The sequence below is a fragment of the Moraxella sp. ZY200743 genome, assembly GCF_050885545.1.
GTDB lineage: Bacteria > Pseudomonadota > Gammaproteobacteria > Pseudomonadales > Moraxellaceae > Moraxella > Moraxella haemolytica.
On the sequence record NZ_CP091313.1, the window covers coordinates 1268775 to 1326445 of the forward strand.

Below are 57671 nucleotides of genomic sequence, written 5' to 3' on the forward strand. Positions count from 1 at the left end.
CAGTAATCCAATGATTAGGCGAGCAAGCAGTTACACGGTCAATTAGCATGAACGGATAACGATGTGGCAGATAGTGCTTGATTTGGTCGTATTTTAAAGGCAAGATAACCCCTCGCTCATTTAGTGCGTCCAAATCCTCTTGGGTGAGTAGATCAATATCGATGGTGGTATTTGACATGGTGTATCCTTAGTATAAGAACAGTAAATAGTACTTTATTTATATTTTATAAAATAAATCCAAACAGGCTTTTGATTATTTTTCACCAGACTGACGAAACTTGATGGTGGCACGACGCCATTTGGCTGTCGGCATGGCGATTGTACCTGATGAGTAGCTACCTGCTTCTTTGATATGGTTGGTTACCATTGTCATGGCGGTAATGGTAACTCCATCAGCAATCGTGATATGCCCTGTGATGCCAGCTGCCCCGCCAATGATGCAATGACGACCAATATGCGTACTGCCTGCAATGCCAACTTTTGCAGCAATCGCTGTGCCATCGCCAATATGCACATTATGGGCAATCTGCACCAGATTATCAATAATGACATCATTACCAATGACCGTATCACCAACCGCCCCACGGTCAATACAGGTATTGCTACCAATACGCACTCGGCTACCAATGACCACTCGCCCCAACTGTGCGATACGCTGCCAACGAAGCCCCTCTTTGGTCGGATTTGGGGCAAAACCAAAGCCTTCTGCCCCAATACTAGCATGGGCATGAATGCTTACTTCATCACCAAGCTGACTGTGATGAGCGATGCTGACATGAAAAGAAATCTGACAACGCTCCCCAAGCACCGCAAAATCATCAATCGTTACATTTGACCCAATGACAGAGTTCGCCCCAATCTGTGCATTTTCACCAATCACGCTATAAGCACCGATACTCACACCCTCTGCCAGCACGGCTGTTGGTGAGATAATGGCGGTTGGGTGTATGTTTGATGCCTGTTTGGGTTCATAAGCAAATAGTGGACTAACACAAGCATATGCCAAGTACGCATCTTTGACGATGATGGCGACCGCTGTATTAGGAATGGATTGCGTGAACGACTCGCTTGCAATGATGACACCTGCTTGGCTACTCATCAAGTCATCGCCATACTTGGTGTGAGCGATGAATGCCACAGCATCAGCATCGGCATCTGATAAATTCGCCACACGCAGTACAGTTTTTTGGGTGTCAGATATGCCAAGTACAGCCTTGTTGAAAACAGGCTGTACTTTTTCAATCACTTCAATCAGCTGTAGGAGCGTTGCCATCAGAACACGCTACCGATTTGGAATTGGACTTTTTCAGTCTCATCATTAGCTTTGCTGTTAATCGGCTTTGAATAGCTGATAGATAATGGTCCAATTGGCGTGTACCATGTTGCACCAATACCTGCACTATAGCGAAGCTCTTTATCCTGCTCTAGCACAGTGTAGCTTGTTGATTGGGCATTACCATTGGTGATTTGCTTTAGATTCACTTTTTGCTTATCCATACCTGTGGTATCAAACACTTGACCACCTTCAAAGAATAGTACAGGACGGACTTGGTCAACCCAATCACCTTTAAATGGTAATGGTAAAATCAGTTCTGCACCAAAGGTAGCCAAGGCATTACCACCGACATTTTCCCCCAATCGATGTCGCTCCTGCTGACTGGCAACATCATATCTTTGTGAACGAGGACCTAAACTTGAAGCATTATAGCCACGCACCGAGCCATAACCACCTGCATAGAAGTTTTCATAAAATGGCAAGTCATTGCCATAGCCCAGTCTGGTGTAGCCACGCAGGATACTACCCTTCCATAAAGGATGATAAATATTACCAGTGTACACGGCTTTTTGATATGTCTTATCGCCAAAGCCTAAGGTAAGATCAACATTGTGGCTCATACCCTTAGTTGGGAACACTGGTTTATCCAAACTTGAATAGCTCCAGCCCAATGTGGCATTATACGAGGTGTAATTATGGCTAAAGCCTGCTTTATTCCCATCAAATATCGTAATTTTACCGCCATCTTCAAGTAATCGCTTGACATTGCTAACCGCCATGCCACGACCACCTTGAATCTTGGTATTATCAATATTAAAACCTGCACTAATACGCTGATTTTCATTGATAGGATAACCATAACTTAGCGTACCGCCATAGGAATCTAGCACATAATTACTGATACTCCTATTGTCATACTTGGTTTTACGATAGTAAGCATTCACACTTTGTGAAACACCATTTTCAGTAAAGAATGGATTGGTCATACCAAAGTTATACACATCACGAGTCTCTGAACGAGAAAATGATGTATTAACACGATTACCAGTACCCATAAAGTTTGACTGCGATAATTCCAACTGGAAAGTCAAACCACCAGACTGACTATAACCTGCAGCGATGGTTGATGAACCCGATGGCTGTTCTTGTACAGTAAATCTGATGTCCACTTGGTCAGGAGTGTTTGGGACAGGGATAACTTCAGCCTGCACATCTTTAAAGAAACCTGTACGCATTAGGCGTATACGAGACAGCTGAATTTGAGAGTTTGATGCCAATGCCCCTTCTAGCTGACGCATTTCACGGCGTAGCACTTCATCTTTGGTCTTTGAGTTACCTGCAAAGTTAATACGGCGTACATACACAGGGCGTACAGGATCAATATAATAATCAATATCTACCGTGCGAGTCTCATCATTGATTCGTGTAATTGGGCGAATTTGGGCATAATAATAGCCATCATCACCGAATTTACCAGCAAGCTTGGTGGTAACCTCGTCAAGTTTGGCTTGTGAATAATTGTCGCCCTCTTGAAAGTTTACGAACTTTTGTAGTTCATCAATCTCATAGGTAACATCACCCAAAAATTGCGTCTTACCAAAATTATATCTCTCGCCCTCACTAACGGCAATCTCAACAAATACCTTATCCTTTTCCTCATCAATGGATAGGCTAGAATTTTCTACCTTAAAACGCACAAAGCCTTCATTTAGGTATTTTACCTGCAAAGCTTCAAGGCTGGCATTTAATCGCTCCTGACTATAACGGTTGGCTTTTGAAAGCGGGTTTATCACTCTATCTTTTAAAGTCAGCTCATCTTTGATGTCTTCATCGCTAAAATATTTATTGCCAATAATATTGACATCAACAACTTTTGCCGCCTTACCTTCAATGAACTCAACATCTAGCTTAACTCGGTTGCCATCTAGTTCGGTTTGATTAACCTTAATGTCGCTGTTGTAGTAGCCTTGCGAGATATACTGGTTTTTTAGCTCATTTTCAATGGCATTTACAGTGGATTGCTTTAGCACACCCCCAACGGTCAGACCTGCCATTTTTAAGCCTTCTTCAAGACCTTGCTTTGGAATGAGTTTATTATCCTTAAAGTTAATTTCTGCAATCACAGGTCGTTCTGTTACATGAAACAACACCCCACCGTCTTTAACTTCAGCTTGCACATTTGAAAAGTGCCCTGTTGCATACAATGCACGGATACTCTGAGCAAGCTGTTCCTCGCTCACGCTTTGACCCAAGCGAATGGGCAAGGTTGTTTGTAAACTTTCAATGGTAACACGCTGTAAACCATTGATCGCAATATCATTAGCAATAAAGGCCTGTGCGTGGGCAGATGTTGTCATCGCCATGATGATGGCGGTAGAAATTGAAGTAGTTACAAAACCTGAAAACTTAGGCATACACATAAAATCATATCCACAATTATTATCAATTTTAAAGATGTGTGCCATATCCATATCATCGCCCAAATTGAAAAATAATCCAAAAGAAGCAATGAGCAGAAAGACACAACATTAACCGTGCTAAATTAAGCCAAAAAAGCGATTTTGGCAAGCCCCAAAAGAGATTTATTCGCAATTTTTGGCAATTTTTTTAAAATAAATGGTTAAATTGTTAAATTTTGAGCCATTAGCCAAACAATCGCATGATATCGTTACTGATTGCAAGCAACATGAAACACAGCAGTAAGGACATACCCAAACGCAATCCAATCACTTGAACCGACTCACTCATTGGCTTGCCACGAATCAATTCATAGGTATAAAATACCAAATGACCGCCATCAAGCACAGGGATGGGTAGCAGGTTCATCACAGCAAGAGATAAACTAATGATGGCGGCGGTCGATAATACTTGCTCCCAACCAATCTCAAAACTCGTCTTTGATACTTCAGCGATAGTAATAGGACCTGAGATATTCTCAATGCCTATCAGCCCTGTAATCATCTTGCCAATGGCGTCAATGGTCATTGTGGATAAATCATAAGTCTTGGTGAATGCTTTAGCGATTGCCTGTGCTGGGCTATACCCCACCATCATGCGATACTCTGCAGGAATGGACATTATTCCTTGATGACTCACTCTAATGCCAATTTGACCAACCACCTGATTGCGCTGTTTAATGCCTTTTGGCATGACCTTAACCACCATCAGCTGACCGTCTCTTATGATATGAAAATCCAGCATTTTTTCAGGATTTTGGCGGATGATGGGCGTGGCGTCTATCCAATTTTTGATGGGCGTGTCATTAATGGCAGTAACTCTATCACCCACCTTTAGTCCCATCAAGGCTGCTGCACCATCAGGCACAACCTCCGACAACACAGGCTCTATCACAGGCTGATAAGGCAATACCCCAAGGCTTAAAATGGCATCTTGACCTTGTTGCTCACCTTGCATGAATGTCGTGATTGGCACCATCTTTTGTGAAAATTTACCGCCCTGTTCAACCACAACCTCAAGACTGCCCGTCTCGCCCATGCGATGTGCTAAGGCATAATTTAGCTCTTCCCAAGTATTGATGGACCTACCATCGATGCCTGTGATTTTTTCTCCAACCGACAATACACCTGCAGCTGGCGTTCCATCTAGCACCTTGCCAATGCGAGTGTTTAGCTGTTCGGACGGCTGCATGAACAGCACAAAAAACAATCCGATGGCAATGATAAAATTCATCAAAGGACCTGCTGCTACGATGGCAATTTTCTTTAATGGATGTTGATTATTAAAGGCTAAATGTCGCTCGTGTTGCACCACCTCAACCTCTCGCTCATCAAGCATTTTGACATACCCACCCAAAGGAATGGCAGAAATACGATAATCAATGCCAGATTTTTTACTCGTCCAGCCAAACAGTTTGGGTCCAAAGCCAATAGAGTAGGTCAAAACCTTCACCCCGCACAATCGTGCAACGATATAATGACCCCATTCATGCAATGCCACAAGCGGTCCAAGCACACAGACCGCCGCCAAAAACATCAATAATCCATTCATAGCCATCATCAATCTTTAGCTCTTTAATCTCTTAAAATTCTTGTAGTAATGCCCAAGCGGTCGCTCTCACCTGCTCATCAAGTGCTAAAATATCCGCCAAATCATCATAAGATTTACTTAAAATGTTATGAAATAGCGGATTGTCCAGACATTTTTCAACCAATACAGCAATATCGGTCAGGCGTATTTTACCATGCAAAAACGCATTCACCGCCACTTCATTACTGGCATTTAGTACAATACACGCCCCATTTCCTAGCTTCATCGCTTTTTTGGCAAGTGCCAGACAGGCAAATTTTTTCTCATCAGGAGCAATAAATTCTAGTTTTGCCATATCAAAAAGATTAAGTGGCTTAGTACCTGTTGTAAGGCGGTTAGGATACGCCAAAGCATAACCAATAGGCACTCTCATGTCTGGATTGCCCATTTGTGCTAGCCACGAACCGTCTACATACTCCACCATAGAATGGACGATGCTCTGTGGATGAATGGCGACCTCTACATCATCTACACCCACACCAAATAGATGGCAGGCTTCAATGAATTCAAGCCCTTTATTCATCATCGTATTAGAATCTACCGTGATTTTTGAACCCATAGACCAGTTAGGATGATTGACCGCATCTGTTATGCTTGCCGATTGCATCTCTTCATAAGATTTATGCAAAAATGCCCCACCGCTTGCCGTCAACCATAGTTTTTTTATACCAAAATTATCATGATTGAGCAATGACTTATCAGTTTGCACCGCCTGTGGTAAGCACTGAAAAATTGCATTATGCTCACTATCAATAGGCAGGATGACAGCCCCAGTCTGCTTGGCGGTATTCATGACCAAATCACCTGCCATCACCAGACTTTCTTTATTGGCGAGCAAGACTTTTTTACCCGCTTGCACAGCAGATAAGGTCGATGAAAGCCCTGCCCCACCAACGATGGCACACACAACCACATCTACATCATCATGACTGGCAACCCAATCTAATCTCAGACTTTGTGGTAAGGCAGTGGTTCTTAATGACAGCTTATCAAGCTCGTCTTGAAATTGCACAAAAAATTCATCGCCAACCACTGCAAATTTGGGGTTAAATCTCACACAAATCTCAAGCAACTTTTGCCAATTAGCAAATCCAGAGACGGCAAATAAATGATAATCCCCTTGATGCTGTTCGATGACATCAAGGGTGCTATCACCAATAGAACCTGTCGCTCCGAGCAGGCTAATGTTTAAAACAGAATGCTTCATTGTCATTAAAAAGAGTTCATTGTTTGGCAAAGACTGGTATTGGTGTGATACTCACTGATTTTTTGTTGGTAGTCAGCGTCATCAAGACTGGGTGTGGCAAATTGTCTTTGACAATGTTTATCAAAAGACTGTTGGGTAGGTTCTTCTACCGCCAAATGACTGGCACAAGCACTCAAAAACAAGCCACCAACAAAAATAACTAAAAATTTCATCACATACCAACCCTAAAATCCATTCGGCACAAAAGTCGCTCAATATTCAGATGATTTAACCCAATCATCATGAAATCTACAGCAGATTTGCCAAATTCATTTTTATCCATACTTTTGTAAAAATACCCATTTCAAGTAACAGCCAAAACCCCAACGCAAAGATAGGTGTGGCAGATAATAACGAATCAATGCGGTCAAGCACACCGCCATGACCAGGTAAAATACTGCCCGAATCCTTAATACCTGCACGGCGTTTAAGCATGGACTCAAACAAATCACCCAATACGCTCGCTCCCACCGTCAATGCCGATAGTGCCAAAAACCAAAACAACGCCACCCCAGACAACTGCAAATAATAACCTACGACCGCAGCCACCACGCCTGCAGTCAATAGACCACCGACAAGTCCCTCAACCGATTTGTTGGGCGAGACATTAGGAGAAAGTTTGGTCTTACCCAGTTTGCGACCAACAAAATATGCACCGCTATCAGCACACCAAACCAACAAAAAGACATACATCAGCCACCAAGGCGACATCTGCCACAGCCCATACATGGCGGTAATAGCAGCCGTCAAAATCACACCACCCATGTACACCAAACGGTGACCATACCACTTTTCTTTATTGGGATACTGCTTAACCCACAACAATGCCATCGCCCAAATAACAAGTGATGCTGACCACCAAAACACCCATGTTTTTGGAAAAAATATAGAGATGATGGTAATGATGAGCGTAATCAGGACAAACAAGATAGGCTTATTCCACTTAGGCATCAGTTTTGTCCATTCATGCGAAGCGATAACCACCCCCACCGCTAGTAGCGGAAGGACAAAAATAGGCATAGAGCTTGCAAACAGTGCAAAGCCAACAATGATGACCAGTACGATGGCGGTTCTTATGCGTTGCCACATGATGAATACTCCATATTAGTTTGACTCTGGATTTGTTCACTGGTTTTACCAAAACGGCGTTCACGACCTGCAAACATCGCCATCATCTCGTCTAGTTCCTGTGGCTCAAACTCCGGCCATAGCGTTGGTGTAAAAAACAGCTCCGCATAAGCAGCCTGCCACAATAGAAAATTAGAAATGCGATAATCACCGCCTGTGCGAATCAGCATATCTACAGGCGGGCAATCCGACAACTGAATATGGCGTGCCAAACTCACCTCATCAATATCATCAGCACTTATCTCTCCCATCATCGCTTCTTTAACGAGTTCTTTGGTGGCATGGGTAATATCCCAACGACCACCATAGCTAATGGCAATCACCAATGTCATCGCTTCAAAATGAGCCGTTTGACGCTCCGCATCTGCCATAAGTCTCTGTAGGTCATCTCTAAGTTGTGTGCGGTCGCCAATAAATCTTAAACGAATGCGGTATTTGTGCATTCTAGGCATCTGCTCATGAATGGTTGTTGTCAATAGATTCATCAGCAAATCCACTTCGTCTTTAGGTCTTGCCCAGTTTTCCGATGAAAAAGCAAACACCGTTAAGACTTGCACACCACGAGCCAAGCAATGCTCAACAATGGGATCAAGTGCATCTTTACCCTTGATATGCCCTTGTCCTGTGGCAAGCTGATGAGATTTGCCATAGCGATTATTACCGTCCATGATGATGGCAATGTGCTTTGGTATGGTGGCAAGTGGTGGCAAAGCGGTGTTTGTCATAATGTCTTAATCTTCGAGAAAAATTATCAAAAAATTAATAATAACAAAGACTTACAACATAATCTCAAAATTACTCAAATTTTGAAACTTGCGTAAGTCTTTTTTTGACCTAAAGTCTATTCATCAGAATAAAGCCAGTCTAGGGCATGACCGAACAATCACACTTCCATCAGTTCGTTTTCTTTTTTTGACAGGCGAGCATCAATGGTTTTAATGAACTCATCGGTAAGTTTTTGAATGTCGTCAGCAGCACGACGCTCATCATCTTCTGAGATTTCTTTATCTTTGACCAAATTTTTTATGTCGCCAAGCATATCACGGCGGATATTACGCACTGACACACGAGCCGACTCAGCATCAGCACGAGCGATTTTTTGCATATCACGGCGAGTTTCTTCAGTTAAAGCAGGCATTGGTACACGAATCACATCAGCAGTCATTGGGTTTAGACCCAAATCCGCCTCACGAATCGCCTTATCCACTGCCTGCACCATAGAGCGATCAAATGGCTGCACCAATAGCGTGCGACTGTCTTCAACATTGATGCTAGCAACTTGGTTTAATGGCATATCAGAGCCATAGTAGCTAACCATCACACCTGATAATACACCAGGATGAGCACGACCTGTACGCAACTTAGCAAAGGCATTCTCTAGTGCTTCTAGTGATTTTTGCATACGGCTTTCGCCGTCTTTTTTAATATCGTTAATCATATATATTCCTTAATTATTACTCAAATAAGTAAAACCTAAAAAGTTATTTATGCAACCAATCAGTGATAGACACGAGTACCTTCTTTTTCGCCCATCACCACATTTAACAGTGCGTTTGATTTATTCATATCAAAGACTTGCAATGGCACATTATGTTCACGACATAAAGCAATAGCAGTCAAATCCATCACACCAAGTTTTCTTTCAAGCACCTCATCAAAAGACAAGCTGTCATATTTTACAGCGTCCTCATGAATGCTTGGATCTTTGTCATATACACCATCAACTTTGGTCGCCTTTAGGATAAGACCTGCTTCAATCTCAATACCACGCAAGCAAGCAGCCGTATCGGTGGTAAAAAATGGATTGCCTGTACCAGCAACGAAGATACACACCTCACCATTATTAAGATGGCGAATCGCCTCACGACTAGAATACGGCTCACCAATCGTTGAGATGGTTAGGGCTGACATCAAGCGTGTCTTGATATTACGACGCACCAAAGCATCACGCATGGCAAGACCATTCATCACGGTAGCCAACATACCCATTTGGTCGCCTGTAACACGACCAACCAAGCCTTGTTTTTGTAGGGTGCTACCACGATACAAGTTACCGCCACCAACAACGATGCCCACTTGCACACCCAAGCCACGCAAATGAGCGATAGAAAGGCTCATCTTATCAAGAATATCAGCATCAATACCCATATCACGACCGCCCGCCAACGCTTCGCCAGAGAGCTTTAATAGAATACGAGAAAACTTTGGATTTTTATCAGACATAACAACCAACCTTGATGAATATTGATTTAGCATGAATAAGACAAGAATGTCTGTCTCTTAAAAGTCATGGATAAATTTTTATAATTTTATCACATTTTTTATTGGATTTGATAATTTTCTTTCACAAGCAATGAACAGACCGTCATTAAACCGACCATCTTAAAAGTCAACCTGACAAATCCATCAATCACTGAACGGCATTTTGCTAGCACACTTGAACACTTTTAAGTGCAAATGAACCCGCTTGACTGTACAAATCATACCATCATCTAAAAACACTACCCAATAATAAAACAAAAAACACTCCTACTGCAGAGTGTTTTTTGTTCAAAACAACCGATAAACAAAAAGTTACATCCAAAGTAGATATGCCATAACGGTAACAATGACGACCGCAACAAGGTTTAATATAAACCCAACCTTCATCATATCGCCCTGCTTAACATGACCTGTACCCATGACAATGGCATTCGGCGGTGTTGCAACAGGCATCATAAAGGCACATGATGCACCAATGCCAATCACCATCACCAACACCTCTTTGGGTAATCCAAGTACTGCACCAATCGGTGCAAATAATGGCACAAGCAGTGCAGCTGATGCAGTATTGCTGGTAAACTCTGTCAAAAAAATGATGAATGTAGCCACCACCAAAATAACCACCAAGGCGGGAGCACCCGCTAACACACCTGAAATCTGCTCCGCCAATGCCGCTGAAGCACCTGTGTTTTTCATAATATTAGACAAAGCAATACCACCACCAAACAGCATGAGTACGCCCCAGTCGGTATTGTCAGATACCTGTTTCCAATTCACCAAACCCAACATCAATACCGCCACAGCTGCAAATAGTGCAATCACAGTATCAGGTGATTTAAAGCCAAAAGCAGTGCCAAGTTGTTTACCAAAAATCCAGCACACTGCGGTAATTAAAAATACAACAATCGTCAAAATCCGAGATGTCGTCCAAGGAATGTCTTCATGTTCCATGCTGACCTTTTGACTTAAATTTGGGCGAAGAACAAAATACATGGCAACAAGTAGCACTGGTAGCATAACCATCATCACAGGCAAGCCAAATTTCATCCAGCCAATAAAATCCAGACCCAATTCTTTGGCAGCGATGCCATTTGGTGGTGAGCCAATAAAAGTACCGATACCGCCGATAGATGCTGAATAAGCAATGCCCAAAAGTACAAAAATAAAGGTATTTCTATCTTTTTTAGCATCAACATGGCTTAATAAACCAATCGCCAAAGGTAGCATCATTGCTGCTGTGGCAGTATTACTAATCCACATAGACAAAAGACCAGTGGCAGCAAAAATCAATGTAATCGCCCAGCCTAGATGACCCTGAGCTAAGTTTACAATACTAAAAGCAATCTTACGGTCTAGCTTCTGCACATGAAGGGCTGCTGCTAAAGCAAAACCACCAAAAAACACAAAAATAATCGGATCGGCAAAACTGACTAAAGCCGCTTTGGTATCAAACTCTGGAATGCCTATAAACAATGCCAAAAGGGGAACCAAAATTGCTGTTGCTGTGATGTGAATGGCTTCAGTCAACCAAAGAATACCAACAAAGATGGCAAGCCCTAAGCCCTTGTTTGTCAAAGGCTCAAAAGGTAGCCAGCTGGTTGCTGAAAAATAAGCGATGATTGCCGCAATCACAGTAATAACAAGCCCTTTGACCACATCAGGACGCACCGCACCTGATGGCGGAGTTTGGTCATCATTGTGCTGATAATCTGTTCTAAGAGAAAAATCGGTCTCTTTTTCTTGGGTTGATTGAACCATAGAATACACCTTTGGAAAATGGCCACAGACACACTATTGCTGGCACATCTATGGCTTTGTTTACCATCTTTGTCATCATGCAATATCGTCATCATGCAATATGACTGTCATGACAAAGACACTTATCAACAACATAATAACACACCGTTTATAATTAGCAAAAGAATTTACCACAACTTGCGTTATTTTCGCAAAACCAACTCTTAACAAATCATACAATATCCTTTACAATAACCATTTAACGAACAGCGAACAGCAGAGCAACCCATGACAAGCCCAACTACTTTTAAAGACGCTTATCAAACCCTAAAGACCAATGCCAAAAACCTTGAGCAGGCAGATGAGCTAGACATCGACAACCTAATAACCACCATAGAAGAATCCATTGTCGCCTATAAAGTCTGTCAAGAGCGAATACAGGCGGTAGAGCAAGCATTAGCACAAGCCTTTGATGATGAGCTAGGTATTGCAGACGAATAGCTCCTTTAACCGCCCAACTCATCAAAAAACCCTAGCAAAGCAGACCACTTGCTAGGGTTTTTAAGATTATAGATTGATGGTTTGGTTTATGACTGCACACCAAAAACTTTCTTTAGATATGCCAAATAAGTATCATCATCAATCATCGTTTTGCCAGGGCTATCAGAGAGCTTGGCGACAGGCTGACCGTTACACTCAACAAGTTTTAACACGATATTAAGCTGGGTTAGACCCATGTCATTGGTCAGATTAGTGCCGATACCAAAACCTGTCTTAATGCGAGTTTTAAAATACTCGTGAAGCTCCCACGCTTTTTGTAGTGTCAGTCCATCACTAAAAGTTAAAGTTTTGGTTTTTGGGTCAATTTTTAGACTTTCGTAATGAGCAATCGCCTTATTACCCCATTCATACGGATCGCCTGAATCATGACGCAGCCCATCAAACAGCTTAGCAAAATACAAATCAAAATCACGCAAGAACGCATCCATGCCCACCACATCAGTTAAAGCAATGCCCAAATCCCCTCGATACTCACGCACCCACGACTCAAGTGCCGCCTTTTGACTGTCTCGCAGGCGAACATCTAAGGCTTGAAATGCCTGCATGAATTCATGAGCCATCGTACCGATTGGGGTTAGGTTCAGCTCTTTGGCAAGGTACACATTGGAAGTGCCTTTAAAAATACTCGGAGAAGCTTTGGCAAGCGTACGAACCACATGGTATTGCCACTCCTTTGAATAACGCCGTCTTGTGCCAAAATCCACCACGGCAAATTCAGGATTGTGTATGTCTGAGCGTTGCAACATTTCATAATGTTTAATCATGCTCACTTTTTCATCAAGGCGTCTTTGTCCTTCGTTTCGAACATGTTCATTATCAAGTCTTTGATAATACAGCTCATTAACAATCGATAGCACAAAAATCTCAAAGAACATCGCTTGAATCATCGCCCCTTCTATCTTAATATGCAGATGATTATCATCATCAGTAGACACTGTGATAAAACGGCGTTTTAATTGAAATAATTCTAGATAATCAACAAAATCAGGCTTGATAAAGCGTAAATCTCTAAGATAATCTAATTCATCTTGCTTGAATTTTAATTCGCATAATGCATCAAGCTGAGCTTCTAGGTCATCTTTAATGTCTGCCACAGGATAGGCTGTATCGTCATTATTACGACAGCGGAACTGATATACACCATGCGTCTGAGGAAACTGATGCAGCATTGCTTGAAGCATGGTGAATTTGTATAAGTCATTATCCAGTAAAGAGGTGATAATTAGCTTCATGAGTGTTATAAAATAATGAAAGAAAATGATTCATCATACCCCATTTTCACCAAAAAGTCGTCTTATTTTTGAGATAGTTGCATAAAATCTTACAGAAATTTACCAAACTTTTCAAGCACTGCATCAATCTTTGTGTATATTGGCACTTTCTTCAGCCCATTTTTTAATCCAAAGTTGGATTTATTAAGTCCCTGCGATGGTTTAAATCATGGTTTTATCCATCATTTTGCTCTTTTGTGCTATAATAATAAAATTGGTAGTGCATCGGAAAAAAATAATGACCAGTCTTAAACTTAACGATTTTTCGCCACCAGAAGTCCCTGAATTTCTAATCAAAACCCTATCCAACGCCGAGTATACCGACACACATACAGCAATGCTTGAGCGAACCCTTGTGAAGATTGATGCCAAAAAACAAAGCACGCCTATCTGTGATGAACTGTGGCTGGTGGAACATGATGATGTCTATACACTTGGGCAGGCAGGCAAAAAAGAACACATTCTTTATGATAACGGCACACCCATCATTCATACCGACCGTGGCGGTCAGGTAACTTGGCATGGAACAGGTCAGCTTACCGTCTATTTCTTGTGGGATTTGCACGCCATTGGCTTTAGCGTGCGAGATTTGGTCAGTCATGCCGAACAAGCCATTGAAGACATCGTCAACGACTATCTGCCCAATGCTCTGGTTGCTCGTGCCAGACGAGATGCTCCTGGAGTATATATTTATAATTCTAATGGCGATATGTTAGGTAAAATCGCAAGTTTGGGCTTTAAAATTAAGCACGGACACAGCTATCATGGCATCGCCATCAACCTAACAAACGATTTATCCGCCTTTAATACCATCAATCCTTGTGGCTATGCTGGCATGACGATGGTTAAACTTGAGCAGTTTGGTCAATTTAACAGTAATCAAACGCACGAACTTATTCTCAAATTCATACACAATCTACAAAAAAGGCATGAAGGCGAGATTGCACTTAGAGCCATTTAATATTACAATGGCTTCGTTTTTTATATTACTTTTCACTTAGTAAACCCAATTGGAGAATATCAATGGTAGATTTTAACAAAATTCTAGACGCAGGCGATGTTGATGGTGGCAAAATCAATGTCGTGGTGGAAATCCCAACAGGCTCTAACCACAAAATCGAGTGGAACCGTGAATTAGCCTGCTTTGAGCTTGACCGTGTTGAGCCCATTTCCTTTGCCAAACCTTGCAATTACGGTTTTATTCCGCAGACCTTAGATGAAGACGGAGATGAGTTAGACGCACTGATTTTAACCGAACAACCATTAACAACTGGTATTTTCTTAAAGGCTAAAATCATTGGTGTGATGAAATTCGTTGATGATGGCGAAGTGGACGACAAAATTATTGTTGTACCAGCAGACGACCGCAACAACGGCAACGCTTATAACAGCCTAGAAGACCTACCAAACCAACTCATCAAACAGCTAGAATTCCATTTTAACCACTACAAGGACCTAAAAAAAGCTGGCACTACTAAAGTGGAAGGTTTCTTTGGTATTGATGAAGCCAAAGCGGTCATTAAAGAAAGTCAAAAACGCTGGATAGACAGTACTCAATAAAAAATAATCATCACTCATTGATGATGCATATAAAAATAGTCCACTTTTGGACTATTTTTATTGGCTGTATTTAGGGGTTGTTTTTTGATTGAAACACTCTTGTTAGATAAACCATCACACAGTCGTACCACTTTTCCATATGCCGATAGCTCACCGCTGCCACAAAGATAATGACCATCGGTAGTAGCATAGAAAAATACCCAACCTTACGATACAGCACCACCGCCATAAAACCACCCACAACAAAACTCCACCACAAGGCACTTAGCACAATCACTCGGCTAAACTTTACCTTGCGATCAGCCAGCCAATGACCGACCATCGCCCCCAAATCTGAAGTCGTACCGGTCAGATGTGTGGTGCGAATTACCGTGCCATGATAGGTTGTTACCATAGAATTTTGTAATCCGCACGCCATTGCAATCATCATCTGTCCAAAATCACTGTCATTCATGTACAATGCCAAACTTAATGCCAACAAAGCAACCTCAAGGTACATTGCCAAACCATAGTTACGATTGATGTGCAATTCACTACCACCAACGATAAAACCGCTTAGTACAGAGCCTGCCCAAAATGACGCAATTGAAATCAAAAACAGCTTCATGTTTGGCCAATCGGCAGACAAAGCTGCCACCGCCAAAGCACTGACATTACCCGTCACATGCGATGCCGAAATGTGCGTAAAGCCCATGAGTGCAGTGGTGTTTAGTACCCCTGCACAAAACGCCAGCACCACCGCACCACAGAGTACCCAACTTGGAATTTTATCCATCATTAAAACAGTAACAACAAAAACAATGTATCATTTTAATCATTTTTTAATAAAAATAAAAGCACAAAACTCATCATTGGTCTTGTGCTTTTATCATTACCAAAAAAATGGTCAATTCAGTGAAATGATTTATTCATCATCGCCTGTCATCGCCATGATTTGCTCGCTAATGGCAACTGTATTAAAACCTGCGTCCACAAATAAGATTTCACCTGTTATGCCACTTGCCCAAGGCGACAATAAAAATAGTGCGGCATTACCCACCTCTTGCTGACTGACATTGCGTTGCAGTGGAGCGATTTTTTCACTGACATCAAGCATACGGCGAAATGATTTAATACCGCTTGCTGCCAATGTGCGAATTGGACCAGCACTGATGGCATTAACACGGATGCCTTGAGCACCTAATGAGCTAGCAAGATAACGCACTGACGCCTCAAGGCTTGCCTTTGCCATACCCATCACATTATAATTTGGTAATACAGAAATACTACCTTCGTAAGTTAGGGTGAGTAGTGAGCCTTTGCGAGCCGTCAATAGCTCACGCCCTGCCTTGGCTAGAGCCACAAAGCTATAACTTGAGATGTCATGAGCGATGCTCGAGCCTTCACGAGTGGTCGCTGTGGTAAAATCACCATCTAGCTGGTCAGCAGGAGCAAAGCCAATGGCGTGTACAATACCATTTACACCCCCATCTTCGCCCTGACCCCAAATTTTGGTAATCTTATCAAAGCAAGCACGGATAGATTCATCAGATGCCACATCACACTCAATGACTGCTGTCGCACCGAATACTTCTGCTGCCATCTCAACACGCTTTTTAATCTTATCATTAGGATAAGTAAAAATTAGATCCGCACCCTCACGGTGCAGACTTTCAGCAATCGCCCAAGCGATAGATAGCTTGCTTGCGATACCTGTTACAACAAAACGCTGACCCTTTAATAGCATAATCACCCCTAACAGTTATGGTAAAAGTTTTGACAATCTTTATAAATTATAGCATGATTTTAAAGAAATGGCTAAAATTTAGTACAAATGTAAACTTTTTTATGGTGTTGGGGTATAAAAGCAAGCTCAATCTTATTAGGGCGGCAGCTTTTTTAATACCAAATCAAAAATAAACATTCCAATAGTTTATAACTACTCAGACATTTACAACATCCAGTCTGCGATAGCAACCGAACCAAGATAAGTACCTGTAAAGGTCAATAAAGCAATAATAGCGATTTTAACACCAGATTTCTTAAACAGGGCTACTTCAGATTGAGAAATAGCAATCCCTGCATAAGCAAGCGTAGGGGTAATGAGTGGCAGTAATCCAAGTTTATCAGTAGCTGCTATGACATAATCTGCCATTGGCATGGCTGGCAAAGCAACAAGAATCGCTACAATAGATACCCATGCAATACTTGGTACGCCCAGCGGAATTACTTTTTTGATAAGTATGCCCACTACACAGCACGCAAACAAAATCATCATGCCAGGCAGGGCAACAAATAGGTCATTGTTCGTACCAACCCAATTTACAACGAGCAATAGCACACAAATAAAAGCAAGTGATTGAATGAGTACAGATGTAGCAACCTTAATCTCCTCACCATCGTCCATACTCACACAATCATTAATATGTTCAGCATTTAGCACATGGGTTTTTCTAAATTTTGCAATCACCTTGTACAGCCATTCAGCAAAAGGTAACGCCACAAACACTAAAACAAACAATCCAGTTGCATAAGTTAGTAGATTACTACTGGCAGCAAAGGCAATGATATCCTCTTTGTGTTCAGGCAGTAATTCAGCCAACGCAGTTGAACAAGCTCCCATCATACTACCAGACCCCACACCACAGGCCATCGCCAATGCTCGCACATCAAATACACCCCATGATGCTATCACACCTGCCATTAACGAAAAATAAATCGCTCCAAACAGCGTACCCATAACATATACGCCCATTACACCAATTCCCTCAGGAGTCTTTAAACCAAATCTGTCCGCTATAAACCCTCTAGAAAAATCGTAGGTTTCTCCATCATGAGTTAAGGTGTATATGGCAATTTTTCTAAAAGAAAATAGTAATATTAAAAATAAAATTGATACCAAATTTATTTTTACATAATAATTCAATATATCTATAGTAATTAAGGAAAATGAGAATACTAAAAGAAAATTAAAGAATATACTTAAATGCTTATAAATAAGAAATACATCAAGTAATACAAAGAACTGGAATAAAAAGCAGAGCCATGCAAATAAAAAAATAATAGTAACATTGGACAAATAAGATCCAATTTCTTTGGCTTTTCTTGATAATGTAGCCACTACTTTGTCTATCTTAGCATCCAGTGCATTACCATCAGATTGATTCATTTGCAAACCCCATTAATATAATTATAACCTAGCATCAAACAGCCATAGCGTATCCTATCTTGAAGATTTGTCATATCAACAGTTCCTGAGCCAGTAAAATATTTAGGAGGCAATGTAAATATTAAAGAGCCACCAATATGTTTTTTATGTATGGGATCTAAGATTGTTTGTTCTTGAACCAAGCGATCAATATCCCATTGCCTATAATCCACCACCTCACCTTGCCATAATCTTTTAAAGTCGTTGTAACCATCAGCCATCAATGCTTGCCCAGCCTCTCTTCGCCAGTCTATTCCACTGGTACGCCAAGAAAAAGAAGAACCTGTTAAAAATGTGACATTTGAATGAAAGGGAATTTTTTCAAAAACATAGCATCCTGAAGCACCTAAACCAGTCCAGCATCGTCTTGAAACATCGCTAGCACCAGCAAACCATTTGGCTTTTGGAAATTCTTTTGACATTGCATCAAAAAAATCAGCCCTACTTTCTATAGTGTTGATACTATTAAATACTTCTTGGTTGTTAAATATCTGCTGTAAGACCAGTTTTCTACTTCTAGCTATGTCCTTACTTAGATGATGAACTATAATCTTATTTTTAGATTTTTCATTTATCAATAATTTTAATGGAAGAGAGTCTCCGCTGTAATTTAGAGATAGTTTAATTAAATTAGCACATGCACTGCCTTTGGCGTTTGATGGACATTCTTGAACCATAAGATTATCATAATGCCGAGACCGCTCTATAAATCGATTAACTATAGATTTCTGGCAATTCAAATCGCCATTTTTGCATTTTTTCAGCTCGCTGATAAAGTCAGATAATAACTTTTCGGATAATGAATTCCACCTCACCGCCTCCTCTGCCATGCTTGCTGCTGTGTTGACATCTTCACCAGCATAAGCGGCGGTGATGGATAAGGGTTTAGATTATGGCTTTTGCTGTAATGCACGAGGGTTTTTACCACCCCACCAGTATTTGCGGCATTCGTTATCAACAGCCCAAGACACCCTAACAAAAAACTTTTCTTTTTGCTGAACATGGTTTTTTCTCATTCCAAATTCAACCCGTATCTCATCTTTGCAATTCTTGGTAGCAGATACAAGAGTGGACTTAGTCCATTTAGACTAACTTTAGCCAAATACAAATATTATCTTTGTGATGCCTAGTATTATTCAGCAATTCAATCTTTGATGAATGATAAATTTCCACTGTTGTCATTTATTAAAGACAGCCCAACTCTCTAGCCGCTTTGTTTGCCTGTTCTATTTTAAACAAATCCTTGATGTTAATATGTAAATTTCCAATCTTTAAATTTTTTAAGGCTATGTAAGAGTGATAGTCCTCTATATTATTAAACGCCAGTAAATTTCCAGTATTATCCAAAACAGCATACATGATATCATTTGGAAAGTACTCAAACATACTCCCCTGTGATTCATCGCATATTTTGCCTTCAGTATAAATTATCAAGTGGATGTTGTTATACTCTGTGCGGTTTATAATTGCTCCAACTACTTTTTCATTCTTCAACGATAGGTACTCAAAAAATGTATTATCCATCTCGATGACATAATAATCGCCATTAAGCTGAATCTCTCTTAAAAAAAAGATTTGCTTATAAGAATAAATAATTATGGCACCAATTAACAGAAAAAATATAAAAAACACTATAATTTTTCTCATTGAAAATCCTTAAGATTTGTTATTTTATTTTTATCAAAATTACCATTGAATTTAATTTGATACGCCGTACATCCACTCGTCGCTGCACAATTTGGGGAACCTACGACCGTTTCAATATTTCTAGGGACTGCCAAAATGCCTGAGTTATGCATTTCAAAATCATAGGTATCATTAAATACACCATAGGTTCCATCAGTCCTTCTTGCCAATGTCAAGCTTCCTGTGACCGCCCATACATTATAAGCAGTTGGCCTGACAACAATTGTCTGTCGGCCATCAGGTCGAGATACCCACGAACTCCCAGTTATTTTTAATTCATCTAAATCATTAACATCAACTTGCACTTCCAAATCTTTATTGGTATTTAGTTGGTATAAGAGATCGGCTTGCCTTTTACTTCTCAAAAACCTCCATCCAACATTTCTATCACTACTAATATCTTTAGCCATCTCATTTGCTTTATTCTGATCTGCTTCAGCCGCCCTACCTTGTTGTACAGAATTAACCCATTCCACCTCACCGCCTCCTCTGCCATGCTTATGGCGGTGATGAGTAGAGGTTTGGGCTTGGCGGGGTGAATTTTAAGTGGACTGACCCCATCTTTCAGGGTATTTCACCGAGCATCTTTGTTTTGGATCATTAAGCCATTCTTCATCTTTTGGATACAGCGTACTTAGTTTTTGGTAAATCTGTGGATATTCTGCAGGGTCTAGAACCTCAACTTGTTCGTTGCTTAGATTGATTCGCTTAAATTGTAGATTGGGGTCGAAGTAGCAGTCATCTTCTGGCCAAACTCCATCAATCACCGTGTAATAAACATAACCACCGATACGCTTAAAATCATTGACATAATATTCAGCGAAACTTCGATCATTTTCTTTGAATAAAAAATAATTCATCGGTATGCCATTGTTCCAATCATCTGACATCTCAAAAAGGTAATTACCAAATCTTGTCTTTGAATCTGTAAAACTCCAAAGAATAATAGCGATGAAGCATAAAGCAATGAAATAAAGTATGGATTTTTTCATTGTACAAATTTAATCCTATTCTGATTTTTAATGACGATCCTATAACCAACCCCTAGTCCTGGGCTTCCAAGGATGGTTTCAAGGTTTCTTGGGATGTTTTTTATTCCAGACTTTATGTCAAAGTCGTATACATCATGAATCAATCTGTACTCTGCAATATTACGATTGTTCTTTTTTCTGCTAACCATAACATTGCCCAACACTGCCCATTCTGCATAGTTAGTAAATGCGATTCGAGCATCATTTACCTCTTCATCAGGTACAGTTCGATTGTCTCTCCAGTCGTCCTCTTTTCCAGTAATGACCACAACGACATCTCTTGGTAAAGTCATATTAATTACAAGCTCTTCATTTGTATTAATTTGGTAAATGTAGTCAGCAAGAGTTTTATCCAATACAAGCTCTCCAGAATCCAGCTTTCGCTGAATATCTCCTATGTCATCTCCGTATATCTTAGCAAGGTTTTTGAGTGGTTTGGAATGCGAAGTAGGTTTATCATAAAGCCCATTCCACCTCACCGCCTCCTCTGCCATGCTTATGGCGGTGTTGACATCTTCCCCAGCATAGGCGGCGGTACATATTAATGCCTATATTTACACTCAGAATGCCTTGATTGCCATGATAATTTCAAATACATATAAGGAATATTTTTTTGGGCGACATCATTGCCCAATATTAAAGCAATATCTTCTTTACAATACAGTGTTTCGGTTGCGTTCTGTTTGGTTAGAACCCATTGGTTGTTTTTTATATTTTGATGAATTATTTGCATGGTGTGTTCAGTGGGGCTATAATAGTAATACATAAGCACCACGGCCCCACCCTGTCGGTCGATCTGCCACTGTCGATCAGGCTGTGGTAGTTCGTGCGTGATTTGATTCATCAATTGTGGAAATTGAATTTCAAGCAAGTGCTGGCGATTGCGATAATGATGAGGTTTTGATTGGTAAAAATGCTTAATTTCGGTTATCGCATAAAACATAAAAGCACCAGCGATGACGATGTGCAGATATCCTTTGATAGTCATCATACACCCCTCTTTAAGATCAATTTTTTAATCTCAGATTGTGAAAGCCTCAAACCAGTGTATTTTAACGACCCACCAGACATGCCAACCTGAGGGGTGCCCATACCATAGGTGATGATAGTATTTTTTCTAGTTTTTGATATACCAGCACAGGCAGCATAACATGCTTGCATATTAAAAGATGATCCCTTAATAATTTCATCCAATTTAGCAGCCGAATAAGTTCCGCCAATTACATTGCCAAAATTAATTGAGGTGGCCACTCCAGTAAGTATAGATGATGACGCTGAAATTTCAAACATATCAGTAGCATACACATTGCCATTTTTAGCGTTAACAACTACAGTGTATCCGTAGATTGATCCAGATACATTTGCGATTATCATATCTCCAAAGGTAGCAATCGCTGAACCTTCGCTAAATATTTCTTTTTTTACACCTCTAAACATCCGTCTTGTTTTCTCGTCAATACTTAAACCAAGAACACCGCCACCCTGAATTAACCCATTCCACCTCACCGCCTCTTCTGCCATGCTTGCTGCTGTGTTGACATCTTCTTCGGCATAGGCGGCGGTGATGGCGGCTAACAGTTTGGCTTGGTGGATGAGGGTGTTTTTTTGGGTTTGGGTTAGGTTGTTTGGGTCATCGACTTGGTAGTCTGCCCATGTTTCTGCTATGGTAGCACCAATCATACCTGCATTGCAATCATTACCAGAGGCTTTAGCGGATAGGCAGCCTGTGAGTCTATGTTCTGAACTACGCTTATAAAACCAAAAAATTCAATGAGTGGCATAGCTGAGTTGTGTTATCGCCAACTCAGTCCGTGAGTTTGAATAATATGAGGATTATTCTAGTGCAACTCGAACATATTTTTGAAATTTAAATATGTTATTTTATCTAGGTTATTTTCTGCCAAATGCCAGTTTTTATCGAAATGTTCAGGGTTGCTTATTAATGTTTTTTTGATCAAAAAAATAGCGTAATACCCATCAAATATCACTGAATAAAAATTTTTACATTTATCCATTAAGGCATAAGATCCATTTTGCATCTGAATAAAAGAGGAAGAAATATGCTTCAAGACACTAATATCAAAATAAGTCTTTATCATCATTGGTGGATCATACTCAAAAATAATTTTTTTTGAATCGTAGTAATCCCAAGGATAGCAAAATAACTCATTTTTATGGTGAATTGAATTGAATAATAAATGCAGCAAATCAAAGTTTGGATACTGATTGTATTGGCAGAAATCTACAAAATAGTAATACCCTGTAAAATCTTTTAATAGTTGCTCTTTCTGATGAAATTTTGGAAATGCATCAACAATGTTATGAATTGTGGCAATATTTATTGTTCCATAACAATCCCTCAATGGGTCATCATGATTAATCCAAGGATGATCAAGGTGTGTCATATCTAATCTCCATAACTTTATCACCATTTGATTTTTGTATCTCTATTGTCATAGGACCTGTACTACTTGGTCTCTTTATTAATTTCGTGCCATCATTTAACCGAACTACTGTCACTCTGTTATTTTGAGTAATGACCGTTCCATTAGTACTAAGCCAGGCAAAGTCTAAATCTCTACTCCGTCCTGATTTCTGGGTATAGTTGGTTACACCGCTACCTTTAGATGTATTTTGTGAAGTTTCCAAGATTTTATCAATTCTGGTTAATGTTGCTTGACTGACACCTTGAAATCTCGGAGATCGATTAATAGAGCTTGTATTGCCAGTTCGATCGATATCATTACTTCCAGCTATTTTTCTACCTTGACCTTGCACCCCAAGTCTCCCCAGATCCGCAACACCTGCCATGCCAGCAACGATATAGGGAATGCCTTTATTCTTGATCGCATCCCAACTGCCATGCAAATAAGTATGCATGATTATTTCCATCTGCTGCAAGAACATCTCATCGCCACCATAAGAGATGGCGTAATAATCTCTGGCAGTTCTTAATACTCTTTGACAATTTGCATCGTCAGTGCCACACTGGGAAGCGTGGTTATTATAAATGCCATCAATCCTGTTTTCCCAATCAATGATTTGTGCATTTGATAAACCAGCATTATTCTTATAACTAATATTTTTCCATTTAGATAAAATGTTTTGACAGCTGGCTTGGTTGTGGTTTTGACCACAATGTATTTTGTACTCTTCCCGAAATTTTAAATCTTCATCTTTACCAAAACCTAAAATTCTTCGAGACAGCCCATTCCACCTCACCGCCTCCTCTGCCATACTTGCTGCTGTGTTGACATCTTCTTCGGCATAGGCGGCGGTGATGGCGGCTAACAGTTTGGCTTGGTGGATGAGGGTGTTTTTTTGGGTTTGGGTTAGGGTGCTTGGGTCATCGACTTGGTAGTCTGCCCATGTTTCTGCTATGGTAGCACCAATCATACCTGCATTGCAATCATTACCAGAGGCTTTAGCGGATAGGCAGCCTGTGAGGGCGGCGGCAAGTTTGTGGGAGAGGTTTTCACTTAAGGTGTCGCCGTCTAAGTCTTTGACAGGACCTTTAAAGACTTCTTGGGTGGCAACTGTGGTCAGCTGTGCTCTTAGGTTGTTTTTTAGACTCTCTTCAAGGCTTGTGCCATAGATGGCAGATTCTAATAGGCTTTTGCTTGTGCCATCAGCGATGGCTTTGATGGTTCTTTGATTAAGGGTGGTTTGTGTGATGTCTGTATTTTTTATCTTTAGAGCTTTGTCAATCTTATGACTCATGCCAGCACTGGCTAAGGCGAAGGCGAGCTGCTTGACGCTGTCTTTAGAACCAAGCTCTTTTAAAGTGGCTTTGATGTTGCCTTGGTTATTAATTAGACTGATGGTGGCTTTGGTGGTTAGGGTATTAAAAGCGGCACTTGCCATGGCACCGATGGTTTGGCTTTGAAAGGCGGTTGTTGCAGCAGTGGCGATGCTGCCACTAAAATCCCCTGTTGCTGCACTAAGGGCGATGGTAACAATCGCCGCCCCTGCTGGTGTGAGTCCTTGTTGCTTATAGTCCCAGTCTTCTTGGGTAAGAATGATTTGTTGCCAATTGATGTCTTCTCGGTGGACTAAGTCTGTCAGATAGCTGTATTGAGGCTCTGTGGCAAGCTGTAGAATTTGTGCTTTTAGGGTGTGTTGTTGAGCATCTTGTTCTGTGGTGGGGATTTGTACATGGATACCGCCTTTAGCATCAAGCACAGGCTTGGTGATGCCAGTGAAGCTTGGTAAGATTGCACTTTCTTTGATTTGACCTTGGTCGGTGGTGCGTTGCCAAAGCACCCAGTTGCTGTCTTTTTGGTGGCGTTCTTGCAACTCACTGGTAGCAGACAACAGTGACAGGCGACCGTTTGCGGTAATACTTGCCCCTGATAAGTAATTAAACTGCGTTCCTTCAAGAGTGGTGTCGCCTTGTGAATGACTGCCGATGTAATTGGCAGTTAATGTGGCAGGCAATGCGGTCTTTAGGTATTTTTTGCCTTGCTTGTGTGTGTCATTATAACGAATACCTAAAAACCTTTTTTTGGTATGACTGTTGTATTCGTTGCTGTGTGTGCTGTCCACAGCGTATAAAGCGATGTTGCCTGATGACCATAATGAGATGTCTCCACCTGTGGTGTGCATCTTAGTGCCATACAAGGCAAGGTTGTTTTTACGGTTTGATCCATGCGTCTTTAGACGAATGTGGTAGGCGGTGAGTGTGGTAGGGGCGACATCTTTCCATTCATTGCTTGAGATGGTGGTGGTGTATTTACGCTTATACCATTTACCATGTCGGTGAGTGTTTTTGTCATAGCCATATTCATAGTCCAAACCAGCATCTAATAACACAGCATGGTTGGCATTGATGTTGATGTCTTGTGCTGCTTGTAGCTGACCGCCTTGAATGACAAGGTGGGTGTTAGGACTTTGGTGGGTAGCATGTAAGTGTATGTTTTTACCAGCACTAAGCTTGGTCGGTGTACTAAACGCAAGAATGCGATGATGATCGCTATTCTCACGCCCTCTCTCATAGTAATTTTGCAATCCATCTAAGACAATACTGCCGTTTAGAGTTTGGGTGGTGTCTGACTTAGTTTTGGTATAAGCATTTGGCATCATGCCTTGAGCAGACAGATGGATATCACCTGCTTTGGCATCAAGACTAGCACCACTTAATAAGATATCCGAAGAGGCCGCCAAAGTGATGTCGCCTGTCTTGCTATTGAGTGAAGCGGTGCTGTGCTCATAACCAAAGACGGCTTGAGTTAAGAAACTCACACGAGATGCCAGGCGTTCTTGCTGGTTGGTGAAGCTCGCTTCTTGTTCGATCACCTCTTTGTGGTTTTGGCGTAGCTGCTGGAACGCTTTTTTTGGATCAAAATCTAGTAACTCTGGGTCAAGGACGGGGGTAGATCGTCTAGAGCGTCTGTTGGGGTTTGGTATACGCATGACGACACGCTCTGGTGGGTCATAGACCATCATCGGAGCGACGAGATGAGGGTTTGATGATAATACGAATCGGGGTGGAGATGGCATTAGGAGTGTCACGGTCTGTTCTGGTTCATCAAGCAAAGCAGGTGGTATTTTTGCTTGTTCATACCGTACATTCAAGTTCTCCAATCTGGCTTTTTCTTGATGATAAGCGATGTATTTAGGCTGCTTTTTTAAGGCATCAAGCTTAGCCTTGGTATCATCAAGCTGTTTTTTAGCATAATCTAAGGCATAAGCTGCTTGTTGATTACTTAGGGTGTTTTTAACGCCATCAATAACAATATGACCTTGGGTGGCATATAAACCAATGTCTTGATTGGCATGAAGATTGCTGCCTTGCAGGTGGATGTTTTGACCTTGAAGCTCAATACCTCCCAAAGTAGCATCCAAACGAAGTGTTTGCTGCGACCCACTGCCCAGATTGCCGCCTTGCCCCTGCAGATGAAGATCTCCTGCAACAGCTCTTAAAGACAAATCCCCTACAGCTTGAATACTGTGATGTTGTGGTGAGATATTGAGTGTCCGATTGGTTTGGATGGATAAATCTCCATTAAGCCGCTTAATGCTGTCATTGTCCGCTAGCAAAGTATTGCCTATGGCACGAGTGGTTAATTGACCATCATCTTGAACAACCAAGTCATCGCTATGCAATAATACCGCACCGCCAGTATGGCTGACATCACCACTGATGGCATGACGACCATCAGTGATATTACTGAACACTCCTTTGGCATTTAATAAACTGTTGTTGGTTGTTTGATTGCCTTTGGCATAAATCGCCATATGTTGTTTGGTGTTGATACTAGTGTTGCTGATGGATAGGTCATGATTGGTTTGGATTTGGCTGTTTTGACCACTCGTCATTGTGGTATTGTCTAAGCGTTGATCATGCTGGGCAAAACTACTGATGTTGCCTGTGGCGTTTAAGGTGGTGTCTTGATGCGTTAAGATGCCAGCAAGATTGGCGGTGGTGATGTTTGTGGCGGTCAATGTGGTGTTTTTAAATACAGCTGATGATTGTTGATGGGTTGTCCCATCGCCAGTAACCACCGCTTGAATGTTTCTGCTAGCCGTTAGGGTACTACCATCAGTCGCAAGCTTTTGTTTGGCGGTGAGTAAAAGACTGCCGTTGGTGTCAATGAATCCTCGGTCAATGCTGATTTGTTTGGCATCCAGCTCTACTCCCTGATTAGCACGACTGTGACCTGTGTGAGTGATTTTACCATCAGCGGTAATGATGATGTGATTGTTGGCATTTAGACGACCGGCTTGATTGACACCAAAACCTTGATCTGTGCCAATCAGAGTGATGCTGCCTGCAGACATACCACCTAAGGCTTTGACATCGATGGCAATGGTGGCGGGCGTTTTGGTCTTAACTACACTTTTATCGTCATTAATGGGTGTGATTTGTCCTGTATCAGAGATCTGGTTGGCTCCTGTTACGATGGTGATGGCGTGCTTTGCTTGAAGTTGCGCATTGATGCTGGCAGTTTTACTATATAGATTGACCAGATCGGCATTTTTATTGGCACCACCTAAGCCAACATCAGTATGGCTGACACCCTTAGGAGTTTGTATTTGGATTACCCCTTCGGTGATGGCATGAGTGATTTGCCCTTGCTTGCTTTGTATGCGTCCTGTCGAGAGAGTAGCTTTATGAACATTGATAAAGCCAGAACCAGCAACATTGATGCCCGAGGGATTGGCAATGACAAGATTGGCTTTTTGTCCTGCAACCTCAATCACCCCACTTAATTGACTGGGTTTATTGCTACGCACTTCATTGATGATAGTATGAGCCTCGCCTTGTCGCAAAAAAGGATTGGCATTCACCACACCTGCTAGCTGAGTATGGGTCGTGTGTCTTGAGTTATTCAAAATAGCCCCTGATGTGCTGACATCAAACTGTGTGTATTTATTATGAGAAATACCATGATTAGGGGTTTGGATTTGGATAACCGGTATGTTTTGTTGATTGGTGTTTTTAGCAACTGCAATGATGGGTTTTTGTGTGGTGGGGGCTTTGGGGTCTGTGGTGATGTTGGCAAAGGCGGTGTTGCTGGCTGTCAGTGCGACAAGCAGACTTTGATGTAATAAGGAGTGGGAGAATGTTTTGGTTGGGGGTGGCACATCACATCCTTTGATGTTGTAAGCTTTGGTATGATTATAGATTGGTTTTGGTGGATTGGCAAGAGGGTTAGAGGAAACTCTAGGCCAGTAGCTGAATAACCCAATTGCTATGCTTGTTTTGTATCGGTTAAGATTGGTGCCTGTGCTGCTTTGTTTGGACTAGGCGTATTGTTTCATCATCTCATAAAAATCAATTTCCCATTGTTCAATGACCCAGTCTTCAGTATATTTGTAAGGAGCCCGGCTCTCAAGAATGGTTCTACCACTACCATCACCCATCAAATGATGTACATTGGCTCCTTTGTCAAGCATAAGCTTTAACACATCTAATCTGTCTTTGGTATATCCTGCCATAGACAAAGGGCGTAAACCGTCTATATTGGCAATGTTTGGATCAGCCCCAGCTTCAAGCAAAGCGATGGCGGCATCGGCATTTTGGCTACGCAAGGCATAGTGCAAAGGGGTCATGCCATAGATGTCTTGGGCGTTGATGGGGATGCCTTTTTCTATCAAAAATTTGATGCTTTGAATCGGTGCAGGCTCATCATTTGGGTTAGTACCCATTAATAGCTCATGCAACCAATTCCATCTTTCAATTTCTGAAACTTTAAGGCAATCAAGATCATACTCATCAATTAAGTACTGTGCAGTCTCTACATCTCCATTTACTAAAACACAGTAGAACTCAAACTCAACAGCATCGCTCATTTTTTTACTCCACATTGATGTTTTTTACAAAAATTAATCATATCTTGTCTGAGTTGGCTTGGGATAGCATTTCCAGGCATCTCTCCTGAGTGGCTTCGGTTGCTGTACATATTCTCAAGCCTAAAATACTCTGGATGTGCGTTGATAAAGTCATTAAATTGAGACTGGGTTAGATGAAATTCATGAGCTAGTATCTTAAGCCTTCTATGCTCACGACCATAGGCATGACCGATGTCTATGGGGGCTTTGATGATATCTCTTTTGTCTTAATCCCTTTATCCTAGCTCCAAGCGTATTTAATAGGATTTAGCTATATTGTTTCATCATCTCATAAAAATCAATTTCCCATTGTTCAATGACCCAGTCTTCAGTATATTTGTAAGGAGCCCGGCTCTCAAGAATGGTTCTACCACTACCATCACCCATCAAATGATGTACATTGGCTCCTTTGTCAAGCATAAGCTTTAACACATCTAATCTGTCTTTGGTATATCCTGCCATAGACAAAGGGCGTAAACCGTCTATATTGGCAATGTTTGGATCAGCCCCAGCTTCAAGCAAAGCGATGGCGGCATCGGCATTTTGGCTACGCAAGGCATAGTGCAAAGGGGTCATGCCATAGATGTCTTGGGCGTTGATGGGGATGCCTAAAGACAGTAAGTAGTGTATTGAAATAGGTGGTGGTTCATTAGCATTCAGAGAATCAGTGACTTTATGAAGCCAGCTTTTTTTATCAGTGTTGATGTTCAAAAGATTGTGTTGTGGATATATCTTTAGTAGGTTTTCTAAAAGAATAATGTTACCCTTGCGTAATGCTCTTAAAATTTCAACACCGCTCATATCATAACTCATTATTTAATACCTCTCTTGCGTTTGAATAGATTAATATCTTCAATAATTTCTTCCAAGCCATCATTGCCTGGTTTCTCATAACGATGACTTTGGTTGTCGGCTCTGTTTTCGATCTTAAAATAATCAGGACGAGAATTCACAAAGTCGTTAAATTGAGCCTGAGTAAGCCCTGTTTGTTGTGCTGCTAACACCAGTCTTCTATGCTCACGACCATAGGCATGACCGATGTCTATGGGGGCTTTGATGATATCTCCTGTTATGTTATCCATATAATCTCCATTTGGCAATTTTCGGTAATTGGCCAAGATTTTCGCTTTGGTATCTGCACGCAAACTTGGACGATTTAAATTGGTCGATACTCTAGGAGAGTTAGGATCACTGACATAACGACCTTGATGATCATGCAATCTGCCCTGACTGTCTCTGCTATATCCCACAGGCACTGCCTGCCCACTTTCTACTTGTCTGACAGCTTGACTGCCAGGGATTGGTTGGCTAACCGCAGGTACTCCCTGCATTCCCTTGCCCTGTTTTAAAACATCCACCCCTTGTTGAATGGCGTTTTTCATGCCCTGCACATTGTTTATAGATTTGGCGGCATCGTATGCTTTTTTGGCTTTGTGGGCTTTTTGTGCCAAATCTCCTAAGCCAGGTACAAGACCGATGGTGGCAAAAACATAATCACCTGTCGTTTGAGCTTCTACAAATCCTTGGATGTCACCAACAACTGGAATAAAGCTGGTTCCGATTAGGATATATTGTTTATTCTCCCAAAGAATATCACCCAAGGTCTTGGTTTCACAGGCACTGGTCTTACCAGCTGTACAGCGAGCAGTTGCTTCAAGTGCAAAAGAATCAAGCGATCTTTTTGTACTTTTTACCTAATCTATAATGAGCTATCTTCATAAAGCTGGCATAACAGATGTTGTTTTGATACAGTTCCTTTTACTTTTCTTTTATATAGGTTTATGGTAGTTTTTTAGCGTTAATTGGTATAATTCAAAGTTCAAAATACGATCATATAGAAGCTTAAGTCGCTATATAAAGTTCCGCAACATTCATACTCAGAAATGACGAATTGTACATTACTCATCTTGCCTTTTGTAACTTGTGGATAAGCACTACTACGCACAATAAATAACCCCGTGTCGCTTTCTTCAAAATAAGCAAGGTATTCAGGATAAAGTTCGATGTAAGGAGCGTTTTTCATCTGCAACCTACTATAAATTCTTTTGTCATAAACCTTAATAACCATATCCCTGCCCTTTTGTGTTTCAACAAAAGTTAAGCAGCCTTTCTCATTGCAGTAATAATAACTTTCATACGACAGTAAGACGATGGTGATGTATGCAACGAAAGCAAAGCTTAATAATACAGAGAGTTTTATGGCAAAATATATTTTTTTCATGACTTCATGCCATTCATATTTAACAAAACCCATTTAATTAAAATCCTGCAATTATTTACCTTTACACTATTTACCTTTACACTTCAAGGGGGTTGGATGACTTATATTGCATTCTATTTTTTTGATACCCAGTTGATAGCCATATTTGCTTCTTAGATATTGATAATCTATTTCTCCATATTGAGGGTAGCTGCCATAAGTATGTCCCGTTACTTTTTGTTTTATAAGACCTGGTATGCCAGCGACATGCAGAGCACCGCTGGCTTTTTGAAACTCTTCAAATGGCACACCCAATGTTGCCGCATTCATTCCAGCCAATATATTACCACCTTCTCTTAATGTGATATATTTTCCCTGAAATAAATACCCATGATATGTTTTGGTCTCACCATTACCGTAAGCCTTCTTGATATCGTAGTTGCCCATTCCGTAAACATATTTTTGATATGGAAGGCTTTTCCATATCAATGTTATTTTTGTATCATTGCTTGCCTCCATATTTAGATTATAAATATACTCATCTATACTCTCTCCAATATAAACTCTGCCAACAGATCTGCCTGTATCTGGACTCATAAAAGCATCTTCAAACATGGATTCTCCAATCTTTATTGGGGGATCGATGCATTTATCATTTTGAAAATTACATTTATAAATTCCTTTATCACCATTTAAAATAACTTTTTTAACTTCGTTATTTTTATCAATATAAGTCCCATTCCACCTCACCGCCTCCTCTGCCATGCTTATGGCGGTGATGAGTAGAGGTTTGGGCTTGGCGGGGTGAATTTTAAGTGGACTGACCCCATCTTTCAGGGTATTTCACCGAGCATCTTTGTTTTGGATCATTAAGCCATTCTTCATCTTTTGGATACAGCGTACTTAGTTTTTGGTAAATCTGTGGATATTCTGCAGGGTCTAGAACCTCAACTTGTTCGTTGCTTAGATTGATTCGCTTAAATTGTAGATTGGGGTCGAAGTAGCAGTCATCTTCTGGCCAAACTCCATCAATCACCGTGTAATAAACATAACCACCGATACGCTTAAAATCATTGACATAATATTCAGCGAAACTTCGATCATTTTCTTTGAATAAAAAATAATTCATCGGTATGCCATTGTTCCAATCATCTGACATCTCAAAAAGGTAATTACCAAATCTTGTCTTTGAATCTGTAAAACTCCAAAGAATAATAGCGATGAAGCATAAAGCAATGAAATAAAGTATGGATTTTTTCATTGTACAAATTTAATCCTATTCTGATTTTTAATGACGATCCTATAACCAACCCCTAGTCCTGGGCTTCCAAGGATGGTTTCAAGGTTTCTTGGGATGTTTTTTATTCCAGACTTTATGTCAAAGTCGTATACATCATGAATCAATCTGTACTCTGCAATATTACGATTGTTCTTTTTTCTGCTAACCATAACATTGCCCAACACTGCCCATTCTGCATAGTTAGTAAATGCGATTCGAGCATCATTTACCTCTTCATCAGGTACAGTTCGATTGTCTCTCCAGTCGTCCTCTTTTCCAGTAATGACCACAACGACATCTCTTGGTAAAGTCATATTAATTACAAGCTCTTCATTTGTATTAATTTGGTAAATGTAGTCAGCAAGAGTTTTATCCAATACAAGCTCTCCAGAATCCAGCTTTCGCTGAATATCTCCTATGTCATCTCCGTATATCTTAGCAAGGTTTTTGAGTGGTTTGGAATGCGAAGTAGGTTTATCATAAAGCCCATTCCACCTCACCGCCTCCTCTGCCATGCTTGCTGCTGTGATGGCGACTAGGAGTTTGGATTATGGCTTTTGCTGTAATGCACGAGGGTTTTTACCGCCCCACCAGTATTTGCGGCATTTGTTGCGACGGCTCCAAGATGCTTTGACAAAAAATGTTTTTTTGTGAGTGCGAATATCCAAATCAACACCAGATTCAATCTGAATCTCACCTTTGCAGTAAACATCTCGATCTTGCAGTGTTTCTAGTTTCACAAGATTTTGTTTTCGAGCTTCCAATTTGACTTTTTCAGTGATATCATGCTTAAAGCTTCGGCTAAAAGAGCGTGAATTACCTGCATAAAAATCCCCAAAAGGAGATTGTTCGTATTCAGTCATCTCATTAACAATCATTTCCAATTCTTCTTTTGTTGGGATATTGTAGTGCTTAGATAAAATTAAATAGGGATTTGCTTTTTCAAAGCTTTTATCATAAACCTGATACTTTAGATATAAACCATAAAACACCATACTGACAATACTGCCCACAACCAGTATAATACGATTTTTCAGACTCATCGTAAAATCCTTAACTCTCTTAATATCTCTTTTTCTTCATCTGTCAATTGACGCATGACACTGCCATTGACACCAATCTGTGTAGTGCCAACTCCTGTTGATATAATGACAGCACCTTCCTTACCTTCGCCTTTGGATACACCAATACAAGTAAAATGACAGGCTTGCATACCAAGGAATCTTCCTTCAACATTCTGCATCTGCCAATATTAGGATGTTATCTGCAATACTAATACCCTCTTCTTATACCGATTGTTTGACATCATTTACCACACCTCCTTTTTTCATTATTTTATACTTAAGTTACCAGATGATTCACATACCTTAACTAAAAAATTAAATATGCATATCTTAGATCTCTATATCTAATTTCATTACTATCATAAGATGATATATGAAAATCTACATTATTCAAAACTCCTTTGTATTTCACTGGTTTGGTAAAATTTTCCACAATTATTTTTCCATTTTTTCTCTCTCTTTTTATATATATGTATGTTTCAAGAGGGTATTCAGCATAAGGAATAATTAAATATGCATTCCTACTAATTATAATGCCATCATAAACTCTAAAAAAAGTATCTCTGCCTTTGTGATGCTGTATTATTGTTATACAAACTTCGTCACAGTAATAATAAGCTGTTTCTTTTGCTATAAATACATATAAAAAAAGCACAGATATTAAAATAAAAAAAATTAGTTTTAGATAAAAATTTAATATATATTTAGTAATGAACACTTTCTTTAAACCGTTTAGCTATTTATTTTCACATCCCAAAGAATTGGAATTATTTATATTACATTCTATTCTTTTTATACCCAACTGGTAACCATATTTACTTCTTAGATATTGATAATCTATTTCTCCGTATCTGGGGTATGCTCCATAAACATAACCAGTTGTTTTATGTCGGATAAGACCCAGTTTACCACCAGCATGCAAAGCACCGCTAGCTTTTTGAAATTCATCAAATGGCACGCCTAGGATTGCTGCATTCATTCCAGCCAATATATTACCCCCTTCCCTTAAAGTAATATATTTGCCTGTAAATAGAAATGCATGATAAGACTTGCCTTTATGTCCTGGATAATTTGATTTAATATCATATTTATTTCCAGGTAGGCTATTATAAGCATAAAGCTCTTTACCATAAAAACCAGAGAGCCAGGCTTGACTATTCAAATCATAAATGTATTCATCTATATTCTCCCCAATATAAATTCTACCAACAGCATTACCAGTATCAGGGCTAATAAAAGCATCTTCAAACATGGATTCTCCAATCTTTATTGGGGGATCGATGCATTTATCATTTTGAAAATTACATTTATAAATTCCTTTATCACCATTTAAAATAACTTTTTTAACTTCGTTATTTTTATCAATATAAGTCCCATTCCACCTCACCGCCTCCTCTGCCATACTTGCTGCTGTGTTGACATCTTCTTCGGCATAGGCGGCGGTGATGGCGGCTAACAGTTTGGCTTGGTGGATGAGGGTGTTTTTTTGGGTTTGGGTTAGGGTGCTTGGGTCATCGACTTGGTAGTCTGCCCATGTTTCTGCTATGGTAGCACCAATCATACCTGCATTGCAATCATTACCAGAGGCTTTAGCGGATAGGCAGCCTGTGAGGGCGGCGGCAAGTTTGTGGGAGAGGTTTTCACTTAAGGTGTCGCCGTCTAAGTCTTTGACAGGACCTTTAAAGACTTCTTGGGTGGCAACTGTGGTCAGCTGTGCTCTTAGGTTGTTTTTTAGACTCTCTTCAAGGCTTGTGCCATAGATGGCAGATTCTAATAGGCTTTTGCTTGTGCCATCAGCGATGGCTTTGATGGTTCTTTGATTAAGGGTGGTTTGTGTGATGTCTGTATTTTTTATCTTTAGAGCTTTGTCAATCTTATGACTCATGCCAGCACTGGCTAAGGCGAAGGCGAGCTGCTTGACGCTGTCTTTAGAACCAAGCTCTTTTAAAGTGGCTTTGATGTTGCCTTGGTTATTAATTAGACTGATGGTGGCTTTGGTGGTTAGGGTATTAAAAGCGGCACTTGCCATGGCACCGATGGTTTGGCTTTGAAAGGCGGTTGTTGCAGCAGTGGCGATGCTGCCACTAAAATCCCCTGTTGCTGCACTAAGGGCGATGGTAACAATCGCCGCCCCTGCTGGTGTGAGTCCTTGTTGCTTATAGTCCCAGTCTTCTTGGGTAAGAATGATTTGTTGCCAATTGATGTCTTCTCGGTGGACTAAGTCTGTCAGATAGCTGTATTGAGGCTCTGTGGCAAGCTGTAGAATTTGTGCTTTTAGGGTGTGTTGTTGAGCATCTTGTTCTGTGGTGGGGATTTGTACATGGATACCGCCTTTAGCATCAAGCACAGGCTTGGTGATGCCAGTGAAGCTTGGTAAGATTGCACTTTCTTTGATTTGACCTTGGTCGGTGGTGCGTTGCCAAAGCACCCAGTTGCTGTCTTTTTGGTGGCGTTCTTGCAACTCACTGGTAGCAGACAACAGTGACAGGCGACCGTTTGCGGTAATACTTGCCCCTGATAAGTAATTAAACTGCGTTCCTTCAAGAGTGGTGTCGCCTTGTGAATGACTGCCGATGTAATTGGCAGTTAATGTGGCAGGCAATGCGGTCTTTAGGTATTTTTTGCCTTGCTTGTGTGTGTCATTATAACGAATACCTAAAAACCTTTTTTTGGTATGACTGTTGTATTCGTTGCTGTGTGTGCTGTCCACAGCGTATAAAGCGATGTTGCCTGATGACCATAATGAGATGTCTCCACCTGTGGTGTGCATCTTAGTGCCATACAAGGCAAGGTTGTTTTTACGGTTTGATCCATGCGTCTTTAGACGAATGTGGTAGGCGGTGAGTGTGGTAGGGGCGACATCTTTCCATTCATTGCTTGAGATGGTGGTGGTGTATTTACGCTTATACCATTTACCATGTCGGTGAGTGTTTTTGTCATAGCCATATTCATAGTCCAAACCAGCATCTAATAACACAGCATGGTTGGCATTGATGTTGATGTCTTGTGCTGCTTGTAGCTGACCGCCTTGAATGACAAGGTGGGTGTTAGGACTTTGGTGGGTAGCATGTAAGTGTATGTTTTTACCAGCACTAAGCTTGGTCGGTGTACTAAACGCAAGAATGCGATGATGATCGCTATTCTCACGCCCTCTCTCATAGTAATTTTGCAATCCATCTAAGACAATACTGCCGTTTAGAGTTTGGGTGGTGTCTGACTTAGTTTTGGTATAAGCATTTGGCATCATGCCTTGAGCAGACAGATGGATATCACCTGCTTTGGCATCAAGACTAGCACCACTTAATAAGATATCCGAAGAGGCCGCCAAAGTGATGTCGCCTGTCTTGCTATTGAGTGAAGCGGTGCTGTGCTCATAACCAAAGACGGCTTGAGTTAAGAAACTCACACGAGATGCCAGGCGTTCTTGCTGGTTGGTGAAGCTCGCTTCTTGTTCGATCACCTCTTTGTGGTTTTGGCGTAGCTGCTGGAACGCTTTTTTTGGATCAAAATCTAGTAACTCTGGGTCAAGGACGGGGGTAGATCGTCTAGAGCGTCTGTTGGGGTTTGGTATACGCATGACGACACGCTCTGGTGGGTCATAGACCATCATCGGAGCGACGAGATGAGGGTTTGATGATAATACGAATCGGGGTGGAGATGGCATTAGGAGTGTCACGGTCTGTTCTGGTTCATCAAGCAAAGCAGGTGGTATTTTTGCTTGTTCATACCGTACATTCAAGTTCTCCAATCTGGCTTTTTCTTGATGATAAGCGATGTATTTAGGCTGCTTTTTTAAGGCATCAAGCTTAGCCTTGGTATCATCAAGCTGTTTTTTAGCATAATCTAAGGCATAAGCTGCTTGTTGATTACTTAGGGTGTTTTTAACGCCATCAATAACAATATGACCTTGGGTGGCATATAAACCAATGTCTTGATTGGCATGAAGATTGCTGCCTTGCAGGTGGATGTTTTGACCTTGAAGCTCAATACCTCCCAAAGTAGCATCCAAACGAAGTGTTTGCTGCGACCCACTGCCCAGATTGCCGCCTTGCCCCTGCAGATGAAGATCTCCTGCAACAGCTCTTAAAGACAAATCCCCTACAGCTTGAATACTGTGATGTTGTGGTGAGATATTGAGTGTCCGATTGGTTTGGATGGATAAATCTCCATTAAGCCGCTTAATGCTGTCATTGTCCGCTAGCAAAGTATTGCCTATGGCACGAGTGGTTAATTGACCATCATCTTGAACAACCAAGTCATCGCTATGCAATAATACCGCACCGCCAGTATGGCTGACATCACCACTGATGGCATGACGACCATCAGTGATATTACTGAACACTCCTTTGGCATTTAATAAACTGTTGTTGGTTGTTTGATTGCCTTTGGCATAAATCGCCATATGTTGTTTGGTGTTGATACTAGTGTTGCTGATGGATAGGTCATGATTGGTTTGGATTTGGCTGTTTTGACCACTCGTCATTGTGGTATTGTCTAAGCGTTGATCATGCTGGGCAAAACTACTGATGTTGCCTGTGGCGTTTAAGGTGGTGTCTTGATGCGTTAAGATGCCAGCAAGATTGGCGGTGGTGATGTTTGTGGCGGTCAATGTGGTGTTTTTAAATACAGCTGATGATTGTTGATGGGTTGTCCCATCGCCAGTAACCACCGCTTGAATGTTTCTGCTAGCCGTTAGGGTACTACCATCAGTCGCAAGCTTTTGTTTGGCGGTGAGTAAAAGACTGCCGTTGGTGTCAATGAATCCTCGGTCAATGCTGATTTGTTTGGCATCCAGCTCTACTCCCTGATTAGCACGACTGTGACCTGTGTGAGTGATTTTACCATCAGCGGTAATGATGATGTGATTGTTGGCATTTAGACGACCGGCTTGATTGACACCAAAACCTTGATCTGTGCCAATCAGAGTGATGCTGCCTGCAGACATACCACCTAAGGCTTTGACATCGATGGCAATGGTGGCGGGCGTTTTGGTCTTAACTACACTTTTATCGTCATTAATGGGTGTGATTTGTCCTGTATCAGAGATCTGGTTGGCTCCTGTTACGATGGTGATGGCGTGCTTTGCTTGAAGTTGCGCATTGATGCTGGCAGTTTTACTATATAGATTGACCAGATCGGCATTTTTATTGGCACCACCTAAGCCAACATCAGTATGGCTGACACCCTTAGGAGTTTGTATTTGGATTACCCCTTCGGTGATGGCATGAGTGATTTGCCCTTGCTTGCTTTGTATGCGTCCTGTCGAGAGAGTAGCTTTATGAACATTGATAAAGCCAGAACCAGCAACATTGATGCCCGAGGGATTGGCAATGACAAGATTGGCTTTTTGTCCTGCAACCTCAATCACCCCACTTAATTGACTGGGTTTATTGCTACGCACTTCATTGATGATAGTATGAGCCTCGCCTTGTCGCAAAAAAGGATTGGCATTCACCACACCTGCTAGCTGAGTATGGGTCGTGTGTCTTGAGTTATTCAAAATAGCCCCTGATGTGCTGACATCAAACTGTGTGTATTTATTATGAGAAATACCATGATTAGGGGTTTGGATTTGGATAACCGGTATGTTTTGTTGATTGGTGTTTTTAGCAACTGCAATGATGGGTTTTTGTGTGGTGGGGGCTTTGGGGTCTGTGGTGATGTTGGCAACTGCCACATTGCTTACTGATAGAGCAATTAAGATGCTTGTGTATAGCGATGAGTGGGTAAAGAATTTGGCAGAAGATGGCATACAAAATCCATTTGTAGATTGTAAGTGTTTTTTGTAAAGTATAGACAAACTACTGTAAGATTGCAAATTGATTTTATGTTATTATAACTATTTAGTATCATCTTAAACAAACTGAGCATTAACAACCCATGCGATTAACCAGCCTTGCACTTACCATTTTTACAGCAATCCATGCAACACAATTCAATATCATCTGGGCACAGACTCCTGTTATCAAATCAGGCATCTTCACACTCACTGATGATCGGCGTCAGGCAGCATTAGCACATTTGGCACAACAGAACCTACAAATCCCCACCAGCATTAATGCAAATGACAGTCAGGATAAACAAACCGATATTACCCATCCAGATTGGCAAAACCCCAATGGCGATGATTCATGTTTTATGGTTGATGAGATTGATTTTGTAATTGATGGCTCTGGGTTGGCATACAATGATTTATCCACCCTATTGTCACCCTTACTGGATTGGAAAAAACCAACCTACGCTATTGGTCGTTGCATCAACAATCACAACCTATCCATTATTGTTGACATTGCACATAACGAATTACTCAAGCGTGGTTATTTGACCAGTAATATTAGTGTTGGCGAGCAAGATTTGCTCACAAAGAAACTCATCCTAACAGTCAATCTGGGCAAAGTGCGAGATGTTGTGTTAACTCATTCAATAAAAACACCCTTTTATATTCACAGTGCTATTTCTACCAAACCCAACCAAGCTTTTCGTTTAGCAGATTTAGAACATGGGTTAGACACTCTAAAACGCATTGATCCGACCGCGACAGTGCAAATTATACCAAGCAGTTCGGGTTTAGGTAATAGCGACATTGACAACCCAAGCTTAGTTTCAAAGAATACTCTTGGGTTTAGTGATCTTGTCATTAATATGAATCGCAGTCAAAGTGCAGTGTTCGGCATTAATATTGATAATAGCTTATCCAAAGATTATGGCAAATATATGATTGCTGCCAATGTTCGTGCTAATAATTTATTCCACATGAACGATGAATGGAATTTTTCTGCCAATTATCCACTGATACGCCTTATAGACCTCACCCAAAATAATCTTGGTGTACAGGTCAACAAAGATAGGCAGATTAATTACCATGTATCGTCATCCACCACTTACGGTCCTTTCAAATTCTCCATCACACACAGTTATCATCAATATAAACAATTTATTGAAGGATTGAATGCACCCTTGACTTATCACGGTACCAGTCAAACCAACACTCTTGGATTGTTTCGTTTACTGTATCGTAGTGGCACTCAAAAAACCGAAGGCTATATTAAAGCCAATCATAAACAAAGCAATAATTATATTGATGATGTCAATATTGAAGTTCAGAATCGTCGCACCACAGGCTACAATCTCGGCATTACCCATCAGCATTATTTCCGTCACGGTGGGTATCTTTACGCAAATCTAGATTATCAGCAAGGCACTGGAGCACTAAAAGCAAAGCCTGCTCCCGAAGAGCGTATCTATAACGCTTTTGGTCAGCAGCTGCCCAGCGAAGGATATTCTAGAGCACCCATCTGGTCACTATACACCAGCTTTCACAAGCCGTTTACAATTAACTCAAATAGCAACAGACAACTCCTAAATACAAACCAAAACTCAGACCAACAAACTACTTACACACCCATCTCACTATCCTATATTACCAAAATACAAGCACAATATGCCAAGCAACCACCTACACCATCCAACTTGTTCTATTTAGGTGGTAGAAACAGCATTAAAGGCATTAAAGAGGGGAATTATTTATCAGGAGAACATGGTTTTAGCTTATCTCAAGAACTTACTTGGCAACTGCCATCACAAAAAACCACGCACCACTTGAGTAAGCAATTACACAGTGCAGAGCTATACGCAAGCATTGATCAAGGATATGTTTATGGACAAAATACCATCAAGAACCAACGCTATATTCTAGCCGGTGCTATCGGCATGAGATACCACTTTCAAAGCAAACCAACACAAGTCGATCAAGAAAAACAGGATACTCTAAGCAATCCCTTGTCAAACCTTAGCTTAAACAACCAGCCCCTCACAGCACATCTAGACATCTTTGTTGGCAAAGGCCTTAAAGTACCCACTTTTATGAAGAAAGAAACAATTATTGGAATAAGTGCAGGTTTTGATTTTTAATCATTGCCAACAAAGATTATAACTTAAAATGCACCACCTTATCACAGACCTAAAGAATAAAAGACTAAATGCGGCACCATGAATAATGATACAAACGACAATCAAAGATTGAACAGCAATAATTGTAATAATACAACAAATCAACATTTAAGCAGTTGCCCGTATTGTTTTGTGGTTAGTTGTGGCTTCATGGCAAAAATCTCAAGTGTGATAGATTAGTCAATACATTTAAAAACACCCATAGCTTAATAATTTTTATTAGAAAAATCAGTATCTTACAAAATATTTTAAATTTTTATAAAAAATCATTTGACACTTTCCAAAAAATCTATATAATACGCATCACAACGAACGACATACAAAATAAAAATTATTTGGTCAGTTCAGTTTGGGCGGTTAGCTCAGTTGGTAGAGCGTCTGCCTTACAAGCAGAGGGTCAGCGGTTCGAATCCGTTACCGCCCACCATTTAATCTTTTATGGTAAAAAAGATAATAGACCTTAGCAGCGGTAGTTCAGTTGGTTAGAATACCGGCCTGTCACGCCGGGGGTCGCGGGTTCGAGTCCCGTCCGTTGCGCCATTTTTAATAAAACTCCAAATCATTAGATTTGGAGTTTTTTATTGATGGTGTTTCATTAAAATTTGATGGATTTTTAGCTCATAAGACAAGATGACACCACCAATATTATGCTATAATGACGCCTTATAACGCATCAGATGCGTCCGCCATCTTTATAGACAGCCATTTTAGAGAACCTCAGACACACAATGACCGTTCAGACTTTTAATCCCAATCAGCCAAACCCTACTGAGACTGGCTACCACCATAAAGCCAATCATAATCAAAACCGCAATATTGCCGAAAGCCAACAATTTACTCATGGCGATATCAATACATCAGCCCCCAAGATTGGCTTTGTCTCATTGGGTTGCCCCAAAGCTTTGGTTGATAGCGAACGCATTATTACCGAGCTTAGTCGTGAAGGATATCAAGTTGCCAAAGATTATGATGGTGCTGATTTAGTGGTAGTGAATACTTGCGGATTCATTGAAAGTGCTGTTCAAGAAAGCCTTGATGCCATCGGTGAGGCAATCACCCAAAACGGCAAAGTTATTGTTACAGGCTGTCGGCAAAGACGCCGAAAAAATTCGCACCATGCACCCTGCTGTACTAGCAGTAACAGGTGCTCATGCCTATCAAGAGGTCGTTCAGGCTGTTACTCATCATGTGCCAAAACCCATTAAGAACAAATCCTACGACCCAAAAATTGACCTAATCAACGAAGCTGGCATCAAGTTGACACCCGCTCATTATGCCTATTTAAAAATCAGTGAAGGCTGCAATCATCGCTGTACCTTTTGTATCATTCCGTCATTGCGTGGAGATTTGGTATCTCGCACGATAGACGATGTTCTAAAGGAGGCACACGCCCTAAAAAAAGCAGGCGTAAAAGAGCTACTCATTATCAGCCAAGACACCTCTGCTTATGGCGTGGATTTAAAATACAAAATGAGCTTTTGGCAAGGCGAGCCCATTCGGAGTAAATTCTTTGATATGTGCCAAGCCTTAGCCAAACTCGACATTTGGGTGCGGCTACATTATGTTTATCCTTATCCGCATGTTGATGATGTGGTACAAATTATGGCAGATAGCATGACAGCAAGTGATGACATGGGTGGACTACTCCCCTACCTAGATATTCCTTTCCAACACGCTTCGCCATCTGTTCTAAAAGCAATGAAACGCCCTGCTCACAGTGAGAATGTACTAGAACGCATCGCTAAATGGCGAGAAATCTGCCCAGATATTACCATTCGTTCGAGTTTTGTGGTAGGCTTTCCTGGTGAGACCGAAGAAGATTTTGAATATCTACTAGATTGGCTCAAACAAGCTCGCCTTGACCGAGTTGGTTGCTTTACTTACTCCGAAGTTGAAGGTGCTGTTGCTAACACTTTACCCAATCCCATACCAGAACACATAAAACAAGACCGCTACGAGCGATTGATGACAGTTGCTCAGACCATCAGTGCTGAAAAGCTACAAGAAAAGGTTGGTAAAAGCATGGTTGTACTGGTCGATGACATTGATACCAAAGAGAATATCGCCATTTGTCGTAGTCATGCTGACGCACCAGAGATTGATGGCCATGTCTATGTGGATAACATTGACCATAGCGTAAAAATCGGTCAATGGCTTCGTGTTGTCATTGATGAAGCCAGTGAGTACGATCTGTTTGCAAGTTATCACTAACTTATGATGACTGGCTTATTGTTGAAGTGTGCGGCGTATTGATATACCTAAATAAGCCCATAAGGGTTTAATCACAAAAATTCATCAAAAATCATGGCTTAAACACTACCTATAGATTGTTAAGGTTCTTTGATAGATACTTTACATCTGCTTTAAATAATAAAAAAACACCCAAAATTTTTTGAGTGTTTTTTTATTGTCTTGGTTGGCAAGGTTAGCCGTTGTTTGCCATAACCTCTGCCACACGAATGACCTGAGTACTATAACCCATCTCATTATCATACCACACATAAAGGGTGGCACGGTTATCGGTGGCGATGGTTGCTTTAGCATCAAAGATTGCAACTTTTTTAGAACCAACAAAATCAGTAGAAACCGCTTCGCTACTGTCTGAATAATCAATTTGTTCTTGCCACTGTTGGCTTTGCGACTTGTCTTTGATGAAAGCATTAAGCTCATCAGCAGAACCCACCGCTTTTTCAAAGTTGAGATTTAAAATCGCCAAAGATACATTAGGCGTTGGTACACGAATGGCATTGCCAGTCAGTTTACCCTTAAGCTCTGGAATGGCTTTGGATACTGCAGAAGCCGCACCTGTTGAGGTCATCACCATATTAAGTGGTGCAGCACGACCACGGCGGTCAGCTTTATGATGGTTATCCACTAGATTTTGGTCGTTAGTAAACGCATGGACAGTTTCCATATGACCATTGACGATACCATAATGATCATGCAATACTTTTAAGGTTGGTGTGATGGCGTTGGTGGTGCAACTTGCTGCTGATACGATAGAATCAGAACCGATGGTATCGTGGTTTACACCATAGACCACATTCTTAATCTCGCCTTTAGCAGGAGCGGTTAATAGTACTTTTTTTACGCCCTTACTTGCTAGGTGTTTACCTAGACCTGCTTCATCTTTCCATTTGCCTGTGTTGTCAATAACGATGGCATTATTGATACCATGTGCAGTGTAATCCACTTCGCTTGGGTCAGATGCGTAGATAACTTTAATAAAGCGACCACCCACAATGATGCCACCGTTAGCAGTATCAATCTCAACAGACCCATCAAACCAACCATGCACACTATCACGCTCAAGAAGCGAGCCACGCTTAGCAAGGTCGCCTTCGCCAGCAGGACGCACTACGATGGCTTTTAACTGCAATCCTTTATCAGAAGCAGGACGGCTCATTAACAAGCGGGCTAGAATGCGACCAATACGACCAAAGCCATATAGCACTACATCTGTTGCTGGCACTTCTTGACCACTTACAAAGTCGTCCGCTGTTTTACCTGCCTTGATGGCTTGTCCTAGATCAATAGTAGTATTTGAGACATCTAGGCTTTGAGCCAACGCCAAAGTGTCAGCCACCTTTAAACCTGCGTTAGTATGCTTGGTCAGAATATCTGCCACCGACAGCGACAAACACTCACCAAAAAACAATACGCTGACATTTTTATTGGTCAATTTAGCAAGTGCAACAATCAGCTCAACCGCTGATGATTCGTCCGCTTGACGCTTAGCAAGATGATCTTGATAGATGCTCATGATGGTTTCCTTTAATAAACGAATGGAATATAGACAATAACAAATAGATGAATTTTAAAATAAAACACCCTGATTGTCTAGAATTATTTATTGCAAAAATAGGTGTATTTTTTAAATAAATCCACGAATGCCTGCCACTGCCACCGCACCACTGGCCCACGCATCACCTAAATCATCGGGTAATAACCCACCTAAGGCAATCACAGGCACATCAGATAACTCTGCCAATGCCCAAAAATCCCCCCACCCTAAGGCAGGCTCGTTTGGATGGCTTTGGGTTGGCTTAACAGGCGACAACAACACCGCTAGCACAGGATGAACTCGTGCCAATGCATTGGCTTTTTGCAGGCTTTGCTTGTCATGACAGCTTGCGATGATGGGAGCATTAGGCAAATCTAATGTTGATGAGTAAAACAAATCAAGGTTCATCAACTGCTCTTGGGTCAATCTATGTGCCAAGACTGTAGTGCCACCCATACCATGTGATGTACCAAATGGCACAACAAAGCGTAAATCTTTCCGTACTGATTTTAAAACATCAATCAGCTCATCATCAATCTGTACACCAGCCTGACTACGCACAACCAGCGTGCTGTTTTTAGGCAAAGTTTTATAACAATCCAACCAGTCGGTCTTATTATTAGACTGCTTAAAATATGTCAAAGCATGACTAACGATAAGCACCTCCGGTAAGGTCAACCACATCAAAATCGCTCTATTAGCATCAGGAAATCTCTTTGACTGACTAAGAACAAAACCTTCATCATAAAAACCCAATTGTTGTCCATCTAAGCCCACTGATTGATGACGACATACATCGTATTGACTTTTGGTCATTTTTACCAAATATACATGCAGGCACACACTCCTGCTGGCATAATCATGATAAATCCTACCCATCTTAGTGATGAGATTATCTGTGATGTCAAGCCCTATCTCCTCTTGAACCTCACGAACCAATGCCGTCATTGCCGTCTCGCCAATCTCAATCTTACCCCCAACAAATTCCAGTTTTCCACCTTGATGTTGATGGGCATGGCGAGTAGCAAGTAAATACTTTTTACCCTCACCTGCGTTGTATTGTAAAACCGCTATCGCCACTTCAATGGTTGGTTTGTTGGCATTTTCTACTAAAGCTGGTTGAATGCTACCGTTTGTCATTTTTTATATACCGTTTATCTGAAATTTGATAAAAATTCTTAATATTTGCAATTAATATTTGCAATCTTAGAAATTTTTGCTATGATAACAACAAATGATAATTATTGCTATTTAAAAATATTTAGCAGGTGTAAGTTAAAATCAACTTATAAAAATTATCATTTTAATTAGCACAGTTAATACATTTAATCTTTAGTAAATTTGTGCTTTTTTTGTTCAAAGTTTAAGCCAAAAGTGGCTCGGGAAAAAACCCGCAACCCACCAACAAAAGGAATATCGCCATGACTATGACAATCGCTCGCTATTTTAGCAATCGTGAAACCACTCGCCTACCAACCCTGCACTCACAAAATTTATTTGCAATGACCAAAGAAGTGCGTATTGAACATCAAGGCGAAGAATACCGCTTACGCTTAACTCGCAACAATCGCCTGATTTTAACCAAATAAGCAATAAAAGACACCATAAGTTTTTGGGTGGCAAAACACATATAAGACACATATTATTCAGCCACTCAAGCAAAATTTAATTTATGGTTATTGTCAGTTTTCTCCAAATCAATAACACCGCTTCATATGGCGGTGTTATTGATTTTTTATTTATGTTTAAGGCATGTCAATCATTCTTAAGACCCATTTTAGCCATGCTTAAAACTTCCATCGATAAATCACATCAACCGTGTTTTGTGCAGCACTGACCGCCTCAATATAAATACGACGGGTCAGCTGATATCGCATGGACAACTCAGACTCGGCATTAAACAGACCCACGCCATAGCGAATATACAAATCAGGGCTAAGATGACCGGTTACACTCACGATGGTGTCATTTGAGCTACCTGACGCATCAATGGTTAAGCTCTCAAGTCCAAATGCTTGACCGATTTGATTGGTGATATTTCTTGTGCCAGTCAGCCCTAAGCTTAAACCGGCCGCCGCTAGACTGTTGGTTACTTTTGAGCGAAAACCTTGTTCGGAGATTTGGCTGTCTGCCGATTCTGTGATACGCCCTGTTACCAAAGCATTCATTGCCTGCTGTTCGGTCAGACCTGCGTCATTAAATACCGTGATTTCAGGACTGCTGATTGTGCCTTTAACACGCACACCCACCGTCTGACCTTCAATTTGTTTTTCACCTTCAATAGATAGGCGTGGGTTTAGCACATCTCCGTTAAAGCGAACCTGAGCATAGTTAAGTTCAAGATTTTGCCCAATGCCATCAATCTTTGTACGCTCAGATACCTGAATAACACCTTTGGCACGCATTCGCCCCTGTCCTGACTGAGTAAGATGCAACGCCCCCGCTAAAGGAAGTTTTGCTCCCAAGCCACGAAATACCACATCATCTCCCAAATCCAAGCCGATGTCAGCATTGATATCCCAAGGCTCAACAACGGCTAATACCTGCTCAATATCACCTGTCGCACGGCGGTCAAGCACAGTAACATCACTCGATTCACTCACGATACTGGCGGTTGACTCTGGCGGTCTGATGATGGCAGATGGTACAGATACCACACCTTGAATCTGGACATATCTTTCAGAAGGTCGAGCGATGATTTCAATATCTGGTGTCGCTTTGGCGGTCAAAAGGGGTGGTTGATTGAGTTCAAGATTCTCGCCTCGTACTCTCATATGAGCTTGCAAGGTCTTTGACCAGTCCAACTCACCCTTTAGTTCGCCTTTGCCTGAGCCTGCCATAAACTCACCCAACAGCTGTGCATTCGTGCCACGCACCTGCATATTGGCATTTATGCTAGATAGGCTAAGCGGTACACCGACCAACGCCAAATTCGCATCAGACAGATGAGCATTACCATAAAACAGTGGTTGTGTAAGCGTACCACCCAGACCACCACCAATGTTGGCAATGCCAGACAGACGCTGAATATTCGGAAAGAATGGACGCAACACCGCAAGATTGATGTCATTAATAAGCAATGCTCCAGAGATGGGCTTATTCTCACCATAAGGATCAACAATCACATCAGCATAACCACGAGCTACCACCCCTGCCACATCAGCACGCAGCTTTAACCCATCAGCAACACTTTGGGCAATGACAGATACTCGCTCATAAGGCATCTCAACATAAGCACCATCTTGGTCAAGTCCCACACGCCCATTGTCCGAATACAAAACAGCATTAACGCTTGGCTTATCGCCCTGCTGCCAGTCTGCTTGTATTTTACCGCTTAATACCGATTGCCAATGAATGTCGCTAGGTAGCACCGCTGAAAATACCGAAGTATTGAGATTTTGCACCACCAAATTAACACTGCCTGCCGTCTGAGTATAGTGAAGCGTATCTTGCAAGCACAGCGAACCTTGTTGTTCGTGGTTATGCCCCATTGACTGCCAACAATGAGCCGCCACCGAGATACTCTTATCATTAATGCCGTAGCTAAATTCGGTTGGCTGTTTTTGAGTCAGTATGCCAAACTTACTATGCAATGCCCCATTACTTAGCACACCACGATAGCGACCACTTGCTCTATCAAGACTGCCTTCAATTTTAGCATTCACTTGGTTTTGGGCAGATTGCGTACTAATAGCAAGCGTATGATTCTGTTCTTGTCCATAAAAATCAAGACGAGCAGACTTCACCACACGACCCATTGCAATGATATCTTTAACATCAATAAGTAGCTGACTGTCGGCACTGCCAAGATTGATAATCCTGCCCAATGCCCTTGCCTCTTGAATAACCACATTGGCTGTACGCACACCACCTGCCGACACATCAATGTACAAAGTTGGCAAAGAGTTGCCATCATCCATCAAAATGATACCGCCTTTAATCGCTCCTTGAACATCTGGTAAAATCTGGCTTAAATCCGTGATAGAAATAGTAGTGGTCAGGTTGGATTTGTCGCCATCTAGACGAATACCATTCTCACCCCAGCGTACATCAAGCTGATTGGCATCTAAGCGTTTGATGATATTTTGTGCCATCTTAGCACGACTATCAATTTGCCCTCTTAGAGCTAGGATTTCATCAATATTTTTAGGGGTTTGGGTTTTTAGTTGTCCAAAATACGCCTTTAAATCCTTAGGCAAAGACAGTTCAGCCGATAAAGATCCTTTGGCATCAAAAGGCTGATTTCGTACCATGCCCACAAGGTCTAGCTTATCAACATAGATGGTCTGCTGATGCTCCTGCCAATCCCCACGCACCGCCACACTTCCTGTCAAATCACTTGGCACTTCTTTAAAGAATGCCCCAAGATCAAAGTGGTTCATATTCGCCATCATATCCCAAGAATAGCCATGCGTAATATCCAAATATCCTTTGGCATCAAACTCGCCTGCCACCCCATGATAAGCAAGCCTATTGATATGATATTTTTGCCCCTCGCCAGCAACATCTATATTAAAGCGACCCTTAGGCAACTTGTCATGACCTACCTCACCATCAAATCGCACCGCCACATTAGACAGCTGCTCATTATTGTAGTGTCCTGTGCTATTTAACCTACCTGTTATCACAGCATTCAGATTTTCTTGGTTGAAATGATGTGTATCAAGCTCATCTAAATCCGCTAAGACATCCCAACTGACGCCATCATCAAAACCGACCTTGCCTGATAACTTGACCTGACCTGCATTTGAACTGGCGTGAAGTTTATGAATATCAATGGCTTTAAGGTTGCCAGAGATATGCGTGTTAAGCGTCGTCTGTGTCATACTCGGCACAAAAGACTGATTTACTTTGCCATCAAACAACGCATCAAAATGACTCAGCTCGCCATCAGACACACGCACACTGGCACGACCCAAGCCTGCAATAGCAACCATCTGCCCATCATTAAGTTTGGCGGTCAAATCCGACTGCTCAATATTGACATCATGAATGCTTAGTCCTTTACGCTTAGAATCTTGACGCATTCTGCCTGATGCTTTTAGTGTACCTACGATGCTTTGAAGTGGTGTTTTATTTGGCTCATCAAAATAAGCATTGGGTAACAGTTCAGTGGTCTTGGCATCTATCTGCCATGATAGTGGTTTTTGGGTGCTAGCAAGCTCAACATAGCCAGCCCCTGACAAATTGCCCATCGCTCCATCATAGACAAAATTACTTAAATGGATGCGTTCACCCCCATCAATCCTTGCTTTGACCGTATAATCCCCCATAGGGGCGACAGACAGCTCATTGATGCGTCCTTGTACATCAATGAAAACCCGCCCTTTTTCTAAACGGATATCTGCCATGCCTTGTGGTGAGCGAATATTGCCTAAATTTGGCACATCTTGGCGAATCAGGTTTTGCCAGTCGGCATGAATTCGCCAAGGGGCATTAGGTATATCTTGAGATTGACTTAATGAAACTTGTATCTGCTCGCCATCTTTTTGATTTAAATCAAAGTCAAAACGAGTCTTGCCATCTTCATCTAAATAAAAATAATCAATGCTCAAATCACCCGTCAAGGTCTTTGGCAGATACGCTTGATAGTCTTGGTATTCACTGGGTATAATTTCACGAATCTTGTAGTTATTACCCGTTAAAGTAGCGTGCAACTCAAACTCATCTTTCCATGACATATCAGCTTTGGCGGTCAATGCACCACTTGGTGTGTCAGCACGCAAAAACGGAATCGCCATGCCACCATCACGCACCACACCACGACCACGATAACGACCAGACGGTATGTCTTTAGCCGATAAGTCTGTATTGATTCTAAGTTCAATATCGCTGATGACCCCATCGGCGGTGATGACACCATCTGTTAAAGTAATGCTTTGTTCGGTCGCATAAGGCAAGACCACTTTATCAAAGCCAATCTTAGCACTAAATGGCGAATTCTCATCTAGACCTTGTGCAATAAACTCCCCTTGAATATCATAACCATGATATTTGGAGGTCAAAGTTCCAACCGTTCGTTTTAGCGTACCTGTAGCATGGGTGTTTAGCACACCAAAATAAGCGTTTTTAATCGCCTGCACTTCCACATCTGCTGATACATTCAGTGGATAATCACCAGTCAGCTCAATTTGACCATCAATATTACTGACCGTTACGCTGTCATCGTAGCGGATTGTCGCTCCATTAAGCTTAATTTTGGTGCCTGTCCACAGACCATCATTGATGCGAATGTCATGTAAATAAATAGGCTCTTTGGTAGCTTGATGATAAACAATGTGCTTAACTTGAGTATTTTCAAGTTTTAACGCAACAGGCAAATCAATGGTAGCATAATCAAAAGGCTCGTCTGTTGGTGGCTGTTTATTGACAACCTGCAAAGTGTCAATCTGGCTGTTCACCAAATGCACTTGGCGTGCCAACACCGCACGAAAGCCTAACTGAACATAGGCACGATCAATCTGAATCTGCATATCTTCGCCATGAGCAATGACAATATCAGACACCCACACACCCTGCCTTAGATTACCTTCAGAATACTTTAGGCTAGTGCCAGTTTCTAGGGCAATTTTTTCCAATAAAAACTTGGTGCCTGATTGTGTTCCCATCGCATAAAATAAGATGACAAACATCAATACCATTGCAACAAGTAATGTAACAATGGCACGAATCAGATAAATGAGCCATTTTGGCTTGTTATTTGATTGATGGTTTGAGCCATTATTAGGCTGATTTGGGTGACTGCCTAATTGCTCGGTTGGATTTTGACCATGAGAATTTTGCACAGACGATTTTAAAGCGTCGGCATGATTTGTTGTTGTATCACTATTGGATTGATGAGAAAAATTATCAGTCATGGCAAAATTATCAAAAATTTATCAAATATTATATTACTATCACAAAAGTTAAAACACACAGCTCAATTAAAACGGCGTACCAATAAAGAAGTGTAGCTTAATTGGATTGCCTTTTTCACCCACTCCTGTCGCTACATCAACACGCACCTGACCCACAGGAGACGCCCAACGCACACCTACCCCAGCACCAATCTTGGTTGCATTGCTAAAATTCTTATCATAAGCATTACCAACATCGGCAAATGCAGCCAACCTAAGGCCATTCATTACTTCATAGTTGTACTCACCACTTGCCACTGCCAACGCCTGACCACCTGTCAAATAACCCCTATCCGAGATGGGAGATAAACTTTCGTAGCTATAGCCACGAATGCTGTGATCACCCCCCGCAAAAAACCTAAGTTTATAAGGTACAGACTCAAAGTCATTTGCCCATAGATAGCCTGCATTGAGACTACCAATCAGCTGATGGGCACGGTCTTTGCCATAAGCATTATCCCCAAAGCTATAAATACCGCCCACACCTGCTCGCACAATCGCCATGTTTATATCTGTAACCAGTCCTTTTGCACCCACTTCAACCGAATAGTTTTGACTGTAACCACGCATTGGATTGACAGGATTGTCAAAGGTGTTTTTATTGATGGCATAACCTGCCAACAATGCCTCCTGTCTTGGCTTGCCATCAATAAATCTCACCGGTAAATCCGACCACAGACCAATCGGCACGCCCGTCTCAAGCCCATCTAAACGATAACGAAGAGAGTAGCTCCTATTCCAACCTGATTCATTAATGATATTGCGACTGATACTCTGTTGCAATGTCTTAGCACGCAAATCAAAAGTCCCTACACTGCCACCAACCACTTCTTCATTATAGCTTAGTGACGCACGCAGTTTGTCGTTTAATGGGTGGGTCAAAGGTCTGGTAACATACAGCCCAACCCCTTTTTTCTCTTGGGATAAACGCACATCCGCCCCTGCTTGATACCCATCTTTATTGATGAGATTATGCTCAAACTTAGCAATCAAGCTAGCACCACCATCTGAACCCCAACCTAAACCGATTTGGGCATCACGAGGCTTATCACTACCCACAAAGATATAAAGTGGTACTTTTTTATCAGTGTGTACTTGCTGTGGGGTTTTTCGATGAGCAAGCGTTGGTATGCCTGCTCCTTGAAAAGAATCTGCCACATCACGACTCTCATCAGGCAAAATCATCTTTGCCACACTACTCACCGCATCACTAATCCGCCCCAAGATACTTTTTGATTGCCTATGCGTGTCTGTAACCAATAACCTATCCTCAGGCATACTATATAGCCTTTCTGCCTTTTGAGTAACTAACGCCAGCTTATCTTGAACTACCTGTGAAGCGGTAAACTCAATTGGAGAAACCTCTAATACAACGCCATCTCCCATATCCACAAGCTCGCTTTGTCCCACTTCGCCACTTTCAGCCTCAAGGGAGATATTTTGGTCGTCATCCGTACTAGCAGAATTGGCGGTAGGTAGTACAAGCTCAGTATTCACTGCATTAAAATAACCAGTTGCCAACAGATTGTTGCTTAAGTTACGCACAGCTGTACGATTATAGGCATCACCCATCTTAAAAGTTACCAGCTTTTTTAGTAGTTCAGCTTTGACAGGCAGTTTGCTAGGGTCGGTGGTTAATTGCTTGGTTTCTTCATCAAAAGTGAAAAACACCACCTCATCAAACTCATACTGCTCACCACTATCATAGATTAAGTTCACATCAGCCAGATTATCTGGCAAGATGACATCTGCTGAGTTACTCAGCCACCTACCATCAAAATAACCCTGTTCAGCACTCACTTCGGTAATAGCACCTTTTGCCGCTTCGTAATGACCATGATGAAAGGTGTCATCAAAGGATAGATTGGCTTTTTCGGTCGCTTTTTGATAGGCAGGGTTTTTTACTCCTTCACCACGCACTTCTAATACTTGAGATGCAATGCGTACTGGCTCACCAAGCTCGTGGATAATCACAGCAACTTTGCCAACTTCTCTCTTGGTGATGCCAAAATCCACTTCATAGTAGCCCACCGCTCTTGCTGCTGACTGTACTGTCTGCCTTAGGCGTGGCAAGGCACTATTAAAATCTCTGACGCTCTCGGCGGTTATGTCTTCAAGGGCGGCCTTAATGTTAGCAAACGGCTCTTGTTTTAGTTCGCCTTTTTTTAGCTTGATGGGTGTTTGCAGACTGTGATTTTGGCTATGATAAAACTCAGTATCAAGGCGTACTACCGCCTCTACACCATCATTGAACAGCCTGCTATATAGTCGTTTTACAATATTAGGTTGTTTAATCTCATCTTCTTCTATCACCACTTGCATGGCGTCATCAAGCTGAGGCTGTCTTTGTGGGATATAGGCTCTTGGGTCAATGCCAACACTTTGTCCATCTTCTGTTGTCAATCCAAGAGTTTGTAAGGTATCTGGAGTGGGAATCTTAGTAATACTATCCACATCAAGACCGACAGGTGTTTTATCATCATCAAGGCGTGAGATGAAATCGGCTTCTGCTTGTGCCACCAATAGTGGGTTTTCTTGGGCGGCATTTTCTAATCGTGCTTGGATTTGGGCTGGGGTATACAACGATATATCAGCGATGCTTTGGGCGGACTGCTCGATTTGCTCATTCAGTAAAGATTTACCATCTTTTAAGGTTTTAGATATGCTATCATCATAAATATCAGCAATGGGCGTGGAGTTTGGCAGCACATCTTGGGTGTCCTTGCTTGCCCACGCTTCGTACGACAGACCAAGCATCGCTAAAGATAGAGTGGTGCGTAACAATCTACCCTGACCGCCTTGAGTTATTTTATCATCTGCCTGCAACCGCTTTTTCATGCCACCGCCCACCAAAAACACCAATTCTTTTAAAAAGATAATACAATAAATATATAATATAAAATAAACACTAAAATAAAAATACCTGCTATTATAACAAACTAATTCATATTAACAATCCTTTATTTATGGCATCACAACTCTCCCTTTTTAAGCGTCGTCATTTTAGTGCAATGTTTTTTACCCAATTTTTAGGGGCATTTAATGACAATATCTTTAAACAGGCTCTTATTTTAATATTAACCTATACCGCTGTGACCAAAATGGGCATGAAAATCAGCCAACTGAATAATTTGGCGGCACTGCTTTTTATTCTACCTTATTTTTTATTCTCGGCATTAGCAGGACAAATCGCTGACAAATACGAAAAATCCATGCTAACACAAAGCATCAAGCTACTAGAAATCATCATCATGGCGATTGCAGCGATTGGTTTTTGGTTTGAGCTGTATTGGTTGCTATTTTTGGCGTTATTTTTAATGGGTACACAATCCACTTTTTTTGGTCCAGTTAAATACGCCTACCTATCAGAAGTCATGCACAAAAACGAATTGGTCGGAGCCAATGGATTGTTCCAAACAGGTACTAGCCTTGCCATCTTAATAGGCATGATAGTAGCAGGTCTACTCACACAGCTAAATCACGCCAATATATGGCTGATTGGTGTTACTCTCATTGTTGCTATTTTAGGATATATCTCTGCTAAATTTTTACCTTATACGCCTGCTCGTGCCACAGATTTAGCAATCAATTGGAATATCTTTAGCACCAGTTTTTCACTCATCAAGTACTTATATTCACTGCCTTTATTGTTTTTTGTCATTATTGGCAATAGTTGGTTTTGGTTCTATGGAGCGACTTTTTTAACCCAGATGCCTGAACTTAGCAAGATGATTTTGCACAGTGATGAATCAGTGGTGATTTTGCTGTTAATACTGTTTTCTGTTGGGGTTTCTTTAGGCTCTTTGCTATGCAAAACCTTGACCAAAAATCAAGTCAGTCTAAAGCTACTACCCTTTGGTATGATTGGACTTAGTCTATTTGCCATTGATTTGTATTTTTCATTATCAGCCATCAATATATCCAGTGGTAGCATACATGACATCAGCTCAATATTTGGCGTACAAGGGGCATGGCGAGTATTTGCCGATTTGTTTTGTTTGGGGTTTTTTGGTGGCGTGTATATCGTGCCGATGTACGCATTCATGCAGGCTTACGCCCCCATCAGCCATCGCTCAAGAATCGTAGGGACAAATAATATTTTTAATGCCATCTTTATGGTTGGCTCGGCAATTTTTTCCATCATCATGTTATCTCAACTAGGGTTAAGTTTACCCATGCTGTTTTTTGTCTCAGGGATACTAAACGCCTTGTTTGGCATATTCTTATATCGCAAACTCATGAAGTATCGCCACACCATGGTCATGAATGATGATAACACAAGTACATTGTGATATTTGTGATTGTTAGTACTAATGTTACAACAACGCAACATTTTGCGACCAAATACTTGAAAAAATCTATCAACCCATTAAGATAAATCTGTTATCATTAAAAAAATATTCCACTTGATATCAAAGTTGTATTTAAGGAACTTATCATGAAAAAACTTACCGTATTAGCACTTAGCCTAAGCATACTGGGTCTAAGCAGCACAACTGTTCACGCAGCCCCAAAAAACACCAAAACAACCACCACCAAAACATCTGCAAAAGCAAAACCTTCAGCCAAATCCAAAACCAATAAAAAAACCTCAAAAACCACCTCAGCACCAACCATTCAAGAGCTAACCGCAGGCACAATCTCTCCGCTAGCCCCACAAATGCGTAGTGAGATTACCACCACCATCATCAATAACAACGCCGCCAATCTTCTAGCCACCCCCATTGCAGGTCTGCCCACACCAGCAGCAACCATATCCAACATTCAAAATGTCCCAACGGTATTAACCCCTGCCAATCAATCAGGTAATATCCTAATGGATACCACCTTGATGGATGAGTTTATTGCAACAGTCTCACCAAATGCACGCCACTATCCGCCAAGTTTCCCAACGGTAACCGCCGAATATCTAACCACTCAAAATGTCAAACACTTGTCAGACTGGATTGAACCTTTTGCCAATGCTTCAGACGCATCTTTTGATATTGTCTTGCGTGCCGCCAAACTAAACGGCATCGCTCGCAACCTAAATGTCGGCACCGACTATTCTGTGCGCGCATCAAATCATATGCAAAAGGCCTTGCGTCTAAAACCAAACCACCCTGAAGCCAATTTTCTGTTGGGCATGATGATTAGTGAAGCAGGTGGTTTTAATGAAGGTAAAAAATATCT

Annotated in this window: 46 protein-coding genes, 2 tRNA genes and 1 pseudogene (2 of these 49 cut by a window edge); 10 read left to right on the top strand and 39 right to left on the bottom strand. The window is 41.3% G+C overall.

Annotated elements, in window-relative coordinates; genetic code table 11:
- From fabZ to L3D27_RS06215, 11 genes are all read right to left on the bottom strand, one after another.
- Positions 1-178, bottom strand: partial view of a 3-hydroxyacyl-ACP dehydratase FabZ gene (gene fabZ, locus L3D27_RS06165; protein ID WP_432480639.1) — the beginning only. The gene continues 347 nt to the left of window position 1, outside the view; only the first 178 of its 525 coding nucleotides appear in the window; its start codon is at positions 176-178; its stop codon lies off the left edge, out of view.
- Positions 179-253: 75 nt separating this feature from the next.
- The gene (lpxD, locus tag L3D27_RS06170; protein WP_432480640.1) at positions 254-1273 is read right to left on the bottom strand and encodes a UDP-3-O-(3-hydroxymyristoyl)glucosamine N-acyltransferase; all 1020 of its coding nucleotides are present in this window, start codon (positions 1271-1273) and stop codon (positions 254-256) included.
- The gene (gene bamA / locus L3D27_RS06175) at positions 1273-3690 is read right to left on the bottom strand and encodes an outer membrane protein assembly factor BamA (RefSeq protein WP_284672894.1); all 2418 of its coding nucleotides are present in this window, start codon (positions 3688-3690) and stop codon (positions 1273-1275) included. Before bamA ends, lpxD begins: the two co-directional genes overlap by 1 nt.
- Positions 3691-3919: 229 nt before the next feature.
- Positions 3920-5284, bottom strand: coding sequence for an RIP metalloprotease RseP (gene rseP / locus L3D27_RS06180; protein ID WP_432481885.1), 1365 nt, complete (start codon positions 5282-5284; stop codon positions 3920-3922).
- 31 nt (positions 5285-5315) lie between these two features.
- Positions 5316-6530, bottom strand: a complete 1215-nt coding sequence (gene dxr, locus L3D27_RS06185) for a 1-deoxy-D-xylulose-5-phosphate reductoisomerase (protein ID WP_284674594.1) — start codon at positions 6528-6530, stop codon at positions 5316-5318.
- 5 nt (positions 6531-6535) lie between these two features.
- On the bottom strand, positions 6536-6742 hold the full coding sequence (locus L3D27_RS06190; protein ID WP_432480641.1) for a hypothetical protein: 207 nt from the start codon (positions 6740-6742) through the stop codon (positions 6536-6538).
- Between the two features lie 76 nt (positions 6743-6818).
- A complete protein-coding gene (locus tag L3D27_RS06195; RefSeq protein WP_432480642.1) occupies positions 6819-7658 on the bottom strand; it encodes a phosphatidate cytidylyltransferase in 840 nt (279 codons plus the stop codon).
- Complete coding sequence (gene uppS / locus L3D27_RS06200; protein ID WP_284672897.1) at positions 7643-8422, bottom strand: polyprenyl diphosphate synthase; 780 nt, start codon at positions 8420-8422, stop codon at positions 7643-7645. The genes L3D27_RS06195 and uppS overlap by 16 nt, the downstream gene beginning before the upstream one ends.
- A 158-nt stretch (positions 8423-8580) precedes the next feature.
- Complete coding sequence (frr, locus tag L3D27_RS06205) at positions 8581-9135, bottom strand: ribosome recycling factor (RefSeq protein ID WP_284672898.1); 555 nt, start codon at positions 9133-9135, stop codon at positions 8581-8583.
- A 59-nt stretch (positions 9136-9194) separates the two neighbouring features.
- Positions 9195-9920, bottom strand: coding sequence for a UMP kinase (gene pyrH / locus L3D27_RS06210; RefSeq protein WP_373628540.1), 726 nt, complete (start codon positions 9918-9920; stop codon positions 9195-9197).
- A 351-nt stretch (positions 9921-10271) separates the two neighbouring features.
- On the bottom strand, positions 10272-11717 hold the full coding sequence (locus L3D27_RS06215; protein ID WP_432480643.1) for an SLC13 family permease: 1446 nt from the start codon (positions 11715-11717) through the stop codon (positions 10272-10274).
- A gap of 267 nt (positions 11718-11984) precedes the next feature.
- Here L3D27_RS06215 and xseB point away from each other — a divergent pair, with 267 nt between their 5' ends.
- Positions 11985-12197 carry an exodeoxyribonuclease VII small subunit gene (gene xseB / locus L3D27_RS06220; RefSeq protein ID WP_284672901.1) on the top strand — a complete coding sequence of 71 codons (213 nt, stop codon included), beginning with the start codon at positions 11985-11987 and terminating at the stop codon, positions 12195-12197.
- Positions 12198-12283: 86 nt separating this feature from the next.
- On the opposite strand, the gene pncB is transcribed toward xseB, so the two are convergent.
- Complete coding sequence (gene pncB, locus L3D27_RS06225) at positions 12284-13489, bottom strand: nicotinate phosphoribosyltransferase (RefSeq protein ID WP_432480644.1); 1206 nt, start codon at positions 13487-13489, stop codon at positions 12284-12286.
- 277 nt (positions 13490-13766) lie between these two features.
- On the opposite strand from pncB, the gene lipB reads away from it, so the two are divergent.
- Together lipB and L3D27_RS06235 are read left to right on the top strand one after the other, a co-directional pair.
- Positions 13767-14489: a lipoyl(octanoyl) transferase LipB gene (lipB, locus tag L3D27_RS06230; protein ID WP_432480645.1), complete on the top strand. Its 723-nt coding sequence runs from the start codon at positions 13767-13769 to the stop codon at positions 14487-14489.
- A 62-nt stretch (positions 14490-14551) separates the two neighbouring features.
- Entirely contained in the window at positions 14552-15088 is a 537-nt protein-coding gene (locus L3D27_RS06235; RefSeq protein ID WP_432480646.1) for an inorganic diphosphatase, read from the top strand.
- Positions 15089-15158: 70 nt separating this feature from the next.
- Here the strand turns inward: L3D27_RS06235 and L3D27_RS06240 are convergent, their stop codons facing one another.
- From L3D27_RS06240 to L3D27_RS06350, 23 genes are all read right to left on the bottom strand, one after another.
- Positions 15159-15866, bottom strand: a complete 708-nt coding sequence (locus L3D27_RS06240) for a YoaK family protein (protein WP_284672905.1) — start codon at positions 15864-15866, stop codon at positions 15159-15161.
- 126 nt (positions 15867-15992) lie between these two features.
- A complete protein-coding gene (locus L3D27_RS06245; protein WP_432480648.1) occupies positions 15993-16814 on the bottom strand; it encodes an enoyl-ACP reductase FabI in 822 nt (273 codons plus the stop codon).
- 204 nt (positions 16815-17018) lie between these two features.
- Positions 17019-18236, bottom strand: coding sequence for a DUF3100 domain-containing protein (locus tag L3D27_RS06250; protein ID WP_432480649.1), 1218 nt, complete (start codon positions 18234-18236; stop codon positions 17019-17021).
- On the bottom strand, positions 18233-19105 hold the full coding sequence (locus L3D27_RS06255; protein ID WP_432480650.1) for a hypothetical protein: 873 nt from the start codon (positions 19103-19105) through the stop codon (positions 18233-18235). The genes L3D27_RS06250 and L3D27_RS06255 overlap by 4 nt, the downstream gene beginning before the upstream one ends.
- Positions 19106-19460: 355 nt before the next feature.
- A complete protein-coding gene (locus L3D27_RS06260; protein ID WP_373628671.1) occupies positions 19461-19922 on the bottom strand; it encodes a hypothetical protein in 462 nt (153 codons plus the stop codon).
- On the bottom strand, positions 19919-20437 hold the full coding sequence (locus L3D27_RS06265; RefSeq protein WP_432480651.1) for a hypothetical protein: 519 nt from the start codon (positions 20435-20437) through the stop codon (positions 19919-19921). The genes L3D27_RS06260 and L3D27_RS06265 overlap by 4 nt, the downstream gene beginning before the upstream one ends.
- Before the next feature lie 66 nt (positions 20438-20503).
- Positions 20504-20821, bottom strand: coding sequence for a hypothetical protein (locus L3D27_RS06270; RefSeq protein WP_432480652.1), 318 nt, complete (start codon positions 20819-20821; stop codon positions 20504-20506).
- Positions 20822-20949: 128 nt separating this feature from the next.
- Complete coding sequence (locus L3D27_RS06275; protein ID WP_432480653.1) at positions 20950-21486, bottom strand: hypothetical protein; 537 nt, start codon at positions 21484-21486, stop codon at positions 20950-20952.
- Positions 21487-21533: 47 nt separating this feature from the next.
- Positions 21534-21983 (bottom strand): hypothetical protein, encoded by a 450-nt coding sequence (locus tag L3D27_RS06280; protein ID WP_432480654.1) that lies wholly within the window; start codon positions 21981-21983, stop codon positions 21534-21536.
- The gene (locus L3D27_RS06285) at positions 21980-22672 is read right to left on the bottom strand and encodes a VENN motif pre-toxin domain-containing protein (RefSeq protein WP_432480655.1); all 693 of its coding nucleotides are present in this window, start codon (positions 22670-22672) and stop codon (positions 21980-21982) included. Before L3D27_RS06285 ends, L3D27_RS06280 begins: the two co-directional genes overlap by 4 nt.
- Positions 22673-22830: 158 nt before the next feature.
- On the bottom strand, positions 22831-23397 hold the full coding sequence (locus L3D27_RS06290; RefSeq protein WP_432480656.1) for a hypothetical protein: 567 nt from the start codon (positions 23395-23397) through the stop codon (positions 22831-22833).
- Positions 23384-28579, bottom strand: a complete 5196-nt coding sequence (locus L3D27_RS06295) for a DUF637 domain-containing protein (RefSeq protein WP_432480657.1) — start codon at positions 28577-28579, stop codon at positions 23384-23386. The genes L3D27_RS06290 and L3D27_RS06295 overlap by 14 nt, the downstream gene beginning before the upstream one ends.
- Positions 28580-28738: 159 nt before the next feature.
- On the bottom strand, positions 28739-29287 hold the full coding sequence (locus tag L3D27_RS06300; protein WP_432480658.1) for an ankyrin repeat domain-containing protein: 549 nt from the start codon (positions 29285-29287) through the stop codon (positions 28739-28741).
- Positions 29284-29541 (bottom strand): GH-E family nuclease, encoded by a 258-nt coding sequence (locus tag L3D27_RS06305; protein WP_432481886.1) that lies wholly within the window; start codon positions 29539-29541, stop codon positions 29284-29286. The genes L3D27_RS06300 and L3D27_RS06305 overlap by 4 nt, the downstream gene beginning before the upstream one ends.
- Before the next feature lie 52 nt (positions 29542-29593).
- Entirely contained in the window at positions 29594-30127 is a 534-nt protein-coding gene (locus L3D27_RS06310) for an ankyrin repeat domain-containing protein (protein WP_432480659.1), read from the bottom strand.
- 11 nt (positions 30128-30138) lie between these two features.
- Complete coding sequence (locus L3D27_RS06315) at positions 30139-30927, bottom strand: GH-E family nuclease (RefSeq protein ID WP_432480660.1); 789 nt, start codon at positions 30925-30927, stop codon at positions 30139-30141.
- A 218-nt stretch (positions 30928-31145) separates the two neighbouring features.
- Positions 31146-31580, bottom strand: coding sequence for a hypothetical protein (locus tag L3D27_RS06320; RefSeq protein WP_373628527.1), 435 nt, complete (start codon positions 31578-31580; stop codon positions 31146-31148).
- 33 nt (positions 31581-31613) lie between these two features.
- Entirely contained in the window at positions 31614-32291 is a 678-nt protein-coding gene (locus L3D27_RS06325; protein WP_432480661.1) for a hypothetical protein, read from the bottom strand.
- A gap of 46 nt (positions 32292-32337) precedes the next feature.
- Positions 32338-32655 (bottom strand): hypothetical protein, encoded by a 318-nt coding sequence (locus tag L3D27_RS06330; protein WP_432480652.1) that lies wholly within the window; start codon positions 32653-32655, stop codon positions 32338-32340.
- Between the two features lie 128 nt (positions 32656-32783).
- Positions 32784-33320 (bottom strand): hypothetical protein, encoded by a 537-nt coding sequence (locus L3D27_RS06335; RefSeq protein ID WP_432480653.1) that lies wholly within the window; start codon positions 33318-33320, stop codon positions 32784-32786.
- A gap of 33 nt (positions 33321-33353) precedes the next feature.
- A complete protein-coding gene (locus tag L3D27_RS06340) occupies positions 33354-33848 on the bottom strand; it encodes a hypothetical protein (RefSeq protein WP_284672916.1) in 495 nt (164 codons plus the stop codon).
- The gene (locus L3D27_RS06345; protein ID WP_284672917.1) at positions 33845-34018 is read right to left on the bottom strand and encodes a hypothetical protein; all 174 of its coding nucleotides are present in this window, start codon (positions 34016-34018) and stop codon (positions 33845-33847) included. Before L3D27_RS06345 ends, L3D27_RS06340 begins: the two co-directional genes overlap by 4 nt.
- A gap of 587 nt (positions 34019-34605) precedes the next feature.
- Positions 34606-39621, bottom strand: coding sequence for a DUF637 domain-containing protein (locus L3D27_RS06350; protein ID WP_432480662.1), 5016 nt, complete (start codon positions 39619-39621; stop codon positions 34606-34608).
- 128 nt (positions 39622-39749) lie between these two features.
- Here L3D27_RS06350 and L3D27_RS06355 point away from each other — a divergent pair, with 128 nt between their 5' ends.
- The 4 genes and pseudogenes from L3D27_RS06355 (at position 39750) to rimO (ending at position 44030) form a co-directional block, all read left to right on the top strand.
- Entirely contained in the window at positions 39750-41780 is a 2031-nt protein-coding gene (locus L3D27_RS06355) for a ShlB/FhaC/HecB family hemolysin secretion/activation protein (protein ID WP_432480663.1), read from the top strand.
- A gap of 390 nt (positions 41781-42170) precedes the next feature.
- A tRNA-Val gene (locus L3D27_RS06360) sits at positions 42171-42246 on the top strand.
- A 36-nt stretch (positions 42247-42282) separates the two neighbouring features.
- Positions 42283-42359, top strand: a tRNA-Asp gene (locus L3D27_RS06365).
- Positions 42360-42547: 188 nt separating this feature from the next.
- A pseudogene (gene rimO, locus L3D27_RS06370) lies at positions 42548-44030 on the top strand (30S ribosomal protein S12 methylthiotransferase RimO).
- Between the two features lie 214 nt (positions 44031-44244).
- On the opposite strand, the gene L3D27_RS06375 reads toward rimO, so the two are convergent.
- Entirely contained in the window at positions 44245-45582 is a 1338-nt protein-coding gene (locus L3D27_RS06375) for a glyceraldehyde-3-phosphate dehydrogenase (RefSeq protein WP_432480664.1), read from the bottom strand.
- Between the two features lie 111 nt (positions 45583-45693).
- Entirely contained in the window at positions 45694-46743 is a 1050-nt protein-coding gene (locus L3D27_RS06380; protein ID WP_432480665.1) for an NUDIX domain-containing protein, read from the bottom strand.
- A gap of 287 nt (positions 46744-47030) precedes the next feature.
- Between L3D27_RS06380 and hemP the strand changes: the two genes are divergently transcribed.
- Positions 47031-47192 (top strand): hemin uptake protein HemP, encoded by a 162-nt coding sequence (gene hemP / locus L3D27_RS06385; protein ID WP_284674596.1) that lies wholly within the window; start codon positions 47031-47033, stop codon positions 47190-47192.
- Positions 47193-47390: 198 nt separating this feature from the next.
- On the opposite strand, the gene L3D27_RS06390 is transcribed toward hemP, so the two are convergent.
- Both L3D27_RS06390 and L3D27_RS06395 read right to left on the bottom strand, forming a co-directional pair.
- Entirely contained in the window at positions 47391-52460 is a 5070-nt protein-coding gene (locus L3D27_RS06390; protein ID WP_432480666.1) for a translocation/assembly module TamB domain-containing protein, read from the bottom strand.
- A gap of 66 nt (positions 52461-52526) precedes the next feature.
- On the bottom strand, positions 52527-55337 hold the full coding sequence (locus tag L3D27_RS06395) for an autotransporter assembly complex protein TamA (RefSeq protein ID WP_432480667.1): 2811 nt from the start codon (positions 55335-55337) through the stop codon (positions 52527-52529).
- Positions 55338-55465: 128 nt separating this feature from the next.
- Here L3D27_RS06395 and L3D27_RS06400 point away from each other — a divergent pair, with 128 nt between their 5' ends.
- Both L3D27_RS06400 and L3D27_RS06405 read left to right on the top strand, forming a co-directional pair.
- The gene (locus L3D27_RS06400; protein WP_432480668.1) at positions 55466-56791 is read left to right on the top strand and encodes an MFS transporter; all 1326 of its coding nucleotides are present in this window, start codon (positions 55466-55468) and stop codon (positions 56789-56791) included.
- A 146-nt stretch (positions 56792-56937) separates the two neighbouring features.
- A protein-coding gene (locus tag L3D27_RS06405) for a tetratricopeptide repeat protein (RefSeq protein ID WP_432480669.1) crosses the window boundary here: on the top strand, positions 56938-57671 show its 5' portion. It continues 223 nt past the right edge of the window; 734 of the gene's 957 nt are visible here — the first part of the coding sequence; it begins with the start codon at positions 56938-56940; the stop codon falls past the right edge of the window.

Coding starts and splice junctions, on each gene's coding strand:
- L3D27_RS06240 (WP_284672905.1), bottom strand. CDS start 15,866: ATGATGGATAAAATTCCAAGTTGGGTACTCTGTGGTGCGGTGGTGCTG.
- L3D27_RS06325 (WP_432480661.1), bottom strand. CDS start 32,291: ATGGCAGAGGAGGCGGTGAGGTGGAATGGGACTTATATTGATAAAAAT.
- L3D27_RS06195 (WP_432480642.1), bottom strand. CDS start 7,658: ATGTGGCAACGCATAAGAACCGCCATCGTACTGGTCATCATTGTTGGC.
- L3D27_RS06215 (WP_432480643.1), bottom strand. CDS start 11,717: ATGGTTCAATCAACCCAAGAAAAAGAGACCGATTTTTCTCTTAGAACA.
- lpxD (WP_432480640.1), bottom strand. CDS start 1,273: ATGGCAACGCTCCTACAGCTGATTGAAGTGATTGAAAAAGTACAGCCT.
- L3D27_RS06275 (WP_432480653.1), bottom strand. CDS start 21,486: ATGGCAGAGGAGGCGGTGAGGTGGAATGGGCTTTATGATAAACCTACT.
- L3D27_RS06330 (WP_432480652.1), bottom strand. CDS start 32,655: ATGAATTATTTTTTATTCAAAGAAAATGATCGAAGTTTCGCTGAATAT.
- uppS (WP_284672897.1), bottom strand. CDS start 8,422: ATGACAAACACCGCTTTGCCACCACTTGCCACCATACCAAAGCACATT.
- L3D27_RS06375 (WP_432480664.1), bottom strand. CDS start 45,582: ATGAGCATCTATCAAGATCATCTTGCTAAGCGTCAAGCGGACGAATCA.
- L3D27_RS06250 (WP_432480649.1), bottom strand. CDS start 18,236: ATGAATCAATCTGATGGTAATGCACTGGATGCTAAGATAGACAAAGTA.
- L3D27_RS06355 (WP_432480663.1), top strand. CDS start 39,750: ATGCGATTAACCAGCCTTGCACTTACCATTTTTACAGCAATCCATGCA.
- L3D27_RS06345 (WP_284672917.1), bottom strand. CDS start 34,018: ATGCAAGCCTGTCATTTTACTTGTATTGGTGTATCCAAAGGCGAAGGT.
- rseP (WP_432481885.1), bottom strand. CDS start 5,284: ATGAATGGATTATTGATGTTTTTGGCGGCGGTCTGTGTGCTTGGACCG.
- L3D27_RS06380 (WP_432480665.1), bottom strand. CDS start 46,743: ATGACAAACGGTAGCATTCAACCAGCTTTAGTAGAAAATGCCAACAAA.
- bamA (WP_284672894.1), bottom strand. CDS start 3,690: ATGCCTAAGTTTTCAGGTTTTGTAACTACTTCAATTTCTACCGCCATC.
- L3D27_RS06235 (WP_432480646.1), top strand. CDS start 14,552: ATGGTAGATTTTAACAAAATTCTAGACGCAGGCGATGTTGATGGTGGC.
- lipB (WP_432480645.1), top strand. CDS start 13,767: ATGACCAGTCTTAAACTTAACGATTTTTCGCCACCAGAAGTCCCTGAA.
- hemP (WP_284674596.1), top strand. CDS start 47,031: ATGACAATCGCTCGCTATTTTAGCAATCGTGAAACCACTCGCCTACCA.
- L3D27_RS06310 (WP_432480659.1), bottom strand. CDS start 30,127: ATGAGCGGTGTTGAAATTTTAAGAGCATTACGCAAGGGTAACATTATT.
- L3D27_RS06300 (WP_432480658.1), bottom strand. CDS start 29,287: ATGAGCGATGCTGTTGAGTTTGAGTTCTACTGTGTTTTAGTAAATGGA.
- pyrH (WP_373628540.1), bottom strand. CDS start 9,920: ATGTCTGATAAAAATCCAAAGTTTTCTCGTATTCTATTAAAGCTCTCT.
- L3D27_RS06335 (WP_432480653.1), bottom strand. CDS start 33,320: ATGGCAGAGGAGGCGGTGAGGTGGAATGGGCTTTATGATAAACCTACT.
- L3D27_RS06190 (WP_432480641.1), bottom strand. CDS start 6,742: ATGAAATTTTTAGTTATTTTTGTTGGTGGCTTGTTTTTGAGTGCTTGT.
- L3D27_RS06400 (WP_432480668.1), top strand. CDS start 55,466: ATGGCATCACAACTCTCCCTTTTTAAGCGTCGTCATTTTAGTGCAATG.
- L3D27_RS06270 (WP_432480652.1), bottom strand. CDS start 20,821: ATGAATTATTTTTTATTCAAAGAAAATGATCGAAGTTTCGCTGAATAT.
- L3D27_RS06350 (WP_432480662.1), bottom strand. CDS start 39,621: ATGCCATCTTCTGCCAAATTCTTTACCCACTCATCGCTATACACAAGC.
- L3D27_RS06280 (WP_432480654.1), bottom strand. CDS start 21,983: ATGATGACTATCAAAGGATATCTGCACATCGTCATCGCTGGTGCTTTT.
- L3D27_RS06245 (WP_432480648.1), bottom strand. CDS start 16,814: ATGCTATTAAAGGGTCAGCGTTTTGTTGTAACAGGTATCGCAAGCAAG.
- L3D27_RS06340 (WP_284672916.1), bottom strand. CDS start 33,848: ATGAGTCTGAAAAATCGTATTATACTGGTTGTGGGCAGTATTGTCAGT.
- L3D27_RS06255 (WP_432480650.1), bottom strand. CDS start 19,105: ATGGCAGAGGAGGCGGTGAGGTGGAATTCATTATCCGAAAAGTTATTA.
- xseB (WP_284672901.1), top strand. CDS start 11,985: ATGACAAGCCCAACTACTTTTAAAGACGCTTATCAAACCCTAAAGACC.
- L3D27_RS06260 (WP_373628671.1), bottom strand. CDS start 19,922: ATGAGAAAAATTATAGTGTTTTTTATATTTTTTCTGTTAATTGGTGCC.
- pncB (WP_432480644.1), bottom strand. CDS start 13,489: ATGAAGCTAATTATCACCTCTTTACTGGATAATGACTTATACAAATTC.
- L3D27_RS06285 (WP_432480655.1), bottom strand. CDS start 22,672: ATGATTGGTGCTACCATAGCAGAAACATGGGCAGACTACCAAGTCGAT.
- L3D27_RS06395 (WP_432480667.1), bottom strand. CDS start 55,337: ATGAAAAAGCGGTTGCAGGCAGATGATAAAATAACTCAAGGCGGTCAG.
- L3D27_RS06320 (WP_373628527.1), bottom strand. CDS start 31,580: ATGGGTTTTGTTAAATATGAATGGCATGAAGTCATGAAAAAAATATAT.
- frr (WP_284672898.1), bottom strand. CDS start 9,135: ATGATTAACGATATTAAAAAAGACGGCGAAAGCCGTATGCAAAAATCA.
- L3D27_RS06390 (WP_432480666.1), bottom strand. CDS start 52,460: ATGACTGATAATTTTTCTCATCAATCCAATAGTGATACAACAACAAAT.
- L3D27_RS06290 (WP_432480656.1), bottom strand. CDS start 23,397: ATGACACACCTTGATCATCCTTGGATTAATCATGATGACCCATTGAGG.
- dxr (WP_284674594.1), bottom strand. CDS start 6,530: ATGAAGCATTCTGTTTTAAACATTAGCCTGCTCGGAGCGACAGGTTCT.